Raw genomic sequence first — 50,844 nt, 5'->3', positions numbered from 1 at the left:
GCCTCGGCCTGCCACGCGGGCGGGCCGTTGTCGGCGCGCCAGGGCGGGGCCGCCAGCGCGCTGTTGCCGGCCAGCAGCGCCAGCAGGAGCAGGAAAAGGGCTTTCATGGGTGCATTTTATCCTGCACACCGCGCGGCGGCCATGCCGGCAGCGGCGGTGTGCTCAAAGGTCCCCGGTTCAGTTGCCTTTGGCGGCAGGCGGGGTCGCCTGCGTGCCGCAATGCGCGTCACCGCGATGATGGCGCATCTTGTGGCCGCTGTACTGCTTGCCGGCCACCGCTTCCGGCCACGCCTCGCGCTTGGCGGTGCGCTCGTTGTTGGCGATCAAGGCCTTGGTCTTGGCCTGCAGCTGCTCGTGCAGCTTCTGCATCTGCGCGTGCGCGGCGTCGCGTTCCTTCTTCAGCTGGCCCAGCTCGGCATCGGTCAGCGCGCCGGACATCACCGCCTCGTGGTAGGCGCGCATGTTCTGGCGCATTTCCTCGCGCTGCGGCTTGCCGTCGCCACCAAAGGCGAAAGCAGTCAGCGATACGCCGGCCAGCAGGCTGGCGAGCAGGGTCACGGCAACGGTACGTTTGGCATTCATGGTCAGACTCCTCGGTTACGACATCAAAAGGGGATGAGCTGACTGTACGTGGCAGGTTTTGCGCGGGTATTGCCGCGACGGCGGCAAGTGTTAATAGGTGTTAACCACCGCCGCCGCGTTAACGGCTGTTCATATCCGGGCTGACTTGGCGCGGCAGGCGCGTTACGCTTGGCAGATAAAGACTCGGGATGTGACGGATGGAAAACCACAAGATACTGGTCGTCGACGACGATGTGCGCCTGCGCGAGCTGCTGCAGCGCTACCTCGCGCAGCAGGGCTTCAGCGTCGATACGCTGCCGGACGCGCGCGACCTGGACCGCAAGCTGGCGCGTAACCGCCCGGACCTGCTGGTGCTGGACGTGATGATGCCCGGCGACGACGGGCTGGCGGTGGTGCGCCGCCTGCGCGCGCAGGGCGAGCAGATCCCGGTGATCATGCTCACCGCGCGCGGCGAGGACATCGACCGCATCCTCGGCCTGGAAATGGGCGCCGACGACTACCTGGCCAAGCCGTTCAACCCGCGCGAGCTGGCGGCGCGCATCCACGCCGTGCTGCGCCGCCACGCGCAGACACCGGTGGTGATGGCGCAGCACGACGACGCCGACGAGGTGCTCGGCTTCGGCCGCTGCGAGCTGCACCCGGCGCGGCGCGAGCTGCTGCGCGACGGCCAGCCGGTGGCGCTGACCACCGCCGAGTACGCGGTGCTGCTGGCGCTGGCCAGCCACCCGCGGCGGCCGCTGACGCGCGAACAGCTGATGGAGCTGGCACTGGGCAAGGGCGGCGGCGAATCGCAGGATCGCAGCATCGACGTGCACATCTCGCGGCTGCGCAAGCTGATCGAGGACGACGGCGCGCCGCGCTACCTGCAGACGGTGTGGGGCTACGGCTACGTGTTCGTGCCGGACGGCAAGGCAAGGGAAGCGACATGAGCCTGGCGCGCTTCGGCGGCACGCTGTTCCTGCGCCTGGCGGCGCTGGTGGTGCTGGCGGTACTGGCCAGCCAGGTGTTCACGCTGTGGCTGACCGAACAACAGAAAAGCGCGCTGCTGGCGCGGCAGCTGTACGCGCAGGTGCTGGACACGCTGGCCGACTACGAGGAAGCGCTCGACCGGCTGCCGGCGGCGGAGCGCGACGCCTTCCTGCTGCGCAACAACCTGCCCGGCCTGCCGCGGCTGCTGCCGCTGGCCCAGGCGCCGGCGCAGACCTTTCCCGCGCCCGCCGTCGCCAACCCACTGCAAGAATGGCTGAGCAGTGCCGTCGGCGAGCCGGTCAGCGTGCGCATGAGCCGCGCCGAACGCCGCGAGCTGTGGATCAAGGTGCCGGTGCTGGACAGCCACTACTGGCTGGTGATGCCGCTGCGCCGCTACCTGCCGCCGGCGCTGCAGCCGACGCTGCAGGCCGCCGGGCTGGTGGCGCTGCTGTCGGTGCTGGCCGCCTTCGCGCTGGCGTGGCGCACCACGCGGCCGCTGAGCCGGCTGGCCAATGCCGCGCGCCATCTCGAAGCCGGGCGCATGCCGCAGGCGGTGCCGGTCAGCGGCCCGCGCGAAGTGCGCGACGTGATCGAGCGCTTCAACACCATGGCGCTGGCGCTGGACAAGGCCGCCAGCGAGCGGCGGCTGATGCTGGCCGGGTTGTCGCACGACCTGCGCACGCCGCTGACGCGGCTGAAGCTGGCGGTGGAGCTGCAGGACGACCTCGGCGACAAGCCGGGCATGCTCAACGACATCGACGAGCTGTCGCGCATCGTCGGCCAGTTCATCGACTTCGCGCGCAGCGAGGAAACGCGGCCGCTGACGCCGCTGGCGCTGGGCGAACTGATCGACAACGTGCTGACCAAGTTCCGCCGCGACGACATGGACGTCGCCTGGCAGCGCCGCGACGCCACCATCAACGGCGACGCGCTGGCGCTGCAGCGGCTGCTGTCCAACCTGCTGGAAAACGCGCGCCGCTACGGCCGCGCGCCGTTTCGCGTCAGCCTGCAGCCCGCCAGCGGCCACTGCGAGCTGCGCGTGCACGACCACGGCGCCGGCATCGCGCCGGAACTGCAGCAGGCGGCGCTGACGCCGTTCGAAAGGTTGGCCGCACACCGCGGCAGCGACGGCGGCAGCGGCCTCGGCCTCGCCATCGTCAGCCGCGTGGTGGCGCAGCACGGCGGCAGCCTGCACTTCGACTACCTGCCGGACGGCGGCTTCGCGGTGGTGATCACGCTGCCGACGCTGGCCGACGCCGGCTGAGGCCGCGCGCTGTGCGCAAACAAAAACCGGCCGAAGTGGCCGGTTTTTTCATGGTGCTAACGGAGCGCTTACGACTTGTGCTTGCAGGTGTTAATGCCCAGCAGCGCGTACGGAGGGCACCAGCCGAACACGCCGGTGGCTACCGGCACCAGCCCCAGCAGCGCCCACGGCGACGCCGGGCCGATGAAGGCGAGGCTGGTGATCGCCAGTCCCACCACGATGCGGATCACGCGTTCGGTATTGCCGATATTCTGTTTCATCGCCCTGCTCCTTGTTGTCGATGATTCATTATATACATATATAAATTATTTACCAATATACAAATTGCAAGTCAGTCGCCATCGCGGCGGCGGCCGCGGTCAAGCAGCCACGGCGCCAGCAGCAGCACCAGCATGCCCAGCCCGAGATAACCGCCGGCGCACGGATCGTAATCCGCCAGCAGCCGCTCAGGCGGGTAACCCAGCAGCGTGCCGAGGCCGAACTCGAACAGCAGCATCAGCAGCAACCACAGCGCACCGGCCTGCAGCTGTTGCGCCGGCGTGCGCAGCCGCAACCAGCGCCGCGTGACCCAGGTAATGAGCAGGATCAGCAGCACACCGCTGACCACCCCCAGCTGCCGCGCCGGCAGCTCGCCCAGCCACGACACCAGCCACAACTGGCGCAGCACGCCTTGCAGCGTCTCCGCGGCCACGATCAGCCCCCACACCGCCAGCACCCTGCGCCAGCGCACGCCGTTTCCTTTTGCCATTCAACCGCGCCGCTGCCAGCTCAGCAGCAGCACCCCGGCCAGGATCAGCACGCCGCCGGCCAGCATCGCCGCACTCACCACCTCGCCCAGCCACAGCGCGCCCCACAGCACGCCGAACACCGGCACCAGATAGGTAACGCTGCTGGCGCGGGTGGCGCCCAGCTTCTCGATCAGCCGGTAGAAGATCACGTAGGCAAACGCGGTGCAGGCCAGCGCCAGCAGCAGCACCGCGCCCCACACCGTGGCCGTCGGCGCCTGCGGCGGCCACGTCCACAGCGCCAGCGGCAACAGCAGGATGGCGCCGGACGCCAGGCTGCCGGTCGCCGTCACCAGCGGCGGCAGCCCCGGCAGCCAGCGCTTGGCCATGTGCCCGGACCAGCCGTAGCAGGCGGTGGCCGCCAGCATCGCCAGCACCGGCAGCGCGCTGTCCAGCCCGAAGGCGGCGCCGCGCCCCAGTGTCAGCACCAGCACCCCGGCCAGCCCCAGCGCCAGCCCGGCGGCGCGTTGCCGCGTCATCGCCTCGCCGGCCAGCGGCATCGCCCACAATGCGGTCATCAGCGGCGTGGTGGCGTTCAGCACCGACGCCACCCCGGCCGGCAGCGTCAGCGTCGCCCACGCGATCAGGCAGAACGGCAGCGCCGACAGGAACACGCCGACCACGGCGATCGCGCGCCAGTGCTGCCGCCACAGCGCGAAGCCGCCCGGCTGCCACCACAACAGCGGCAACAGCGCCAGCGTCGCCACGCCGAGGCGCAGCGCGATCAGCGGAAACGGCCCCAGCGCCGGCACCGCCACGCGCATGAACAGGAAGGAACCACCCCACATCGCCGCCAGCAGCAGCAACCACAACCAGTCGCGCGGCTCCGTCATCGCCGTCCCCCCGCCATCAGCCCGTTCATCACCGTCATCACCACGCCCTCGCGAAAATCACAGTGTAGGCAAAGGCGAGCGTCATGACGATCCGATTCTTGCTTTGCAATCCGGACGACGGCGGCTTGCGGCCAACCTTGTCGCGGTAAGCGGTTCTGATTTTTGCCACGGAAGCACACGGACAAGGGCAAAGGCAAAGGCAAAGGCGCTTTGGCCACGACACCCGCGAAAAGACACGAAAATAAAAGCAAGGTTGGCCGCAAGCAACGCCAGTAACCTGAACCGGTAGCCAGCACCGAACCAGCGCACCCGTTCCCGTTGGCGCAAGCCGTGACAACTGCCGCCAGCCCGGGAACAAGCCGCCCTTTTTTGAGCGCAGCGTATGGGCGGCACCGGGATGGCGGTAGTTGTCACGGGGATTCTTGCGCCTTCGGGAAGAGCGGGGATTCAGCAGACCCAAACAAGGTTGGCCGCAAACCTTCTACGGCTTGCGGCCAACCTTGGTCATTCAATCGCGGTAAACGTTGGGCTTCGCAAGCTCAACCCAACCTACCGTACTGAACCGGTAGCCAGCATCGAACCGACGCACCCGTTCCCGTTGGTGCAAGCCGTGACAACTGGTGCCAGCCCGGGAACAAGCCGCCCTCTTTTGAGCGCAGCGTATGGGCGGCGCCGGGATGGCGGCAGTTGTCACGGGAATGCTTGTGCCTCCGGGAAGAGCGGGGATTGAAAAGGGGGATGCGGTATCCCCCTTTCCCGTCCGCCGCGCGGAAGCGGCAAGACAAATAAGCATCCGCGCAGCGGATACAGACCCTCAAAACAAGGTTGGCCGCAAACCTCCTACAGCTTGCGGCCAACCTTGGTCATTCAATTATGGTAAATGTTGAGCTTCGCAAGCTCAGCCCAACCTACCCTGTTTTCCAAGAAAGAATAATCTATTAATTATAAAAATAAAAATCGAGGATGTTATTTCAACAACAAAACCAATAATCGGCAGAATCCAAGTGCCAAACAACATCCACAAGCTCAAAAATATTGCGCCACTCGACTCTCTTCCCCATTTTGGCACATTCAAATACTCAAGCTCATCAACAAATCCGTCTCCATTGAGATCAAATTTATAATATTCATACTCAAAATAAAAATAATAACCAAATGCAAACAAAAGTCCAACCACAAGCAAACCAGCAGAAAAAATCAATATTCGCCGATAAATTTTCACTTCTTGCAGCCTAGAAAAAAAACATCCAAAAGCAACTCTAGTAACAATCAATCCACAAAAAAAATAACAATACGCATAAGGCAAGCCAAAGAAAATACTTAATCCAAATTTTAAGACTTCCATTAAGCACCTCTGCATTTAATAACTAAAAAACTGTCAATCGGCTCTTTAGCTCATTTAACTAACGTCACTTCGAGCTTTTTATATATGAAATATATATGTTTCAATTCATGCAAATGGATATGGATGATCTCCTGCTGATTCGGTCCCAGGTTCATTTTGTTCAACCTAATGCTTCTACCATTCTGATTACATGATGCTAAGTCTAACTTATGATCCAAAATATTCCAAAGGCATTCCGTTGCTCACCATGACAAAAGGGCAAGCCACTGGCTTGCCCTTTCCTGTTGCCTCTTGCGGCCAACCTCGGCCGCCAGCTCACTCCCTCAACTCCCCTCCGACAACTGCGCCAGCAGCTCCGCCTGGCGTTCGGCCACCAGCGCGTCGGTCAGCTCGTACAGATCGCCGTCCATCGCCTGATCCAGCTTGTACAGGGTGAGATTGATGCGGTGGTCGGTGATGCGGCCCTGCGGGTAGTTGTAGGTACGGATGCGTTCGGAGCGGTCGCCGGAGCCGATCAGGCTCTTGCGCTCGGCGGCTTCCTTCTGGTTCTTCTCGCGCAGCTGGATGTCGTAGATGCGCGCCGCCAGTACCTGCATCGCGCTGGCCTTGTTGGCGTGCTGCGAGCGGCCGTCCTGGCATTCGGCGACGATGCCGGTGGGCAGGTGGGTGATGCGCACCGCGGAGTCGGTCTTGTTGATGTGCTGGCCGCCGGCGCCGCTGGCACGATAGGTGTCGATGCGCAGGTCGGCGGGGTTGAGCACCACTTCGGCGATCTCGTCGGCCTCGGCCATCACCGCCACGGTGCAGGCGGAGGTGTGGATGCGGCCCTGGGTTTCGGTGGCCGGCACGCGCTGCACGCGGTGGCCGCCGGATTCGAATTTCAGCTTGGAATAGGCACCCTGGCCGACCAGGCGCACGATGACTTCCTTGTAGCCGCCGAGGTCGGATTCGCTGGCGGAGACGATCTCGGCCTGCCAGCGGTTGCGTTCGGCAAAGCGGGTGTACATGCGCAACAGGTCGGCAGCGAACAGCGCCGCCTCGTCGCCACCGGTGCCGGCGCGGATTTCAAGAAAGATGTTCTTGTCGTCGTTGGGGTCTTTCGGCAGCAGCAGTTTCTGCAGCTCGACATCCAGCGCGGCGAGCCGGTTTTTGGCGTCGCCGATTTCTTCCTGCGCGAATTCCTTCATGTCCGGGTCGTCCAGCAGTTCGCTGGCGGTGGCGATGTCGGCTTCGCACTGGCGGTAGGCGTTGAACGCCTCGACCACCGGGGTCAGTTCGGCGTGTTCGCGGGTGAGCTTGCGGAAGGTGTCCATGTTGGCGGTGGCCTGTTCGGACATCAGCAGTTGCGTGACTTCTTCCAGCCGGTCATCGAGCTGGGCCAGTTTCGCGGCAATCGAGGGTTTCATTACGACTCCGGGTGCAAACGATACAGGCTGGCGATCAGCGCCACCTGTGCGTCGTGCGCCGCGCCGCTGCCGGAAGACAGCGCCTGCGTCGGCGGATGCATCAGTTTGTTGGTCAGTTGTACCGACAGGACTTCCAGCACTTTTTCCGGCGGCGCACCTTTGGCCAGCTGTTTCATGGCGGCCTCCAGCGCGTTGCGGCGGGTGCGTTCCGCTTCGTCGCGCAGCGCACGGATCAGCGGCACGCTTTCGCGGCGCTTGAGCCAGTCGGTGAATTCGCCGACGCGGTGGGCGATGATGGTTTCGGCTTCTTCCGCCGCCTGGCTGCGCGCCTGCTGGCCGACTTCGACGATGCCGGCGATGTCGTCGACGGTGTAGAGGTAGACGTCGGACAGCTCGCCGACTTCGGCCTCGATGTCGCGCGGTACGGCGAGGTCGAGCATGAAGATCGGGCGGTGGCGGCGTGCCTTGATGGCGCGCTCGACCATGCCCTTGCCGATGATGGGCAGCTGGCTGGCGGTAGAGCTGACCACCACGTCGTAGTGGTGCAGGTGGTCCGGCAGCTCGGCGAGGGTGATGGCGTTGCCGCCGAATTGCGCCGCCAGTGCCTGGCCACGCTCCAGCGTGCGGTTGGCGACGGTGATACAGGCCGGGTTGCGTGCGGCGTAGTGGGTGGCGACCAGTTCGATCATCTCGCCGGCGCCGATGAACAACACCTTCAGTTCGCCGACCGAGGCGAAGATCTGCTCGGTGAGGCGTACGCCGGCGGCGGCCATCGATACCGAGCTGGCGCCGACCGCGGTCTGGCTGCGCACGTCCTTGGCCACGGCAAAGGTTTTCTGGAACAGGCCGTTGAGCAGGCTGCCCAGGGTGCCGGCGCGTTCGGCGGTGCGCACCGCATCTTTGATCTGGCCCAGGATCTGCGTTTCGCCCAGCACCATGGAATCCAGCCCGGAGGCGACGCGGAAGGCGTGGCGTGCCGCTTCGGCGGCGTCGAGCTGGTACAGGTAGGGACGCACTTCGTCCAGACTCAGACCGTGGTAGTTGGCCAGCCACGCCAGTGCCGCGTCCGGCTGCTGCGTGGCGCAGTACAGCTCGGTGCGGTTACAGGTGGAGACGATGGTCGCCTCGCGCGCGGCCTGCGAATCCACCAGCTGCGCCAGGGCGCCCGGCAGGGTTTCTGCAGGGAAGGCCAGCCGTTCGCGTATCGCCAGCGGGGCGGTGTGGTGGTTCAGTCCAAAGGCAACCAGGTGCATGAGTGCAAGGAAAAGCCGCAGTGGGAAACGGGCTATTCTAGCCCAAAACCTGCCGCCCGAGGGGCTGGCCGCGCGGCGGCCAGCCCGGCTGCAGGAATGCGCTTGACCTGTATCAGGCGAACAGGTGGCCGGCGTGGAAGCGCAGCTGCGCCTCGATGAAGCTGGCGATGAAGTAGTAGCTGTGGTCGTAGCCGTCGTGACGGTGCAGTTGCAGCGGGTAGCCGCTGGCGGCGGCGGCGCGTTCCAGCGCCTCCGGCTGCAGCTGTTCGGCGAGGAAGCCGTCGGCAAGACCGATGTCGACCCGTGCCGGCAACTGCGCGTCGGCGGTGGCGGCGGCCATCAGCACGCTGGCGTCCCATTCCTGCCACGCGGCGCGGTTATCGCCGAGGTAGGCGCTGAACGCCTTCTGCCCCCACGGCGCGTTGAGCGGGTTGGCGATCGGGCTGAATGCCGACACCGACACGTAGTCCTGCGGCCGCTTCAGCGCGCACACCAACGCACCGTGACCGCCCATGGAATGGCCGGCGATGGCGCGACGGCCGCTGACCGGGAAGTGCGCGGCGACCAGCGCCGGCAGCTCCTGGCTGACGTAGTCGTACATGCGGTAGTGGCGCATCCACGGCGCCTCGCTGGCGTTGACGTAGAAGCCGGCGCCCTGACCGAGGTCGTAGCCGGCGTCGTCGGCGACGTCGTCACCGCGCGGGCTGGTATCCGGCGCCACGATGGCGATGCCCAGCTCGGCGGCGACGCGCAGCGCGCCGGCCTTCTGCATGAAATTCTCGTCGGTGCAGGTCAGCCCCGACAGCCAGTACAGCACCGGCACCGGCTGGCCGCTGGCGGCCTGCGGCGGCAGGTAGACGGCAAAGCGCATGCGGCAGCCCAGCACCGCCGAATCGTGGCGGTACTGCTTGTGCCAGCCGCCGAAGCTCTTGCTGCTGCTGATCATTTCCAGGTTCATCTGTGGTGTCTCTCCCGGTGGCGGCTGCGGCCAACCTTGGCCGCAGCCGACTATGGTTTACTGGCCGTAGTGGATCACCGAGCGGATGCTCTTGCCTTCGTGCATCAGATCGAAGGCGGTGTTGATGTCCTGCAGCGGCATGGTGTGGGTGATGAAGTCGTCGAGGCGGAATTCGCCGTTCAGATAACGCTCGACATAATCCGGCAGCTCGGAGCGGCCGCGCACGCCGCCGAAGGCCGAACCGCGCCACACGCGGCCGGTGACCAGCTGGAACGGACGGGTGCTGATTTCCTGGCCGGCGCCGGCGACGCCGATGATCACCGACTCGCCCCAGCCCTTGTGGCAGCACTCCAGCGCCGAACGCATCACGTTGACGTTGCCGATGCACTCGAAGGAGAAATCCACGCCGCCGTCGGTCATTTCCACGATCACGTCCTGGATCGGCTTGTCGAAGGTTTTCGGGTTGATCACGTCGGTGGCGCCCAGTTTCTTCGCCAGCTCGAACTTGCCCTCGTTGATGTCGATGCCGATGATGCGGCCGGCGCCGGCCATGCGCGCGCCGATGATGGCCGACAGGCCGATGCCGCCGAGGCCGAAGATGGCGACGCTGTCACCGGGCTTGACCTTGGCGGTATTCACGACCGCGCCCATGCCGGTGGTGACGCCGCAGCCGAGCAGGCACACTTCTTCCAGCGGCGCCGCCGGGTTCACCTTGGCCAGCGAGATCTCCGGCAGTACGGTGTACTCGGAGAAGGTGGAGGTGCCCATGTAGTGGTAGATCGGCTGGCCGTCCTTGCTGCGGAAACGGGTGGTGCCGTCCGGCATCAGGCCCTTGCCCTGGGTGGCACGGATCTTCTGGCACAGGTTGGTCTTGCCCGACTTGCAGAACTTGCACTCGCCGCATTCCGGCGTGTACAGCGGGATCACGTGGTCGCCGACGGCGACGCTGGTGACGCCTTCGCCGACCGATTCCACGATGCCACCGCCCTCGTGGCCGAGGATGCAGGGGAACATGCCTTCCGGATCTTCGCCGGACAGGGTGAAGGCGTCGGTGTGGCACACGCCGCTGGCGACGATGCGCACGCGCACCTCGCCGGCTTGCGGCGGCATCACTTCGATGTCTTCGATGGACAGTGGCTGGCCGGCGGCCCGGGCCACCGCGGCCTTGCATTGGATGATCTCGCTCACGACGTGCTCCTTTGAGTGCGACAGACTAAAGCGGCATTGTATTACCGCTTTTTTCGCCGATAATCGCCACTATCGGTAAATGATTTTTTACAGGGAGCAACAATGCTGGCATGGGAAGGGGTGTGCGAGTTCGTCAGCGTGGCCGAGCAGGGCAGCTTTACCCGCGCCGCGCTGGCGCTGTCGCTGTCGGTGGCGCAGGTCAGTCGCCAGGTGACGCGGCTGGAGACGCGGCTGGGCGCGCAGCTGTTATACCGCACCACCCGCCACGTGACGCTGACCGAGACCGGCCAGCTGTACCTGCAGCACTGCCGCCAGCTGCTGGATTCGCTGGCCGACGCCGAGCGCGCGGTGTCGCAGCATCTGGCGGTGCCGCAGGGCACGCTGAAGCTGACCGCGCCGCTGGCCTACGGCGAGAGCCACATCGCGCCGCTGATCACCGCCTTCGGCCAGCAATACCCGGCGCTGGAGATCAACCTCAATCTCAGCAACCAGCTGCTGGACCTGGTGCACGACGGCTACGACCTGGCGATCCGCATCGGCCACCTCGCCGACTCCTCGCTGATGGCGCGGCGGCTGGCGTCGCGACGGCAGTTCATCTGCGCCGCGCCCGGCTACCTGGCGCGCCACGGCATCCCCAACAGCCTGTCGGAGCTGGAGCAGCACAACTGCCTGCTCGGCAGCAACGAGGTGTGGCATGTGCAGGAGCAGGGACGCCGCCGCCTGCTGCGCGTGCGCGGCAGCCTGCGCTGCAACAGCGGCCACGCGCTGGTGCACGCCGCGCTGCAGCAGGTCGGCATCGTGCAGCTGCCGGACTACTACGTGGCGCGCCACCTGCAAAGCGGCGCGCTGGTGGCGCTGCTGGGCGCCTACCAGGAGCCGGACGAGGGCATCTGGGCGCTGTACCCGCACAACCGCCAGCTGTCGCCCAAGGTGCGCATGCTGGTCGATTTCCTCGCTTGCGAGCTGCCGCAGCGGCAGCTGCCGTAAGAACGTGTTCACGATCTCGCGCGCTCACGCGAGACAAGGCGAAAACGGCTGCGGCGTTTATCCGGATATAAACAAGCATGCCGAAACCGTACTCACCGTGTAACGTTTCACGAAGCGCAGCAGATCGTGAGCAGGTTCCAAGCGGCGGCGCCCATCGCGGCAACGGCCTGCGGTATCATGGCGGCCAACCTTGCCGCCTTGCGGCCACTGCCGTCATTCATTCAGGAGCCAGCCATGGCGCTCAATCTCGCCGATATCCGCCTGGAATACAGCCAGCATGAACTCTCGCCCGACGACTGCCTGCCGGACGCCGTTGCCCAGTTCGAACAGTGGCTGCACGAGGCGATCGCCGCCGAGGTCAACGAGCCGACCGCGATGCACGTCGCCAGTGTCGACGAACACGGCCGGCCGTCGGCGCGCATCGTGCTGTTGAAAGGGGTGGAACACGGGCAACTGGTGTTCTATACCAACTACCTCAGCCGCAAGGGCCGCCAGCTGGACGCCAATCCCTACCTCGCGCTCACCTTCTTCTGGCCGGAGCTGGAACGGCAGGTGCGCATCGAGGGCCGCGTGGCGCGGGTGGCGGACGAGGTGTCCGACGCCTACTTCGCCAGCCGGCCGTACACCAGCCGCATCGGCGCCTGGGCCAGCGAGCAGAGCAGCGTGATCGACAGCAAGACGGTGCTGGTCAGCCGCGCCGCCGGCTTCGGCCTCAAGCACCCGCTGTCGGTGCCGCGCCCGCCGCACTGGGGTGGCTACGCGGTGGTGCCGGACCGCGTCGAGTTCTGGCAGGGCCGCCCCAGCCGCCTGCACGACCGCGTGCTGTACACCCTGCAAGCCGACAGCAGCTGGCTGCGCCAGCGCCTCGCCCCCTAACCCGATATTGGCCGCCTGCGGCCAACCCTGAAGACATCCCATGATCAATAACGACATCCTGCGCAGCGTGCGCTTCATCATCGATTGCCCCGACAACCGCATGCTGGCCATCCTGCGCCACATCGAGCCGCTGGCCGACGACGACTTCGCGCCGCTGCTGAAGAAGGACGACGACCCGGCGTTCCGCCAGTGCAGCGACGAGCTGCTCGGCGCCTTTCTCGACGGCCTGATCATCGAACGCCGTGGCCGCCGCGACGGCGCACCGGCACCGGCACCGGCACCGGCGCCGCTCCTGCGCCTCAACAACAACGAGATCCTGAAGAAGCTGCGCATCGCCTTCGATCTGAAACAGGAAGACATCGAGGCGCTGATGGCGCGCAGCGACTTCAAGGTGTCCAGCAGCGAGATCAGCGCGCTGTTCCGCAAGGCCGACCACAAGCACTTCCGCCCCTGCGGCGACCAGTTCCTGCGCTACCTGCTGAAGGGGCTGGCGCTGCGCGAACGGCCGGACAGCCCGGCGCCGGACAAGGCGTAAGAACCTGTTCAAGGTCTGCTGCGCTTCGGCGATACCGCGTTGAAAACGCCTTCGGAATGCTCATTTACCCCACGTAAACTCCGCTTCCTCAGTCGTTTTCGCCTTGTCTCGCTCTAGCTCGCGAGACTTTGAACAGGTACTAAGCCACCCGCCGCCAGACACGCAGACCGGCAGCAAAAACACTGCGGCCAACCTTGTCCAAGGTTGGCCGCAGTGTCGTTTGGCCGGCGCTATCGTTCAGCTGCCGCGCGCGCGACGCACGGTGACGCTCTCGCCGCCTATGCCCCAGTTGTCGGTGTCGACCTCGTCGATCACCACCACGGTGGTGGCCGGGTTCTTGCCCAGCACGTCGCGCAACAGGCCGGTGACGCCGGCGATCAGTTCCGCCTTCTGCTCTGGCGTCGCGCCCTCGCGGGTAATCTTGATATTCACGTACGGCATGGTTTTTCCTCGGTAAGGGTTGGCCGCAAGCCGCGACCACATTCCACAGATACCGGACGCGCCACCCACCACGCGCCCAGCGACACACTCAACAACGCACCGGCCAGCGCCGGCGTCAGCGGCTCGTGCAAGAGCGGCACCGCCGCCACCCCGGCCACCACCGGGATCAGCGCCATCAAGGCCGCCACCCGCGACGGCCCCAGCAGCGCCACCGCGCGCAGATAGCACAGCATGGCGACAATCGCCGGGCTGATGCCGTGAAACAGCGCCTGGCCGGCGATCACCGGCCACGCCGTCTGCGCCAGCCCCTTCGGCAGCCACAACAGGTACACCGGCAAGTACAGCAACGCCGACGCCAGCGTGACGAAGCTGGTCATCTGCCACGCATCATACGGCCGCCGCTTGGCCAGCAGCGCGTACAGCGCCCACAACACACCGGCCAGCAGCAGCATGCCGTCGCCCAGCCACTGCCCCGGCGCCGCCTGGCCGGCGAACAGCGGCCACGCCAGTAACAGCAAGCCCAGCGCCATCAGCGCGTAGCCCGGCCACGTCGCGCGTTGCGGCCAACCTTGCCGCCACAACAGCAGCAGCAAGGCGAGCAAAAACGGCTGCAGGCCGGCCACCAGCAAGGCCAGGTGCGCCGCCGGCACCCAGCGCACCGCACCGTAGCACAGCAGGCAGAAGGCGACGCAGCCGATCAGCGCCAGCCCCCACATCGACGCGTCGCGCCACGCGGCGGCCGGCGGCTTCGGCAGCCAGCACAGCACCGCGCTGGCGGTGGCCAGCCGCAGTGCCAGCACGTCGAACGGCGTCAGCGGCGTCTTGCCGCCGAGGCGGGCGATCAGCATGAAGCTGCTCCACAACAGCACGCAGGCCAGGATGTAGACATAACCGCGACGCGGGACGGCAGGGGGCATGGCAGGCTTTCGGCAACGACAATCAGGCGCCCACTATGCCGCAGCGCGCCCATCCTGAAAAATGAATTAACATGATCAAAATCATCTCATAGAGAGAACGATCATGGATCTCGGTGACCTCGCCATTTTCCAGGCGGTGCTGCAGGAAGGCGGCATCACCGCCGCCGCGCGCCGCCTCAACCGCGTGCAGTCCAACATCACCACCCGTATCCGCCAGCTGGAAGACGACCTCGGCGTCAGCCTGTTCCAGCGCGAGGGCAAGCGGCTGCAGCCGACGCCGGCGGCACGTATCCTGCAGGATTACGCCGGCCAGCTGCTGGGGCTGGCGCAGGAGGCGCGCGACGCGGTGATCAGCAACGCGCCGCAAGGCCAGCTGCGGCTGGGGGCGATGGAAAACACCGCCGCGGTGCGGCTGCCGCCGCTGCTGGCCGACTTCCACCAGCGCTATCCGGCGGTGCAGCTGGAGCTGCGCACCGGCGCCACCGCGCGGCTGATTGCCGAGGTACTGGCCGGCACGCTCGACTGCGCCCTGGTGTGCGGCCCGGTGGAGGACGCGCGGCTGGAAAGCCAGCCGTTCTGCCGCGAGACGCTGCTGCTGATCGGCGCGCGCGGGCGGCCGCCGCTGCTGGAAGACCGGCCACACACGCTGCTGGCCTTCGACAGCGGCTGCGCCTACCGCCAGCGGCTGGAGCGGTGGCTGCGCCATAGCGGCTGCGCGGTGGACCGCATCGTGGAGCTGGATTCCTACCACGCGATGATCAGCTGCGCCGCCAGCGGCATGGGGCTGGCGCTGGTGCCGCAGGCGCTGCTGGCCTGCATGCCGGCCGGCGACAGCGTGACCTGCCACGCGCTGCCGGACGATATCGCCATCGCCGACACCGTGCTGATCCGCCGCCGCCAGCAGCGCCATGCCGCGGTGGACGCCTTTGCCGCCTTGTTGGCAGCTTGTGCCACCATCGTCGGCGAAAGCGCAGCCTGATGCGCAGTGCGGCGCGCGTTTGAGAAAAATCTTTCCAATCAAAAGGATAAGCAGTCGCAGTTGACAAAAATCAACATGTCATCGTCACGCCACGGCTAGCATCCGGCCCATTGTTGCCATAACAAGGCTTTTTTATGACAACAACCACCCACCACCACCGGATGTCGCCATGCCCCGTCTGCAACTCGCCGGATTGTCTCTGGCCCAAAAGCTCAGCCTGTTGCTGAGCATCGCCCTTTTCGTGGTTCTCGGTATCGCCGGGATCGTCATCAGCAGCTGGCTCGGCGAGCGCATGGAGCAGCGCTCGGTCGCCGCCATGAGCCAGACCAACCAGCAGGTGGTGGACACCATCGACGCCTACGCCAGCGTGCTGGAAAACAATGCCCGCAACAGCGCGGCGCAGCTGGCGGCCAACCTGCCGCAGCCGCTGCGCAACGACAGCAGCGCCCCGGTCAGCGTCAGCGGCGTCAGCACCCCGGCGCTGTACGGCGGCGAGCAGCTGCTCAACGGCAACGAGGCCATCGTCGACCGCTTCAGCGTTGCCACCCGCGGCGTGGCGACGCTGTTCGTGCGCGAGGGCGACGACTTCGTGCGCATCGCCTCGTCGCTGAAAAAGGAGGACGGCACCCGCGCCGTCGCCACCCGCCTCGACCACGACCACCCCGCCTACCCGCTGCTGCGTAGCGGCCAGCCGTATACCGGCACCGCCAACCTGTTCGGCCGCGACTACATGACCCACTACCTGCCGCTGAAGGATGGCAGCGGCGCGGTGGTCGGCGCCATGTTCGCCGGCATCGACTACAGCGACGGGCTGCAGGCGCTGAAGCAGAAGATCCTGTCGCTGAAGATCGGCGACAGCGGCTACGTGTACGTGGTGGATGCAAAACAGCGCCCCGGCGAGCTGCTGATCCACCCGTCGGCGGCCGGCAAGAACCTGCTGGACAAGACCGACGCCGACGGCAACCCCTTCATCAAGACCATGCTGGCGCAGAAAAACGGGCAGAGCAGCTACCTGTGGCTGGACCCGGGCGCCAGCGAGCCGCGCCGCAAGCTGGCCACCTTCCTCACCTATGAGCGCTGGGGCTGGCTGGTGGCCACCGGCGCCTACCAGGACGAGCTGGTGCGCGAGCCGCACGAGATGCAGCTGAAGATGCTGCTCGGCACACTGCTGGTAACGCTGCTGCTGGTGGTCCTGGTGTACTTTTCCATGCGCTACTGGGTCAGCCGCCCGCTGGCACAGCTGGTGGACATCTCGCGCCGCGTCGCCTCCGGCGACCTGACAGTGCGCATCGACAGCAGCCGCCGCGACGAGATCGGCGAGGTGCTGGCCGCCAGCAACCACATGTGCCAGGCGCTGCGCCAGCTGATCAGCGAGGTGAACCAGAGCGTGGACAGCCTGGCGCACAACGCGCAGAACCTGGCGGCGCTGTCCGACGACGTGTCCGGCAGCTCGCGCGAACAGAGCGCGGCGGTGTCGGCGATGGCCGCCTGCGTCGAGGAAATGACGCAGAGCATCCAGCAGGTCAACCAGCACGCCGGCAGCGCACGCGAGCTGGCGGTGCAGTCGGACGAGGTATCGCGCAGTGGCGAGGCCACCGTCAGCCGCACGGTACAGACCATGCGCGAGATCGCGGCGGCGTCGGGCAGCACCGCCGCCACCGTCACCCAGCTGGGCGAGCGCTCGGAGCAGATCAGCCGCGTGGTGACGGTGATCCGCGACATCGCCGAGCAGACCAACCTGCTGGCGCTGAACGCGGCGATCGAGGCGGCGCGCGCCGGCGAGATGGGCCGCGGCTTTGCCGTGGTCGCCGACGAGGTACGCAAGCTGGCCGAGCGCACCACGCAGTCGACGCTGGAAATCAGCGACACCGTTGGCCGCATCCAGAGCGAGGCGCGCGAGGCGGTGGACAGCATGAGCAGCGGCGTGCTGCAGGTGGAGGCGGGGGTGAAATCGGCCGGCGAGGCCGGTGCCAGCCTGCAGAGCATCCGCGACGGCGCCAAGCAGGTGGAACTGGCGGTGGCCGGCATCTCCGACGCGCTGCGCGAGCAGAGCACCGCCAGCTTCGACATCGCCCACAATGTGGAGCGGGTGGCGCAGCAGGCCGACCAGAATCACCAGAAGGCGCACGATGCCTCGCTGGCGGCCTGCGAGATGACGGCGATGGCGCAGCAACTGCGGCAGTCGGTGGCACGCTTCCACGTGTAAGCCGCCGCGCACGACAGCAACAAGGCAGCAAAAAGGCGTTACCGCAGCGGTAACGCCTTTTTCATGCGGCCAGGGTTGGCCGCAACACTGCGGCGCCGGCGCTCACTTCATGCCCAGCCGCTCCAGCCGGTAGCGCAGCGAACGGAAGCTGACGCCGAGCAGCCGCGCCGCCTGGGTGCGGTTGCCGTCGCTGGCCTGCAGCGCCTTGTCGATGGCGGCGCGCTCGACGCGGTCAAGGTAGTCCTGCAGCGTCTCGCCGCCGTCCTGCGGCTGCGCGCCGGGCAGCGCCGCCTCCGCGCCGCTGGCGCCCAGCTGCAGGTCGCCGGCGCAAATGCAGCCGTCGCTGGCCAGCGCCACCGCCCGCTCCAGGATGTTCTCCAGCTCGCGGAAGTTGCCGGGGTAGTGGTAGGCCAGCAGCGCCTGCAGCGCGGCGTCCTCCAGCTGCGGCAGCGCGCTGCCGGCGCTGAAACGCTGCAGCAGGCGGGCGACGAATTGCGGCAGGTCGTCGCGCAGCTCGCGCAGCGGCGGCATCGCCAGCCCGATCACGTTGAGGCGGTAGTACAGGTCTTGGCGGAAGCGACCCTGCTCCACCAGCTGCACCAGATCGTGGTGGGTGGCGCTGAGCAGGCGCACGTCGACCGCCTCTTCCTGCGCCGCGCCCAGCCGGCGCACCTTTTTTTCCTGGATCGCGCGCAAGAGCTTGACCTGCATCGCCAGCGGCAGGTCGGCGACCTCGTCGAGGAACAGCGTGCCGCCGTGGGCGAGCTGGAAGAAGCCGTCGCGGTCGGCATCGGCGCCGGTGAAGGCGCCCTTGCGGTAACCGAAGAACTCGCTTTCCATCAGCGCTTCCGGAATCGCGCCGCAGTTCACCGCGACAAAAGGTTGGCCGCAACGCGCGCTCTGCTCGTGGATCTGCCGCGCCGCCTGCTCCTTGCCGGTGCCGGACTCGCCGCTGATGTGCACCGCCGCCTGCGTCCGCGCCAGCTTGTCTATCATCGCGCGCACGTCGCAGATCGCCGCCGCGCCGCCCAGCAGCCGTGGTTCGCTGCCGCCGGCGGCCGTGGCGGCCGGCTCGCGCACCGCCAGCGCCGACTTCACCAGCGCACGCAGCGCGGCCAGGCTCAGCGGCTTGGCCAGGTAGTCGAAGGCGCCGGCCTTCATCGCCGCCACCGCGTTCTCGGTGCTGCCGTAGGCGGTGATCACCGCCACCGGGATGTCCAGCTGCTGTTGCTGGATGTACTGCACCACCTGCAGCCCTTCGCCGTCCGGCAGCCGCATGTCGGTGAGCACCAGGTCGCAGCGCTCGCGCGCCAGCAGGCGACAGGCATCGGCAACGTTGGCCGCCGCCAGCACCTGCAGCCCCATCTTGAGCAGGGTCAGCTGCAGCAGCTCGCGCAGGTCCGGCTCGTCGTCAACGATCAGTACGCAGGAAGTGGTCGGGGTCATGGCTTTCCGGGAAGGTCAGTTGAAAACAGCCGCCGGGCGGCTGGTAGGACAGCTGCGCGCCGTTGGCCTGGGCCAGCTCGCGCGCGATGTACAGGCCGAGGCCGGTGCCGCTGCTTTCGGTGGTGAAGAAGGGTTCGAACAGGCGGCCCTGCGCCGCCTCGGACAGGCCGGGGCCGTCGTCCAGCACCGTCAGCCGCTGCGCGGTGGCCACCAGCTGCACCGCGCCCGGCTGCGCGCTGCCGTGGCGGCAGGCATTGGCCAGCAGGTTGGTGAGGATGCGCTGCAGGTGGCTGCGGTCGAAGCGCACCGCCACCGTGGTCTCCACCTGCCAGCCGAGGCGGCCGTGGTATTCCGGGTGCGCCAGCAGGAAGCTGGCGATCAACTCGTCGACAAACGGGCGTAGCAGGAACACCTCGCCGTGCACGCGGTCGCGGCGGCCCAGCTGCAGCACCTCGGCCACCAGATGCTCGATGCGCGCGCAGTTGTCGCGCACCATGCCGCTCAGCCGCTGCGTCACCGGCGCCACCGCCTCCTCGCCCAGCAGCTCGGCGGCGTGGCTGATCGCCGCCAGCGGGTTGCGGATTTCGTGCGCGATATTGGCGGTCAGCCGCCCCAGCGCCGCCAGCTTCAGCTGCTGCGCCTCGGCGGCCAGCTGTTCCGCCGGCTGCAGGAACACCACCAGCAGCAGGCTGTCGTCCTCCGCCAGCGGCACCATGCGCCCGATCAGCTGCTGGCCGCGCAGCACCAGGTCGATTTCCTGTTCCTGCAGCGGCATGCCCTGCAGGTGCCAGCGCCGGATCAGCGGCTGCAGCACCGGCTGCAGCCGGTCGCGCTGCAAATCGCCGAGCAGGCGGCTGGCGGTGGCGTTGAACTGGCGCAGCACGCCCTGCGCGTCCAGCACCAGCACCGCCTCGCGCAGCGCCTGCAGCGCCAGCGCGTTGACGCGGTTGAGGCTGGCCAGCTGGCTGCCGCGCAGCGCCGCCAGCAGCTCCGACTGCCGCGCCTTGCGCGACAGCAGCCAGGTGGTGGCGCTGGTGACGAAGCCGGCGATCGCCAGCAGCGCCGCCTGCAGCAGCTGGTTGCTGTCCAGCCCGCCGTGCCAGGCGTTCAGCGCCACGCTGGCGAACAGGCTGAAGGTGGCCAGCGCGGCGTAGAACAGCGCCAGCCGGCCACTGACCAGCATGCCGGCCACCGCCAGGAAGGGCAGCAGCAGCATGCCGAAGCCGCTTTTCACGCCGCCGTAGAGATGGGTAAAACTGCTGATCAGCACGATGTCGGCAGCCAGCGTCGCCGTCAGCAGCCACGACAGCGGCAGCGCCAGGCGGCCGACCACCGCCCCGGCCACCACCAGCGCGGCGTAGGCCAGCGCCCACAGCCACAGCGCAGCGTGATCCAGCGCCTGCGCCGGCAGCACCCACTGCGTCATCAGCAGCAGCACCGCCACCAGCGCGATGCGGAACAGGTTGAAAAAGCGCAGCGCCTTGCGGGTCGACAACAGCGCGGCGGGCGGCGGCGTCATCGCGTTCAGTCCGGCTGGCGGATGGCGCCGACCGTCCATTTCTTCGGCAGCAGCTTGCCCTTGGCGCCGCGCTTGCCGTCGAACTCGGCCAGCGCCAGCTTCTCGTCCGCGCTCTTGCCGCGTACCGACAGCGTCGCCAGCAACGCCTTGTCACCGGCCACCAGCCCGATGGCGGTCAGCGCCTCGCCCGCGGCCAGCGACATCAGCATCAGGCCGCGGCCCTTGGCCAGCTCCTTCAGCTCGCCGGCCGGGAACGCCAGCGCACGGCCGCCGTCGCTGGCGGCCACCAGGCGCAGGCCGTCAAGGTTGGCCGCAATGCGCACCGGCGCCAGCACCGTCTCGCCGGCGTCCAGGGTCAGGAAGGCCTTGCCGGCCTTGACGCGGCCGCTCATGTCGCCGAGCTTGGCGATGAAGCCGTAGCCGCCGCTGCCGGCCACCACGTAGCGGGTGGCGTCCGGCGCCGACAACAGCTGCGCCGGCTTTGCGCCGTCCTGCAGCTCGACCAGGCTGGCCACCGGCACGCCGTCGCCGCGCCCGGTCGGCACGTCGGCGGGGTCGATGGTGTAGGCGCGGCCGCGGCTGTCGAGCACGATCAGCGACCACACCGTGCGCGTCTCCACCACGGTGTGCAGGCCGTCGCCGTCCTTGAAGGTCAGCGCCGACAGGTCGACGTTGTGGCCGACGCGGGCGCGGATCCAGCCCTTCTGCGACAGGATCACCGTCACCGGCTCGTCGGCGGTGGTTTGCGTCAGCACCGCGCGCTCGGCGACCTTGATCTCGCTGCGGCGCGCGTCGCCGTATTTCACCGCATCGCTGCGGATTTCCTCGGCCATCAGCCCGCGCAGTGCCGCCTCGCTGGACAGCAGGTGGCGCAGGTTGTCGCGCTCCTTGCGCAAGTCGGCCAGCTCCTTCTCCAGCTTGAAGCCTTCCAGCCGCGCCAGCTGGCGCAGGCGGATCTCGAGGATGTCTTCCGCCTGTGCCTCGGACAGGCCGAAGGCCTTGATCAGGTCCGGCTTCGGCTCGTCCGATTCGCGGATCACGCGGATCACTTCATCGATGTGGATGAAGGCGATCATGCGCCCTTCGAGAATGTGGATGCGCTTGTCGACCTGGCCGAGACGGTAGTTGAGGCGACGGGTGATGGTGTGCTGGCGGAAGGACAGCCACTCGGCGAGGATGGCTTTCAGCCCCTTCTGCGCCGGACGGCCGTCCAGGCCGATCATCACCAGGTTCATCGAGGCGTTGCCTTCCAGGCTGGTCTGCGCCAGCAGGATGTTGATGAACTCGTCCGGGTCCTGGCGGCTGGATTTCGGTTCGAACACCAGCCGCACCGGCTGCTCGCTGTCGGATTCGTCGCGCACGCGGTCGAGCAGCGACAGCATCAGGCTCTTCAGGTTCTGCTGTTCCTGGGTCAGCGCCTTCTTGCCGGATTTCAGCTTCGGGTTGGTGGCTTCCTCGATCTCGGCCAGCACCTTCTGCGCGCTGGAACCGGGCGGCAGCTGGCTGACGATGATGCGCCACTGGCCGCGCGCCAGTTTTTCCACCTCCCACTTGGCGCGCACGCGCACGCTGCCGCGGCCAACCTCATAGGCGGCGAGGATGTCGTCGTGGGCGGTGATGATCTGGCCGCCGCCGGGGAAATCCGGCCCCGGCACGTGCTGCATCAGCTCGGCGGTGCTCATGTCCGGATCGGCCAGCAGCGCCAGCGCGGCGGAGGCGACTTCCTTCAGGTTGTGCGGCGGGATCTCGGTGGCCATGCCCACCGCGATGCCGGAGGCGCCGTTGAGCAGCATCATCGGCAGGCGCGCCGGCAGCAGTGCCGGCTCCTCGAAGGCGCCGTCGTAGTTGGGCACGAAGTCGACGGTGCCCATGTCGATCTCGCCCAGCAGCAGCTCGGCGATCGGGGTCAGCCGCGCTTCGGTGTAACGCATCGCCGCGGCGCCGTCGCCGTCGCGCGAGCCGAAGTTGCCCTGGCCGTCGATCAGCGGGTAGCGCAGGGTGAAGTCCTGCGCCATGCGCACCAGCGCCTCGTAGGCGGAGCTGTCGCCGTGCGGATGGTATTTACCGAGGATTTCGCCGACCACGCGCGCCGATTTCACCGGCTTGGCGCCGTGCACCAGGCCCATGTCGCGCATCGCGTACAGGATGCGGCGCTGCACCGGCTTCTGGCCGTCGGCCACCTCCGGCAGCGCGCGGCCCTTGACCACGCTCATCGCGTATTCGAGATAGGCGCGCTCGGCGTACAGGTCGAGCGCCAGCTGGCCGTCGTCGTCGACCAGATCGGCCGCCGGCGGCGCGGGCGGGGCAGGGGGCACGCTGGCGTCGGGCAGCGTGCCGGCAAACAGATCGTCGTGATTCATAAGGGTCCGTACGGCGTGCAGTCAGCACATCGTGCTATGGTGTGGGTCACAAAACTGGCAATGGGGCAAATTGTACTATGGCAAGTCAAGTGAAGTGGCACTGCCACGGTTTTGGCGATTTCAGCGTGCAGCAGCTGTACGAGGTGCTGCAGCTGCGCGATCAGGTGTTCGTGGTGGAGCAGCAGTCGATCTACGGCGATCTGGACGGTCTCGACCAGCGCTGCTGGCATCTCAGCGGCCGCGACGGCAGCGAGCAGCTGGTGGCCTACGCCCGGCTGCTGGCGCCGGGCGTCAAGTATCCGGACGCGGTGGCCATCGGCCGGGTGGTGATCGCGCCCTACCGCCGTGGCGGCGGGCTGGGGCGGCAGCTGGTGCAGCAGGCGATCCACCACTGCGAGCAGCTGTATCCGGGGCGCGCCATCATGCTGTCGGCGCAGGCCTCGCTGCAGCGCTTCTACGAGGGTCTCGGCTTCGTGGTGCTGTCCGAGCCCTACGACGACGGCGGCATCCTGCACCTGGACATGCGCCGCCACAACGCCTGCGCCTGACAGGGTGCGGCACGGCACGGCCGGCGCAAGGTTGGCCGCAACCGCGCCCGTGACCGTCTAACGGTGGCGCGGCATGCCGTCACCGCAGACATCGTGCCAGGCCATGAACACGGTGACGAACATCACCGGCAGCCACAGCAGCAGGCCAAGGCCGAACGGCAGCAGCGCCAGCCCGAACAGCACCGCCAGAATCAGGCCGCAGTACAGCATCGCGCCCCAGTTCGCCATGCCGGCGCGCGCGCTGTAGCGCATCGCCGGCAGCGGCTCGCCGTCGCGCAGCACGATTTCCGCCGGCGCGAACCAGTAGCTCAGCGACGCGACGAACAGGCTACCGCCCATCAGCAGCGTCATCAGCAGCATCAGCACCGGCGAGCGCTCGAACGCCTGCCCGGTCTGCAGCGTGTCGCCGAACAGCAGCAACAGCAGCACCGCCATCATCATCAGCAACAGCACCAGCAGGCCGAAGTAGGCGATGCCCAGCATCACCAGCCGCTGCCAGTGCGGCTTCAGCATCAGGAACAGGTCCAGCGGGCGCAGCTGCTCGCCGCGCATCGCCTTGGCCGCCGCCAGCACGAAGCCGCCGGCGAACACCGGCACCAGCACCATGCTCAGGAACTGGCCGACCACCGGCAGCGCCGCCACGGTGAGCTGGATCATGCCGTACATCGCGGCAAACAGCAGCCAGGTCAGCGGCTGTTCGCGCACCAGGAAAAACGCATGCTGGATCCAGGTGGCACCCTGGCGAAACGGCACCTTGTGCGGCACCGGAATGGATACGGACTCCACGGCTGACAACTCCCCTGTTGTTGATGTGACGGCCATCCGCCTGTGCACAGTGGCGGCATAAGCCCCGGCAAACGACTCACCATTGGCATGGTTATACCTGCTGGCACCACCTTTCTGCCGAAAATCACGCCCTTTGCCGTGCCGCAGCCTGCGGCCAACCTTGCCTGAAAAGGCCGAATTCAGCGATAATTCCATGATTTCGCAACGGTTACCCCGTCGGCAAAAGCGATGGTGTCACTGTTGTTCCGGTTCCCTACAAATTGAGGTTCTTCCCGAATGGTCTCCCGAACCGAGCTTGCCAATGCCGTGCGCTTCCTGTCGATGGACGCGGTGGAAAAGGCCAAATCCGGTCACCCCGGCGCCCCGATGGGCATGGCGGATATCGCCGAAGTACTGTGGCGCGATCACCTGAAGCATAGCCCTGTCAATCCAGACTGGTCCAACCGCGACCGCTTCGTGCTCTCCAACGGGCACGGCTCCATGCTCCTCTACAGCCTGCTGCATCTCTCGGGCTACGACCTTTCGATCGACGATCTCAAGAATTTCCGCCAGCTGCACAGCAAGACCCCGGGGCACCCGGAGTACGGCTACGCACCGGGCGTGGAAACCACCACCGGCCCGCTGGGCCAGGGCATCAGCAACGCGGTGGGCATGGCGCTGGCCGAGAAGATCCTCGCCGCCGAATTCAACCGCGACGGTTTCCCGGTTGTCGACCATCACACCTACACCTTCCTCGGTGACGGCTGCATGATGGAAGGCATCAGCCACGAAGCCTGCGCGCTGGCCGGCACCTGGGGCCTGGGCAAGCTGATCGCGTTCTATGACGACAACGGCATCTCCATCGACGGCGACGTCGAAGGCTGGTTCACCGACGACACCCCGGCCCGTTTCGAAGCCTACGGCTGGCAGGTGATCCGCCACGTCGACGGCCACGACGCCGAAGAGCTGCAGATCGCCATCGCCACCGCGAAGAAGGAAACCGCGCGGCCAACGCTGATCTGCTGCAAGACCGTGATCGGCAAGGGCGCGCCGAACAAGCAGGGCGGCCACGACGTGCACGGCGCCCCGCTGGGCAGCGCCGAAATCGCCGCCGCGCGCGCCAACCTGAAGTGGGCGTACGAGCCGTTCGTGATCCCGCAGGACATCTACGACGCGTGGAACTACCGCGCCAAGGGTAGCGAGCTGGAAGCCGGCTGGAACCAGCTGTTCGCCGACTACGCCGCCGCGCATCCGGAACTGGCCGCCGAGTACACCCGCCGCATGGCCGGCGAGCTGCCGGCCGGCTGGGACGCGCACGTCGCCGCCAAGATCGCCGCCGCTAACGACAAGGGCGAGACCATCGCCACCCGCAAGGCGTCGCAGAACGCCATCGCCGCACTGGCCGAAGTGCTGCCGGAACTGCTGGGCGGCTCCGCCGACCTGACGCCGTCCAACCTGACCAACTGGCCGGGTTCGGTCGCCGTCACCGCCGAAGCCGGCGGCAACTACATCCACTACGGCGTGCGCGAATTCGGCATGGCCGCGATCATGAACGGTCTGGCCCTGCACGGCGGCGTGAAGCCGTTCGGCGCCACCTTCCTGATGTTCAGCGAATACGCGCGCAATGCACTGCGTATGGCGGCGCTGATGAAGATCAACCCGGTATTCGTGTTCACCCACGACTCCATCGGTCTGGGCGAAGACGGCCCGACCCACCAGCCGGTGGAACAGATCGCCACCCTGCGCCTGATCCCGAACATGGCGGTATGGCGTCCGTGCGACACCGTGGAATCGATGGTGGCGTGGGCCGACGCGCTGGCCGCCAAGGACCACCCGTCGTGCCTGATCTTCAGCCGCCAGAACCTGCCCTTCGTCAGCCGTGACGCGACACAGATCGCCGGCGTGAAGAAGGGCGGCTACGTGCTGCGCGATGCGGTAGACCCGCAGGCGGTGCTGATCGCCACCGGCTCGGAAGTGGAACTGGCGCTGAAGGCACAGGAAGTCCTGGCCGGCGACGGCATCGCCGTACGCGTGGTGTCGATGCCGTGCACCAACGCCTTCGACAAGCAGGACAAGGCCTACCAGGCCAGCGTGCTGCCGGCCGGCGTGCCGCGCATCGCCATCGAAGCCGGCGTCACCGACGGCTGGCGCAAGTATGTCGGCCTGGAAGGCGAAGTGATCGGTATCGACCACTTCGGCGAATCCGCACCGGCTGGCGTGCTGTTCAAGGAATTCGGCTTTACCGTGGAAAATGTCGTCGCCACCACCAAGAACGTCATCCGCGCATAACACTCAGGCCGTCCCCGCTAAGAGGGACGGCCGTTTCACATTTTCTTGGGAGAGAAAATTATGACCATCCGCATCGCGATCAACGGCTACGGCCGTATCGGCCGCCAGGCGCTGCGTTCGATCTACGAATACAACCTGCGCAACGATTTCGAAATCGTGGCCGTCAACGCCTCCGGCGACCTGGCCACCAACGCGCACCTGACCAAGTTCGACACCGTGCACGGCCGCTTTGCCGCCGAAGTCAGCCACGACGAAAACACGCTGATCGTCAACGGCGACCGCATCCCGTTCTTCTCCACCCGCAACCCGGCCGAACTGCCGTGGGACGCACTGCAGGTGGATCTGGTACTGGAATGCACCGGTGCCTTCACCAGCAAGGAAAAGTGCCAGGCACACATCAACGCCGGCGCCAAGAAGGTGCTGATCTCGGCCCCGGGCGGCGACGACGTTGACGCCACCATCGTCTACGGCGTCAACCACGACGTGCTGACCGCCGACATGACCGTGGTGTCCAACGCGTCCTGCACCACCAACTGCCTGGCCCCGGTGGCCAAGGCGCTGAACGACGCCATCGGCATCAAGAAGGGCCTGATGACCACCATTCACGCCTTCACCAACGACCAGGTGCTGACCGACGTGCGTCACAAGGACCTGCGCCGCGCCCGTTCCGCCACCGACAACCTGATCCCGACCAAGACCGGCGCCGCCAAGGCCGTCGGCCTGGTGCTGCCGGAACTGAAAGGCCGCCTGGACGGTTTCTCGGTGCGCGTGCCGACCATCAACGTGTCGCTGGTTGACCTGACCTTCACCGCGTCCCGCGACACCACCAAGGACGAGATCAACGAGATCGTCAAGGCCGCGTCCGAAGGCAGCATGAAGGGTACGCTGGGTTACAACACCCTGCCGCTGGTTTCCAGCGACTTCAACCACAGCACCGAAGGCTCCATCTTCGACGCCAGCCTGACCAAGGTCACCGGCGGCAACATGGTGAAAGTGCTGGCCTGGTACGACAACGAGTGGGGCTTCTGCCAGCAGATGCTGAAGACCGCGCGCGCGATGTTTGCAGCAAAATAAAGCCAGACCATGCCGCCGGCCGCAAGGTTGGCCGCATGCCTGGTAGGGTGGGCCGGACACGTCCGGCCCACACCGTTGTTTGAACGGCAATGCGACGATCTGCCTGCGGGCAGATCGTCGCATTCCGGGCGATGGTGGGCCGAACCGCCCACCCTACCTAGCTGAGGAGATGAAATTGCAATTCAAGAAACTGACCGACCTGGCGCTGGCCGGCAAGCGCGTACTGATCCGCGTCGACATGAACGTGCCGCTCAAGAATGGCGTCATCGGTGACGACACCCGCATCCGCGCCAGCCTGCCGTCGATCGAGCACTGCCTGAAGGCCGGTGCCAGCGTGATCCTGATGACCCACCTCGGCCGTCCGACCGAAGGCGAGCCGCAGCCGGAAGACAGCCTGGCCCCGGTGGCCGCGCGCCTGTCCGAGTTGCTGGGCCAGACCGTGACCGTGGCTGCCGACTGGCAAACCGGCGTGGCGCTGACCGCAGGCGAGGTGGTGATGCTGGAAAACGTGCGCCTGAACAAGGGCGAGAAAAAGAACAACGAAGCGCTGGGCCGTGCCTACGCCAGCCTGTGCGACATCTTCGTCAACGACGCCTTCGGCACCGCGCACCGCGCCGAAGCGTCCACCCACGCCGTGGCGCAGTTCGCCCCGGTGGCCTGCGCCGGCATCCTGCTGGCCGCCGAGCTGGACGCGCTGGGCAAGGCGCTGCTGGCGCCGGCCCGCCCGCTGGTGGCCATCGTCGCCGGCTCCAAGGTGTCGACCAAGCTGACCATCCTCGAGGCGCTGGCCGACAAGGTTGACCAGCTGATCGTCGGCGGCGGCATCGCCAACACCTTCCTGCTGGCCGAAGGCAAGACCATCGGCAAGTCGCTGGCCGAAGCCGATCTGGTGGACGACGCCCGCCGCGTGATCGCCAAGATCCGCGCCCGCGGCGGCGACGTGCCGCTGCCGAGCGACGTGGTGTGCGCCAGCGAGTTCTCCGACACCGCCACCGCCACGCTGAAGAACGTGGCCGAGGTCGGCGCCGACGACATGATCCTCGACATCGGCCCGGACTCGGCCAAGGTACTGGCCGACATCGTCGCCAAGGCCGGCACCGTGGTGTGGAACGGCCCGGTCGGCGTGTTCGAGATCGAGCAGTTCAGCCACGGTACCCAGGCGCTGGGCCAGGCGATTGCCGGTTCGGCGGCGTTCTCCATTGCCGGCGGTGGCGACACCCTGGCGGCGATCGCCAAGTACGGTCTGACCGAGCAGATCAGCTATATCTCCACCGGCGGCGGCGCCTTCCTCGAGTTCCTCGAAGGCAAGGAACTGCCGGCGGTGGCGATGCTGGCCGCGCGCGCCTGACGCACCACCCGCCGTTGCGGCCAACCTTGGCCGTAACGGTGGCGCTGTAACTTGCCGGGTACAGGCGTTGCGCCTAGACTCGGCAACACCCCCATTACCGATGCAAGGAGCAGCGCCCATGGCCTTCGATACCTGGCTGATCTTCGTCGTCACCGTGTTTTTCGTGTCGGCGACCCCCGGTCCCAACATGCTGCTGGCGATGAGCCACGGCATCCGCTTCGGCCTGCGCGGTGCGCTGCCGACCATGGCCGGCCTGCTGCTGGCGCTGGGGCTGATCATGGGCGGTTCCGCCGCCGGTCTCGGCGCGCTGCTGGCCACCTCGGAGCAGCTGTTCTCCTTCGTCAAGTACGCCGGTGCCGCCTATCTGGTGTGGCTGGGCTACCAGGCCTGGCGCGCGCCGGTCAGCGAGCGCATGGGCAGCGACAGTGACGACGACGGCGTGGCCGCCGTCAGCAACTGGCAGCGTTTCCGCACCGGCTTCCTGGTGGCGATGAGCAACCCGAAGGCCTTCGTGTTCTTTGCCGCGCTGTTCCCGCAGTTCATGCGCGCCGATGCGCCGCAAATGCCGCAGCTGGTGGTGCTGGCCGGCACCTTCTACGTGATCGAGAGCAGCTGGCAGGTGGTGTACGCCTTCGGCGGCGCCAAGCTCAAGCACTGGATCACCAGCCCGCTGCGCCAGCGCATGATGAACCGTTTTGCCGGTGGCTCCTTCATGGCCGCCGGTGTGGCGCTGAGCACCGTCAGCCGCGCCTGACGCGGCCAACCTTTTTCCGCGCCGGCCACGGCGGGCGCGACAAGCATTCAACTACTGGAGACTCACCCATGGCACTCGTTTCGATGCGTCAGCTGCTGGACCACGCAGCAGAATTCAGCTACGGCCTGCCGGCCTTCAACGTCAACAACCTGGAACAGATGCGCGCCATCATGGAAGCCGCCGACAAGGTCGACGCCCCGGTGATCGTTCAGGCCTCGGCCGGCGCGCGCAAATACGCCGGCGCACCGTTCCTGCGCCACCTGATCCTGGCGGCGGTGGAAGAATTCCCGCATATCCCGGTGGTGATGCACCAGGACCACGGCACCAGCCCGGACGTGTGCCAGCGCTCGATCCAGCTCGGCTTCTCCTCGGTGATGATGGACGGCTCGCTGAAGTCCGACGGCAAGACCCCGGCCGACTACGACTACAACGTTGACGTGACCCGCACCGTGGTGAACTTCGCCCACGCCTGCGGCGTGTCGGTGGAGGGTGAGATCGGCTGCCTGGGCTCCTTGGAAACCGGCATGGCCGGCGAGGAAGACGGCGTCGGCGCCGAAGGCGTGCTCGACCACAGCCAGCTGCTGACCGATCCGGAAGAAGCCGCCCAGTTCGTGAAGGACACCGGCGTCGACGCGCTGGCGATCGCCATCGGCACCAGCCACGGCGCCTACAAGTTCAGCAAGAAGCCGACCGGCGACGTGCTGCGCATCGACCGCATCAAGGAAATCCACGCCCGCATCCCCAACACCCACCTGGTGATGCACGGCTCTTCCAGCGTGCCGCAGGAATGGCTGCAGATCATCAACGAATTCGGCGGCGAGCTGGGCGAGACCTACGGCGTGCCGGTGGAAGAGATCGTGGAAGGCATCAAGCACGGCGTGCGCAAGGTGAACATCGACACCGACCTGCGCCTGGCCTCCACCGGCGCCATCCGCCGCTTCCTGGCGCAGAACCCGAAGGAATTCGACCCGCGCAAATACCTGGCCGCCAGCACCGTGGCGATGCGCGACATCGTGATCGCCCGCTACGAAGCATTCGGCGCCGCCGGCATGGCCAGCAAGATCAAGCCGGTCAGCCTCGACACCATGGCCAACCTGTACCTGAAAGGCCAGCTGGCGCAGATCGTGAAGTAAGCTGCACCCGCCATGCAAAACGCCACTCTGCGGAGTGGCGTTTTTTTTGGCTTGCGGCCAAGGTTGGCCGCATCAGGCGCCGGACAGGCGGTCGCGGAACAGCGCGGCGATCAGGTCGGACTGGCTGATCACGCCGGCCAGCGTGCCGTCGCCGGCCAGCACCGGCACATGATGCAGGCCGCGGTCAGCAAACAGCGGCACCAGCTCCACCAGGTGCAGGTCGTCGCGCACGCTGATCAGGGTGCTGCTCATGATCGCCGCCACCCGGCTGTCGCCGGCACGGCCGCTGAGCAGGCGCGCCAGCCGTTCGCGCAGCCCCTGCGGCGAACCGTCCAGCCGCTTGAGGAAGTCCACCAGCGACACCATGCCCAGCACTTGGCCGCTATCGGTGACCACCGGCAAGGCGCGCACCTTGTGCTGGCGCAGCAGCCGCCACGCCTCCTGCAGTGCGGTGTCCGAGCGCAGGCTGATCACGTCGCGCGACATGATGTCGCGGCAGCGGATGTCGCCCAGCCGGCGCCGGTAGGCGTGCATCTCCGCCAGCGTCATCACCTGCTCCAGATCGCTGCGGCTGATGTCGAGCAGGTGGTTGAAGCCGGCCAGCGCCGCTTCCATGTCTTCCTCGCGGATGCCCAGCCGCGCTAGCGGCGCCGGATCGCGGATCAGGTGGCGGTTGGGCGGCGGCAGCGCACGCGGGTAGGGACGGCGCAGCAGGTAATTGTTGAGCAGCCACGCTAGCGCCAGCATCAGCAGCGCATTGCACAGCACCAGCGCGACAAAGCCGTAGCCCATCGCCTGCACCGCCGGGCCGCCGACCACCGCGTTCAGCGCGATGGCACCACCGGGCGGATGCAGGCAGCGCAAGGCGATCATGGCGAAGATGGCCAGCCCAACCGCGACGCCGGCCGCCAGCCACGGCCACGGCAGCCACTGCGCGCAGGCGACGCCGATGGCAGCCGACACCAGGTGGCCACCCAGCAGTGGCCACGGCTGCGCCAGCGGGCTGCTGGGCAGCGTGTACAGCAGCACCGCCGCCGCACCCATCGACGCCACCAGCAGCGGTGCCGGCCCCAGGGTCAGCGCGGTGAACAGGCCGGTCAGCGCGATGGCAAACAGCGCGGCGGCGGCGACCGCCAGCTGTTCGCGGCGGCCGATCACCAGCGGCTCCGGCCACCAGCGCTGCAGACGCCGGCGCAGTCCGGCCGGCAACAAGGCAAGAGATGTCATCATCCTGCCATTGTATTTGAAGATGTATTTGGTTTGCCACTTTGTAACCGGCCGCCGCCCCTTGGCCGCCGCCGCCGCGCTGCGTACACTATACCGATGAGCGAACTTTTCTCCCCCCTCGAATGGGTCTTCGTGGTCATCCTCGGCCTGGTGCCACTGGCCGGCATCGTGTTCCACCTGTGGATCATGCTGCTGCGGCCGCCGAAGCAGCCGCCGGCCGACGCCGCCCCGCCGGCGCAGGATCGCGAGCCGCACTGAAGCGGCGCGGCTGCCTCATCCCGCTTTGCATTTGGCATGGCCAGCCGCTAGCATGAACGCATGCCGGCAACGGTGCCCAAGGAGAGCGAGATGGCAATGGATGTGATCGACTACCAGATCTTCGGCGACGACATGCAGTACGTCGAAGTGGAGCTGGACCCCGGCGAGGCCGCGGTCGGCGAGGCCGGCGCGCTGTACTACATGGAAGACGATGTCAGCATGGACACCGTCTTCGGTGACGGCTCGGCGGTGCAGAGCGGGCTGCTGGGCAAGCTGCTCGGCGCCGGCAAACGGCTGATCACCGGCGAGTCGCTGTTCACCACCGTCTACCTCAACCAGGGCCAGCGCAAGCGCCGCGTCGCCTTTGCCGCCAGCTATCCCGGCAAGATCGTGCCGGTACACCTCTTGGAGCTGGGCGGCACGCTGTACGCGCAGAAGGACAGCTTCCTCGCCGCCGCCAAGGGCGTCAGCCTCAGCCTCGCGTTCCAGAAGAAGATCGGCACCGGCCTGTTCGGCGGCGAGGGCTTCATCATGCAGAAGCTGGACGGTGACGGTTACGTGTTCCTGCACGCCGGCGGCACGCTGACCAGCCGCCAGCTGCAGCCGGGCGAGGTGCTGCGCGTCGATACCGGCTGCGTAGTGGCCTACCAGCCGACGGTGGATTTCGACATCGAGTACGTCGGCAAGCTGAAGTCGGCGCTGTTCGGCGGCGAAGGGCTGTTCTTCGCCAAACTGACCGGCCCCGGCCACGTGTGGCTGCAGTCGCTGCCACTGTCGCGGCTGGCCGACCGCATCGTCGCCGCCAGCCCCAAGGCCGGCGGCGGCGGCAGCGAGCAGGGTTCGCTGCTCGGCGGCCTCGGCAATATCCTGGACGGCAAGGACTGAAGCGCGGCCAACGCCTGCATGAAAAAAGCCCGGAGCACGCTCCGGGCTTTTTTTATCGGTGGCAGGCTTACTTGCCGGACGGCACGCCAACCTTGGCGCGGCGCGCCTGGACCGCGTCGGCCAGCGTCTGCAGCAGCGCTTCGGTATTGTCCCAGCCGATGCAGGCATCGGTGATGCTCTGGCCGTAGGTCAGTTCGCAGCCCGGTTTCAGGTCCTGGCGGCCTTCCACCAGGTGGCTTTCCACCATCACGCCGAAGATGTGCTGATCACCGGCCGCCAGTTGCGCGGCGATGTCGTCGCACACTTCCATCTGGCGACGGTAGTCCTTGCGGCTGTTGGCATGGCTGAAGTCGACCATCAGCTTCTGCGGCAGGCCGACGGCGGCCAGCTCGGCGGCGGCGGCCTGAACGTAGCGTGCCTCGTAGTTCGGCTCCTTGCCGCCGCGCAGGATCACGTGGCAGTCCGGGTTGCCGCCAGTCTCGACGATGGCGGAATGACCGGTCTTGGTCACCGACAGGAAGTGGTGCGACACACTGGCAGAGCGGATGGCATCCACCGCGATCTTGAGGTTGCCGTCGGTGCCGTTCTTGAAACCGACCGGGCAGGACAGGCCGGAGGCCAGCTCGCGGTGCACCTGCGATTCGGTGGTGCGCGCGCCGATGGCACCCCAGCTGATCAGGTCGGCCAGATACTGCGGCGTGATCATGTCGAGGAATTCGGTGGCCGCCGGCATGCCCATGCTGTTGAGGTTGAGCAGCAGGCGACGCGCCAGGCGCAGGCCGGTATTGATGTCGTAGGACTCGTCGAGGTGCGGGTCGTTGATCAGACCTTTCCAGCCGACGGTGGTGCGCGGTTTTTCAAAGTAGACACGCATCACGATCTGCAGGTCGCCCGCGTACTTCTGGCGCAGCGGCAGCAGGCGGCGGGCGTATTCTTCCGCCGCAGCCGGATCGTGGATGGAACAGGGGCCGATCACCACCAGCAGGCGGTCGTCCTCGGCACGCAGCAGACGGGCAATGTCACGACGGGCGTTGAAGATCAGCTCGGCGGCGGATTCGTTGATCGGCAGCTCGTACAGGTGAGCAATCGGCGGGAGCAGTTCTTTGATGTCTCGGATTCTGACGTCGTCGGTCTGGCGGTGCATTGCTGTGTCCTTGGTCTCTTTTGTTTGCATAGCAACATTACCCGCTTCACCCAGCCATGCCAAGCCCTAAACCGTATCGTGGCCGGCGATTTTTTGACGCCGCTACGTCACACCGTCGTGGCATGACCTGCCAAACGGTCGGCCATAAAACAGTGCCATTGGCAGGCTTTGCCAAAATAATGGCCAATAAAAAGCAAAAGCACCCCGAAGGGTGCTTTCGTTGGGCAATGCGGCCAACCTTGTGCTCAGTCGGCGTACTGGCGCTTCATGCGTTCGCGACGCTCCTGCGCTTCCACCGACAGCGATGCTGTCGGGCGGGCCAGCAGGCGCTTGAGGCCGATCGGCTCACCGGTGTCTTCGCAATAGCCGTAGCTGCCGTCTTCGATCAAACGCAGGGTGGACTGGATCTTCTGCAGCAGCTTGCGCTCGCGGTCGCGGGTGCGCAGCTCCAGCGCATACTCTTCTTCCAGTGTGGCGCGATCCGCCGGATCGGGCGTGGCTTCCTGCTCCTGCAGGTGGCTAGCCGTGGCACTGGCGTTGCTCAACAGCTCTTGTTGCATGTTCAACAAGCGCTCCTTGAAGAACTCAAGATGGTCGGCGTTCATGTAGTCATCGCCGGACCAGTTGATGATGTCTTGTTCAGTCAGCTTGGCCATAGTTTGATGCTTCCAGCTATAAAGTTGTGGCAACAGGCGTGGAAGATTACCGACGGCATAAGGAAAGTGCAACACAATCCGTACGCCATCTCCGTCACAACTGTCTTTTATCTTGTGTATATAGTGCCGAACGGGGGTGAACTCAAGAGGGCAGGCCGATTAAGGCCCGACTTAAGACATTGGCAAGAAACACGGAAAGCGGCCGCGGCGGCAAATGGCACCGCGCCAACGCAACAAAAGCGCCTCGCGGCGCTTTATGTTGCATAAAACATGATTACTTCTGGCTCAAGACCCACTTCACCAGCGTTTTCAGATCGGCATCGCTGACCTGCGGGTGAGCCGGCATTGGGATCGGACCCCAGACGCCGGAACCACCGGCCTTGACCTTGGCCACCAGCTTGGCTTCGGCACTCTTGTCGCCCGCGTATTTCTTGGCGACATCCTTGTAGGCCGGGCCGACAATCTTCTTGTCGACCGCGTGACAGGCGACACAGGCGTATTTCTGCGCCAGCTGCAGGTTGGCAAAAGCGGGGGTGGCCAGCACGCCCAGGGCCACAGCGGCCAATAGCATTTTTTTCATGCAAAGTTCTCCACAGGATCAAACCCCTGACCTGACTCCGTAGCCAGGCAAGGCGACGCTACTTGATAACTGAATGCTCATACTGCCATCTTGAGTTGCATCAAGAAAGACATTTCCAGCATCCGGACCGGCAGCATCAGGATCACCTGGATCACCAGCAGCAACACCAGCGGCGACAGGTCGACGCCGCCGATCACCGCGCGCTGGAAGGGGCGCAGGTAGGGTCGGGTCAGCGCTTCCAGTACCGGGCGCAGGCCGTTGTAGGGATTGACCCAGCTGAGGATCGCCAGCACGAACACCGCGCCCATCAGCAGGTACAGCGACAGGCGGAACACGTCGAGCAGCGCCAGCAGCGTCAGCGCCAGCCAGCTCTGCGGGTGCAGCAGGTCGTAGGGCAGCGGGTTGAGCAGCAGGATGCTGATCAGTGCCAGCAGCGATACCACCCAGGCCAGCACCATGGTGGCGGTGTCATAACTGCGCCACGCCGGAATCCAGCGCCGCAACGGCAACACCGCAAAATTGCTGACCGCGATCACGAACTGGGTCAGCGGATGCTTGAACGGCGCCCGCGCCACCTGCAGGTAAAAACGCATCAGCAGCACCAGCACGAACAGCTCGCTGATGGTCTTGATCAGGAATTGCAGTGTTTCCAGCAGCATCATTCGCCGTCCTTGCTCAACAGGTCACCCAGCTCCACCGAGCGGGCGCGGCAGTCCAGCGCCCCGGCGATGATCGCCGCCTTGACACCCTCGGCCTCGAAACGGGCGATGGCGCGCTCGGTGGTCCCGCCCTTGGACATCACGTTGGTGCGCAAGGTTGCCACCGGCAGTGGGCTTTGCCTGGCCAGCTCCACCGCGCCCTCGAAGGTGCCCAGCACCAGTGCCCGCGCTTCCTGCTCGCTGAAGCCGACCTGGCAGGCGCCCTCGATCATGCTCTCGATAAAGTAGAACACGTAGGCCGGGCCGCTGCCGGAGACGCTGGTGATGTCGTCGATGCCACCCTCGGTCTCCAGCCAGCTGGTGATGCCGACCGCCTGCATGATGCCTTCCGCGGTGCGGCGATCCGCTTCGCCGATATCGGCGGCGGCATACAGCCCGGACACGCCCTTGCCGACCATGGCCGGGGTGTTGGGCATCACCCGCACGATGCGCGAGCTGCCCAGCCAGCGGCTCAGCGCCTCCAGGCGCACCCCGGCGGCGATCGACACCACCAGCGCACCGTGCAGGCGCGGCGCCAGTTGCTGGCACACCGCCTGCAGTGCCTGCGGCTTGACCGCCAGCAGCACCACCTCGTCGGCGGCAAAGCGGTCCGGCAGCGCCGCCAGCGCGGTGACGCCGAATTCGGCCTGCAGGCTGGCGCGCTTGTCTTCGTGCAGCTCCACCACGCTGATCTGCTGGCCGGGCTGCTGGCAGAGACCGGAAATGATGGCGGAGGCCATATTGCCGCCACCGATGAACGTGATACGCATGGTTTTCCCCTGGTTCTTGTTGCTTCGCCCGCTGGCGAAACATGGTTGGATGGTTAGCCGTAGTGGCGCGCGCCGAAGATCGCGGTGCCGACGCGCACCATGGTGCTGCCGGCGGCGATCGCCGCCGCCATGTCGGCGGACATGCCCATCGACAGCGTGTCGGTGGCGATGCCGGCCGCCGCCAGTCGCTGCTGCAGCGTCGCCAGCACGCCGAAGCGTGCGGCCAACGTTGCCGCATCCTGCGTCGGCTCCGGAATGCACATCAGCCCGCGCAGCCGCAGGCCGGGCAAGGCGGCGATGGCCTGCGCCAGCGGCAGCACCTCGTCCGGCGCGCAGCCGCTCTTGCTGTCCTCGCCGGAGACGTTGACCTGGATGCAGACATTCAGCTGCGGCAGTGTCGCCGGGCGCTGCGCCGACAGCCGTTCGGCGATCTTCAGCCGTTCCACCGAATGCACCCAGTGTGCCAGTTCCGCCACCGGCCGCGTCTTGTTCGATTGCAGCGGGCCGATGAAATGCCACTCCAGCGCCAGATCCTGCAGCTCGGCAGCCTTGGCCTGCAGCTCCTGCACGTAGTTCTCGCCAAAGCGGCGCTGGCCGGCGGCGTAGGCTTCGCGCACCGCCGCCGCCGGAAAGGTCTTGCTCACCGCCAGCAAGGTCACGCTGTCGCCATCGCGGCCGGCCGCCTGTGCCGCACTGCCGATCGCCGCGCTCACCCGTTGCAGGGTGCTGCTGATATCTGTCATCGTCTGCTCGCTCTCTCTTCCGCCGGTGGCCGCGGCCTCAGTGGGCAGCGGCACCCGGCGGCGTTACAATCGTCCGCATCACTCGATGAACCCGGCATTGTTGCGGACGCGGAGAAATTATATGGAAATTTCCGAACTTCTGGCCTTTACGGTCAAAAACAAGGCATCGGACCTGCACCTGTCGTCCGGACTGCCACCGATCATACGGGTACACGGCGACATCCGCCGCATCAACCTGCCGCCGATGGCGCACCATGACGTGCACGACATGGTGTACGACATCATGAACGACCACCAGCGCAAGGCCTTCGAAGAGATCTTCGAGTGCGACTTCTCCTTCGAGCTGCCGGGCATCGCCCGTTTCCGCGTCAACGTGTTCCAGCAGAACCGCGGTATCGCCGCGGTATTCCGCGTGATTCCGTCCAAGGTGCTGTCGCTGGAGGATCTCAACGCGCCGAAGATCTTCCGCGAGATCGCCGACTTGCCGCGCGGCATCGTGCTGGTCACCGGCCCGACCGGCTCCGGCAAGTCCACCACGCTGGCGGCGATGGTCGACTACGTCAACGAGAACCAGTATTCGCACATCCTGACGGTGGAAGACCCGATCGAATTCGTGCACGAAAGCAAGAAGGGGCTGATCAACCAGCGCGAACTCGGCGCCCAGACGCAGAGCTTCGCCAACGCGCTGAAGAGCGCGCTGCGCGAGGACCCGGACGTGATCCTGGTCGGCGAGATGCGTGACCTGGAAACCATCCGCCTGGCGCTGACCGCCGCCGAAACCGGCCACCTGGTGTTCGGCACCCTGCACACCAGCGGCGCCGCCAAGACCGTCGACCGTATTGTCGACGTGTTCCCGGCCGGCGAAAAGGAAATGGTACGCGCCATGCTGTCGGAAAGCCTGCGTGCGGTGATTTCGCAGACGCTGCTGAAGACCAAGGACGAAAGCGGCCGCGTCGCCGCCCATGAAATCATGATCGGCACCCCGGCGATCCGCAACCTGATCCGCGAAAACAAGATCGCGCAGATCAACTCGATGATCCAGACCGGCCAGCAGTACGGCATGCAGACCATGGACATGTGCCTGCAGGAACTGGTGCGGCGCAATGTGATTTCGATTCAGGAAGCCCGACAAAAGGCTTCCAACAAGGACGCGTTCTAAGCGAGGAAGTAGCGCATGGAAAAGGACCAGGCATCAAAATTCATCCACGATCTGCTCAAGCACGCCGCCAGCAAGAACGCCTCCGACATCTTCATCACCTCCGATTTTCCGCCGGCGATGAAGATCGACGGCAAGATCACTCCGGTGGCGCCGCAGGCGCTGACCGCGCAGCACTGCAAGGAGCTGGTGCGCTCGGTGATGAATGACCGCCAGATGGAGGAGTTCGAATCCAGCTCCGAGGCCAACTTCGCCATCAGCCCGCCCGGCATCGGCCGCTTCCGCGTCAGCGCCTACATGCAGCAGGGCAAGGCCGGCATGGTGCTGCGCAAGATCAACACCGAGATCCCGACGCTGGACCAGCTGAAAATGCCGGCGGTGCTGAAGGACGTGGCGATGATCAAGCGCGGGCTGGTGATCTTCGTCGGCGGCACCGGCTCCGGCAAATCCACCTCGCTGGCGGGGCTGGTGGACTGGCGCAACAGCACCGCGGCCGACCACATCATCACCCTGGAAGACCCGATCGAGTACGTGCACCAGCACAAGAAGAGCATCATCACCCAGCGCGAGATCGGTGTGGACACCGAGAGCTGGGAGGTGGCGCTGAAGAACACGCTGCGCCAGGCGCCGGACGTGATCCTGATGGGCGAGATCCGCGACCGCGAATCAATGATGTACGGCCTGCAGTTCGCCGAGACCGGCCACCTGTGCCTGGCCACGCTGCACGCCAACAACGCCAACCAGGCGCTGGACCGCATCCTCAACTTCTTCCCGGAAGAGCGCCACCAGCAGGTGCTGATGGATCTGTCGCTGAACATGCGCGCCATCGTGTCGCAGCGGCTGATTCCGCTGAAGCAGGTCAAGGGCCGCGTCGCGGCGGTGGAAATCCTGCTCAACAGCCCGCTGATCGCCGACCTGATCTTCAAGGGCGAGGTGTCCGGCATCAAGGAGGTGATGGGCCGCTCGCGCGAGACTGGGATGCAGACCTTCGACCAGGCGTTGTTCGAGCTGTACGAGAGCGGCCAGATCAGCTTCGAGGACGCGCTGCGCAACGCCGACTCGGTCAACGACCTGCGCCTGAAGATCAAGCTCTACGGCGAGGAGAGCAAGCACAGCGATCCGCTGGGCGGGCTCGATCACCTCGACATCGTCTAAGCACAAGGTTGGCCGCAACGGCTTGCGGCCAACCTTGTGCCCCCGGCCTCACCGCTCAGGTGAGGAAGTCGTCACTCCACATCTTGCGCACCCACTCCAGCGCTTCCAGCTGCACCTGGTTGAAGTTGTCAGCCGCTAGCGTCGGCAGCGGCGCCTGCGCCTCGCGGCACTCGGCCAGCTCGGTCTGCGCCAGCAGGTCGCCAAGCATGCCCTCGCGGTACAGCAGGGCCTGCAGCACCTTGTCGCGCAGCGCCAGCGACGCCACCAGCGACTGCATGCTCATACCCAGCAGGCTGTCGGCCAGCGACAGGATGCCGGTCATGAACGCCTCGTCGCGCTCGGCCGGCGGCGCGAGCAGCTCCATCATGCGGCCGCGCACCGCCGCCATTTCCAGCAGCGGGCTGGGGCCGCTGTCCGGGCGGCAGTCGGCGGCGAACAGGATGACCAGCGCCCAGCGCTTCAGCCGTGACGAGCCGAGCATGGTCAGCGCCTCGCGGATGGAGCGCACCGGGCGACCGTAGTTTTCCGCGGCGTTGACCAGCTTCAGCAGGCTGACCACCATGTCCGGCGCGCCCTTGAACACCTCTTCCAGTTCCAGCAGCTCGGCGTCCTGCATCACCAGCCCCAGCAGGCGCAGCATCAGCGCGCGGTGCGGATGGGCGCGGTTCTGCTGCATGATGGTCGGCTTGGCGAAGAAGTAGCCCTGGAACAGGCGGATGCCCAGCTCGCGGCAGCGCTCGAACTGCTCGTAGCTGTCCACTTTCTCCGCCAGCAGCTGGCCGCGGTAGCCCTGCAGCCGCTGCAGCAGTGCCGGCAGCCGCGCCAGCGATACCTGCTGCAGGTCGATCTTCAGGTAGGACACCAGCGGCAGCATCGCCTGGATTTCCGGGGTGATGTCACTGACGTCGTCCAGCGCCAGCCGGTAGCCGCGCGCCTGCAGTTCGCGGCAGCGCTCGCGCACCGAGTCGTCCAGCGGCACGCTTTCCAGGATCTCGAGAATGATGCTCTCCGGCGGCAGCAAGTCCAGCACCGGGCTTTTCAGCAGCCGTTCATTGACATTGATGAAGCCGGGACAGCCTTCCAGCACCCGCGACATGCCCAGATCGATGAAGGTGTGGCGGATCACCGAGGCGGTGGCGTTGACGTCATCCTGGAACAGCGCGCGGTTTTCCGGCCCGGAGCGGAACAGCAGTTCGTAGGCCACGCGCTGCTGCTGGACATCGACAATCGGTTGGCGGCCAAGATAGATGGTGGTGTACATGTCGGCGATATTAGCGGATGCCATCGTCAAACAAAACCGTGATCATGAGTGCTCGATGTCAGGCATGACCCAGCGCAACCATGACGGGGGAAAAAACCACACCCGCGGCCGCAGGCGTAAAAAAACGCCACCGCGAGGGTGGCGTTGTCGGTGCCAGGTTGGCCGCAACGGCGGCGGCCAGACGCTTGCTCAGTGCGCCAGGATCTTCGACAGGAACTGGCGCGCACGCTCGGAGCGGGCGTCGATATTGCCGAAGAATTCTTCCTTCTCGCAGTCCTCGACGATGGCACCGCGGTCCATGAAGATCACGCGGTTGGCCACCTTGCGCGCAAAGCCCATCTCGTGGGTCACGCACATCATGGTCATGCCTTCGTGCGCCAGCTCCACCATCACGTCCAGCACTTCGTTGACCATCTCCGGGTCCAGCGCCGACGTCGGTTCGTCGAACAGCATCGCGATCGGGTCCATCGCCAGCGCGCGGGCAATCGCCACGCGCTGCTGCTGGCCGCCGGACAGCTGGCCGGGGAACTTGTTGGCCTGTGCCTTGAGGCCGACGCGGTCGAGGTAGTGCATGCCTTTCTGCATCGCCTCGTCCTTGCTGCGGCCGAGCACGCGCTGCTGCGCGATGGTCAGGTTCTCGGTGATCGACAGGTGCGGGAACAGTTCGAAGTTCTGGAACACCATGCCGATGCGGGCGCGTAGCTTGGGCAGGTCGGTCTTCGGATCGCCCACCGAGATGCCGTCGACGATGATGTCGCCCTTCTGGAACGGCTCCAGCGCGTTGACGGTCTTGATCAGCGTGGACTTGCCGGAACCGGACGGGCCGCACACCACCACCACTTCGCCTTTCTTGACGTCGGTCGTGCAATCGGTGAGCACCTGGAAGTCACCGTACCATTTGCTGACGTTCTTGATCTCGATCATGCTCATACTGCCAACCTCTTCTGCAGACGCTTCACCAGAGTGGACGCGCCGAAACTGATAACAAAGTACACCGCACCGGCAAAAATCAGGAACTCGTGCGATTGCCCCATGATGTCGCCGCGCGCGCGCGCGGCATTGAGGAAGTCGATCAAACCGACTGCATACACCAGCGAGGTGTCCTGGAACAGGATGATGGTCTGCTGCAGCAGCAGCGGGGTCATCTTGCGGAACGCCTGCGGCAGGATGATCAGGCGCATCGCCTGGCTGTAGGTCATGCCCACGGCGTAGGCGGCGTTGATCTGCCCCTTGGAGATCGACTGGATACCGGCACGCACGATCTCGCAGTAGTAGGCCGCCTCGAACATCACGAACGCCACCAGGCAGGAGGTGAAGGCGCCGACGGCGACGAACTCGCCGGTGATCCAGTTCAGGATCATCGGCACCGCCAGGTAGAACCAGGTGATCACCAGCAGCAGCGGGATGGAGCGGAAGTAGTTGACGTAGGCCTTGGCGAAACCGGACAGCAGCGCGCTGTTGGACATGCGCGCCAGTGCCAGCACGGTACCGAGGGCAATGCCGCCCGCGACCGCCAGCAACAGCAGCTGCAGCGTCAGTTTCATGCCGTCCCACAGGCTGGGCAACGACGGGATAATCTGGCTGAAATCCATTATTTGGCCCCTCCCATCATGCCGGGAATGCGCACTTTCTTCTCCACCAGGCTCATCAGCGTCATCAGGCTCATGTTGAGCACGAAGTAGATCACCGTGGCCAGGGTAAACGCTTCAAAGATGTTGGCACTGAATTCCGCGGTCTGCTTGGTCTGCGCCAGCAGCTCCATCAGGCCGATCAGCGACGCCACCGAGGAGTTCTTGAAGATGTTGAGAAACTCGCTGGTGAGCGGCGGGATGATGATGCGGAACGCCTGCGGCAGCAGCACGTGGCGATAGGTCTGCCCGATGCTGAAACCGACCGCCAGCGCGGCGGCACTCTGGCCACGGGGCAGCGCCTGGATGCCGGTGCGCACCTGCTCGCACACCCGCGCTGCGGTAAACAGCGCCAGGCACACCACCACCGAGATATAGGCCGAGGTCGCCGGGTTCAGGTCCTGCTTGAACCAGATCTGCAGCGGCTCCGGCAGGTAGTCCGGTACCACGAAATACCAGAGGAACAGCTGCACCAGCAGCGGCACGTTGCGGAACAGCTCGACATAGGCGGTGGCAATCGCCGGCAGCACCTTGCCCGGCAGGGTGCGCATCACGCCCAGCACCGACCCCAGCAGCAGGGCGATGATCCAGGCCATCAGCGCCACCGCGATGGTCCAGCCCAGACCGGACACGAACCAGTCGAGGTAGATTTCGCTGCCGATGCCTGTGGACTTGAAGAAGATGTTCCAGTCCCAGTTGTAATTCATTGACTTCTCCAAAAGAAAAGGGGCGCCAGCAGCGCCCCTCCGGGAGCGGGTTTCCGGGCGTTGCCGCCCGGTCCCGGTCTCGTTTCACGCTTGCTTCAGAAAACCCGCTCCGTCATTACCAACAAGCTGCTTACATTTCCTCGGCAGACTTGTCTGTCGGCTTGGCCACCAGCGCCTTGAACTCGTCGGACATCGGGAAGTTCAGGTTCAGGCCTTTTGGTGGCACCGGCGCCATGAACCACTTGCTGTAGATCTTGTTCACTTCGCCGGACTTGAAGGTGGCCTTGATCGCGTCGTCGACCACTTTCTTGAATGCCGCATCTTCCTTGCGCAGCATGCAGCCGTAGATTTCGAACGACTGCGGCTTGCCGGTCACGACCCAGTTGCCCGGGTTCTTGGCCTTGGCCATTTCACCGTACAGCAGCGCATCGTCCATCATGAAGGCGACGGCACGGCCCGATTCCAGCATCAGGAACGATTCGCCGTGGTCCTTGGCGGAGATGATGTTCATGCCCATCTGCTTCTCGGCGTTCATCGCCTTCAGCAGACGCTCGGAAGTGGTACCGGCGGTGGTCACCACGTTCTTGCCCTTCAGGTCCGGGAAGTCCTTGATGCCGGAAGTCTTGGCGGTCATCAGGCGGGTACCGATTTCGAAGATGCCGACGGAGAAGGCAACCTGCTTCTGGCGCTCCAGGTTGTTGGTAGTGGAGCCGCACTCCAGGTCCACGGTGCCGTTCTGTACCAGCGGGATGCGGGTCTGCGAGGTCACCAGGTTGTAGCGCACCTGCAGGTTAGGCATCTTCAGCTGTTTCTTGACCGCCTCGACCACCTTCAGCTGCAGGTCGTGCGAGTAACCGATCGGCTTGGTCGGGTCGTTCGCCAGGTAGGAGAACGGGATCGAGGCATCACGGTGACCGAGCACGATCACGCCGGAGCTCTTGATCTTGTCCAGGGTACCTTCGGCCATGGCCGGAGCGGCAAAAGCGGAAGCGATGACAGCAGTAGTCAGCAGACGAGTCGTAAAACGCATTGGTTTCTCCATTTTCTCTTGGGTTTTGCTGCTTTTATCAAGCCGTACCGGCTAGGTATGGCCCGGAAACCTGACACCGCCAGTGCGGCGGTGCCGGCAGGCAATCAGCTCATCGGGGTGAGCAATTGCCGTAAAAACTGTTGTGCCCGTTCGTGTTGCGGGTTCTTGAAAAACTCTTCCGGCGGCGCCTGTTCCACGATCTTGCCGTGGTCGATGAACACCACCCGGTCGGCCACTTCGCGGGCAAAGCCCATTTCGTGGGTGACCACCATCATGGTCATGCCGGATTCGGCCAGATCCTTCATCACCTTCAGTACTTCGCCGATCATCTCCGGGTCCAGCGCGGAGGTCGGTTCGTCGAACAGCATCACCCGCGGTTCCATCGCCAGGCCGCGGGCGATGGCCACGCGTTGCTGCTGGCCGCCGGACAGCTGCGCCGGGAAGGCATCCTTCTTGTGGGCGAGGCCGACCCGCTCCAGCAGCGCGACCGCCTGCTTGTCGGCGGCGGCCTTGTCCATGCCCTTGACCTTGATCGGCGACAGCGTGATGTTGTCCACCACCGACAGGTGCGGGTAGAGGTTGAAGTGCTGGAACACGAAACCGACTTCGGCGCGCAGCGCGTTGAGATCGGTTTTCGGATCGGCGACGTTCTTGCCGTCGACCCAGATCTCGCCCTCGTTGATGCTTTCCAGCTGGTTCACGGTGCGGATCATGGTCGACTTGCCGGAGCCGGACGGCCCGCACACCACCACCACTTCACCCTGCGCCACCTGCAGGTCAATCCCGTTCAGTACGTGCAAGTCCTTGAACCACTTGTGGACATTGTTGAAACGAATCATCGCTTTTCCTTTAATTCCTGTGACAGCCAGCATCGTGGTGCGGCACGGTCCGCATCATTCAGAACGGATTGTGCTGCGGCCAACCTGGTACAGCAAGCCGCAGCGCAACATGGTCAGCCGCGCGCGGCGGCCAGATGGTTGGCCAGCGCCACATACTGCTGCACGCTCAACGTCTCGGCACGGGCGGCCGGGTCGATACCCAGCGACTGCAAGGCCTCGTCGCTGATCACGCCCTTGAGGTTGTTGCGCAAGGTCTTGCGCCGCTGGCCAAAGGCCTGCGCCACGATCTCTTCCAGCAGCGCCTCGTCGGTTGCCACCCCACAGCGACCGGCATCAGGAATCATCCTTACCACCGCGGAATCCACTTTCGGTGGCGGGTAGAATGCACCCGGCGGTACCAGCAAGATCTGTTCCATGTCGAAACGGTACTGCAACATCACCGTCAGACGGCCGTAATCCGGGGTCGACGGCGCCGCCACCATGCGGTCGACCACCTCTTTTTGCAGCATGAAATGCATGTCGGTGACGCGGTTGCCGTAGCAGGCGAGGTGGAACAGCAGCGGGGTGGAAATGTTGTACGGCAGGTTGCCGACCAGCTTGAACGGGCCGTCGCAGACGCTGCCAAAATCGAAGGCCAGCGCGTCGCCCTCGTGGATGGTCAGCCGCTTGGGCGAGATCTCGCCGCGCAGGCGGCTGATGATGTCGCGGTCGATTTCCACCACATGCAGATGGTCTAGACGCTGCAGCAGCGGCTTGGTCAGCGCACCGAGGCCGGGGCCGATCTCGATCACCACATCGCCCGGCTGGGCGCCGACGGCGCTGACGATGTCCTCGATCACCTTGCTGTCCTGCAGGAAGTTCTGGCCGAAGCGCTTGCGCGGAATGTGTTTGCTCATTGCTACTTTCTGGATGAAAAACGGCGACAGGCTCGGCCGGCGATGGCGGGCAAATACTGTCGCACAAAGATAAAGTTCTAACTCAAGCATAGCGGCGATCGTGCCGCGCGCCAGTACAACGCCATGGTGATGCTGCAGCCAGCATGGCGTCCGGAAATCCGGACAACGGCCGGCCGGCGCGTACGCCTCACCGGATAAGGCCCAGCATTCCCCACGCCAGCAGCGCGTAACGGCTGGCCTTGCCCAGCGTAATCCACAGCACGCAGGGCCAGAATGACAAGCGCAACCAGCCGGCGGCCAGCGGCAGCGCGTCGCCGGCCAGCGGCACCCAGCTCAGCCACAGCGCCGCCGGGCCGAAACGGGCGAACCACGCCGCCGCCCGCGGCGGTAGCGGTCTGGGCGGCACGCAGCGCCCCAGCCACAGGCTGCTGATACTGCCCAGCGCATTGGCGGCGGTGGCGACCAGCAGTGCCGGCCACAGCAGCTCCGGCCGCTGCAGCAGCAAGGCGCCCAGCGCCAGCTCGGAATTGCCCGGCAGCACGGTGGCAGACAGGAACGCCGACGCCGCCAGGCCGCCCAGCAGCAGCCAGCTGCTCACTCAGACGGCAAACACGAAATCGCAGCCGGCGGCGTGGCTGACCACCGCCGACAGCGTGGCGCCGAACTCCTTGCCATCGCGCGCCGCCAGCCACTGGCCGTCGCGCAGCGCGAAGTGGAAACCGCCGCTCTTGGCCGCGATCCACAGTTCCTGGTTCGGCACGTGGCGGTTGACCACCACCTTCTCGCCGCTGTCGAACTCGATTTCCAGCACATTCCCCATTTTCAGGCAGTCCAGATCCAGCTCCGCCTCATCCAGTGCCGCTTCGATGCGCGTGAAAATACCGTCGGTGAGGGTCAGGAATTCGCTTTCAGTCATGGAAAAGTCCTAAAGGTTGGCCGCATGGCTTGGGGTGGGAGGCTCGCGCCTGTTAGACTGCGATTTTGCCATAGCTACCGGATTCCGTATGCGTACTGCGCTGATGTTTGTCCTTGTCGCCACCGTTGTCACCGCCTGCGGCTTCAAGGGCCCGCTGTATCTGCCCGCCCCGGCCAGCCAGCAGCAGGCCGCGCCGTGAGCGCACTGCAACTGCGTGCGGCCAACCTTGCCGACGCCGGCGACTGCCTGTTGCTGGCACGGCTGACCGATGCCTACGCCCGCGATGCGATGGGTGGGGGCGAGGGGCTGACACCCGCGCGCCAGCAGCAGCTGGCGCAGGCACTGGGCGGTCATCCCGGCCTGTTCGCGCTGATCGCGGAGCAGGACGGCGAGCCGGTCGGCCACGCGCTGTGCGTGCTGGGTTTTTCCAGCTTCTACGCGGCGCCGGTGTGCAATCTGCATGATCTGTCGGTGCTGTCCGCCGCGCGCGGCCAGGGCCTCGGCCGACGCCTGCTGCAGGCCGTGGCCAGCGCCGCCGCCCAGCGCGGTTGCGCCAAGCTGACGCTGGAAGTGCGCGACGACAACGCGGTGGGGCGCACGCTGTACCACAGCGAAGGCTTTGCCGAAGCCGGCCTCGGCGGCACCCACTACCGGCTGCTGGAAAAGGTGCTGACCCCGGCCTGAGCCGTAGTACGAGCCGGCTGCCCGCGCCGTGACCACCACCGTGCCATGAGCGCCCCGGCTACAGCGCCGGCGCCACTTCCAGCCGGTTGCGGCCCTTGTGCTTGGCCTGGTACAGCGCCAGGTCGGCGGCGCGTAGCACCGCCTGCCAGTCCTGCGGCTGGTTCTGCCACGCCATGCCGAGACTGGTGGTGACGTGCAGCAGCGGGTGCAGCGTGCTCCAGTCGTAGTCCATCAGCGCCAGCCGCAGGCGCTCGCAGGTCGCCACCGCCGCCTCCTGCGACGTTTCCATCAGCAGCAGCACGAATTCCTCGCCACCGTAGCGCACCACCAGATCGACCGAACGGGTGTGCAGCACCACCAGCTGCGCCACCTTGCGCAGGGTGTCGTCGCCGATGGCGTGGCCGAAGCGGTCGTTGATCGACTTGAAGTAGTCCAGATCCAGCACCACCACCGCCATGCCGTCAAAGCCGCCCTGCAGCTGTGTCAGCCGCTCCGGGCCTTCGCGGTCGAGGCAGCGACGGTTGCCGACCCCGGTCAGCGCGTCGACCAGCACCGCCTGCTCCAGCTCGCTCATGCGTGCCTCGGCCACCGATTTTTCCGCCTCCAGCCGCACCGCGCGCAGGCGCTCGTGCTCGGCCTTCAGCCGTTCACGCTCGGTTTCCAGCCGTGCGCTGGTGATCTCCAGCTCCTTGCGGATCGCCCAGCCCTGGGTGCTGCTGCGCTTGTCGGCCAGCGACTGTTCCAGCTGGCGCAGGCGCTCCAGCTGCCGCAGCGCCGGCTCGAACTGGCCGCCGTCCTTGTACACGCGGTACAGCGCCTCGTGCGCCAGCACCCGCATCTCGTATTCGATCTGCTCGGCCGGCAGTGCCAGCACCCGCTGCAGCACCGCGATCGCCGCCGGCAGCTGCCCGGTACGGTGCAGGATGATTGCTTCTGCCAGGTCGGCACGGTGCTGCAGCGCGGTGAAATCGCCACACCGCGCCAGCTCGCGGCCCTGCGCCAGCTCGGCCAGCGCCTCGTCGTAGCGGGCGAGATCGGTGAGGATTTCCGCCAGATTGATGATGGCGGTGGCTTGCAGGTGCGGGTTGTCCGTCGTGGTCGCCAGCGTCGCCGCCTGCTGGAAGTAATCCAGCGACTGCGCCAGCAGTGCCGCGGCGCCGGCCTGGGCCAGTGACTGCGCCAGCTGGCCGGCGGTGCGGTAGCTGGAGCCGAGATTGTTGATGGCGCTGAACAGCGCAATGAGATGGCCGTGCTGCACCGCCAGCTCGCGCGCCTGCTGCAACAGCGCCACGCTCTGCTCCAGATCGCCGACCGCGCTGAAGGTGCACAGCCCGGCGCGGTTCAGCGCCCAGCTCAGCATCAGCGGCTGCTGGCAGAGGCGGGCGGCGCTCAGCGCCTCCAGTGCGTACTTCAGGCCGTCGTGCGCCAGCCCCAGCTCGTTGCAGGCCATCGCCACCGTGCACAGCACCTCGGCGCGGGCCGCGGCATCGGCGGGCCGCTCCAGCAGCGACGCCGCTTCCAGCCCCGGCGGAATGGCGTCGGCCAGCTGGCCCAAGCGGAAGCGGTGCAGCGCCAGCAGGGCCAGCGCTTCGCTGCGCAGGTGCTCGAAGCCATGCTCGCCGGCCAGTTGCAGCGCCGTTTCCGCCGCCTGCAAGCCGTGATGGTGACGGCCGCGGCTGCCGGCCTCGCGCGCGCTGCGCAACAGCCGTAACAGGGCCTGGCGCTGCGATCCCGTGCTGCCGGCCGCAGCCGCCGCGGCAAGCACGGTGGCCGCCGGCTGGCGGCGGCGCGATGCGTGCGCCGGGTCACGGGATTTGTCAGCGCCAATCATAAAAACCACCGGAGATTCAGATGGCTGAATTTATATACCGATTTATGGCGAGGGCGTAGCAGAAGGTTGGCCGCAATGACGGATTGGCGGCGGCAACGTGCAAAAAACAACAATCGCAGCGCAACAAGCGGCACCGCGATGACGGCCGGATTGGCGCGGTGGCCTCAGTCCGGCGCCAGGCTCTGCGCCGCCTGCAGCAGCAGGTCCAGCGACAGGCTGCCACTGCTCTGGCGCAGCGCCAGCAGCTCGTCGCGGTGCGCGCGCGCCAGCTGCTGCACCAGCTCCTCGCCCTTCGGCGCCAGGCTGATCTCGACACAGCGGCGGTCTTCGCGCCCCGGCTTGCGCACGATCAGCTGCTGCGCCTCGCAACGGCTGACCAGCCCGACCACGCTGTGGTGGTGCGACTGCAGCCGCTGCGCCAGCTCCGCCACCGTCGCCCAGTCGCGCCCGGGGTAGCCGCGCAATTGCAGCAGCAGCTGGTACTGCAGCGGGGTGATGCCGTTGCTCTGCGCCAGCTCCTCGCTGAAACGCAGGAACAGGCGCAGCCGGTAGCGGAAATCGGCCAGACGCTCGAAGTCGTCCTTGGACAGCGGAGTCGGGGGAGAAGGGTTCATGGTGGCAACAGCGGGCAACAAGCCCGCCAGCGTAGCAGATTTCCGCGCCGCCGCCGTGGCGGCACGTCCGGTCATTGTCGCCGCCATGCTCAGTGCGACCGGCCGGCGTAACACACCGGCGAGCTGCGCAGCGCGGCGTCGTGCCAGTAACTTTGCGCCGCCAGGCGGGCCTCGAGGAAGCGCGCCAGCGCACGCACCGGATTGAGCAGGCCGTCCTCGCCGTCGTACAGCAGCACCACGCCACCCGCGGCGGCGGCCTGCAGCAGCGCCTGCCAGCGCGGCGGGTTGGCGCCCAGATCGGCCCAGTAGGTGTCGCAGAACAGCGCGTAGCGCAGCGGGTCGCGCCGCAGCCAGGCCAGCAACCCCGGCGCCGGCAGCGCGCGCGGCAACCACTGTGCCCGCGGCA

At 66.1% G+C, this 50,844-nt stretch carries 53 protein-coding genes; 19 read left to right on the top strand and 34 right to left on the bottom strand.

Annotation, left to right across the window (positions count from 1 at the left end; all coding sequences use genetic code 11):
- Positions 1–177: 177 nt before the first annotated feature.
- Positions 178–582: a hypothetical protein gene (locus ACG97_RS12795; protein ID WP_047967755.1), complete on the bottom strand. Its 405-nt coding sequence runs from the start codon at positions 580–582 to the stop codon at positions 178–180.
- A 197-nt stretch (positions 583–779) separates the two neighbouring features.
- Between ACG97_RS12795 and ACG97_RS12790 the strand changes: the two genes are divergently transcribed.
- Positions 780–1,511 (top strand): response regulator, encoded by a 732-nt coding sequence (locus tag ACG97_RS12790; RefSeq protein ID WP_047967754.1) that lies wholly within the window; start codon positions 780–782, stop codon positions 1,509–1,511.
- Positions 1,508–2,815 carry an ATP-binding protein gene (locus ACG97_RS12785; RefSeq protein ID WP_238377331.1) on the top strand — a complete coding sequence of 436 codons (1,308 nt, stop codon included), beginning with the start codon at positions 1,508–1,510 and terminating at the stop codon, positions 2,813–2,815. The genes ACG97_RS12790 and ACG97_RS12785 overlap by 4 nt, the downstream gene beginning before the upstream one ends.
- Before the next feature lie 68 nt (positions 2,816–2,883).
- Here the strand turns inward: ACG97_RS12785 and ACG97_RS12780 are convergent, their stop codons facing one another.
- The 8 genes from ACG97_RS12780 to ACG97_RS12750 all read right to left on the bottom strand — a co-directional run bounded on the left by ACG97_RS12780 (position 2,884) and on the right by ACG97_RS12750 (position 10,574).
- Positions 2,884–3,075, bottom strand: a complete 192-nt coding sequence (locus tag ACG97_RS12780) for a DUF2892 domain-containing protein (protein WP_047967753.1) — start codon at positions 3,073–3,075, stop codon at positions 2,884–2,886.
- Positions 3,076–3,146: 71 nt separating this feature from the next.
- Positions 3,147–3,563: a hypothetical protein gene (locus ACG97_RS12775; protein WP_047967752.1), complete on the bottom strand. Its 417-nt coding sequence runs from the start codon at positions 3,561–3,563 to the stop codon at positions 3,147–3,149.
- Complete coding sequence (locus tag ACG97_RS12770; RefSeq protein ID WP_047967751.1) at positions 3,564–4,433, bottom strand: DMT family transporter; 870 nt, start codon at positions 4,431–4,433, stop codon at positions 3,564–3,566.
- 898 nt (positions 4,434–5,331) lie between these two features.
- Entirely contained in the window at positions 5,332–5,778 is a 447-nt protein-coding gene (locus ACG97_RS17685; protein ID WP_156168040.1) for a hypothetical protein, read from the bottom strand.
- Between the two features lie 323 nt (positions 5,779–6,101).
- A complete protein-coding gene (gene prfA / locus ACG97_RS12765; protein WP_047967750.1) occupies positions 6,102–7,184 on the bottom strand; it encodes a peptide chain release factor 1 in 1,083 nt (360 codons plus the stop codon).
- Positions 7,184–8,437: a glutamyl-tRNA reductase gene (hemA, locus tag ACG97_RS12760; protein WP_047967749.1), complete on the bottom strand. Its 1,254-nt coding sequence runs from the start codon at positions 8,435–8,437 to the stop codon at positions 7,184–7,186. Before hemA ends, prfA begins: the two co-directional genes overlap by 1 nt.
- Before the next feature lie 112 nt (positions 8,438–8,549).
- Positions 8,550–9,389: an S-formylglutathione hydrolase gene (fghA, locus tag ACG97_RS12755; protein ID WP_202902778.1), complete on the bottom strand. Its 840-nt coding sequence runs from the start codon at positions 9,387–9,389 to the stop codon at positions 8,550–8,552.
- 63 nt (positions 9,390–9,452) lie between these two features.
- Complete coding sequence (locus ACG97_RS12750) at positions 9,453–10,574, bottom strand: S-(hydroxymethyl)glutathione dehydrogenase/class III alcohol dehydrogenase (RefSeq protein WP_369793045.1); 1,122 nt, start codon at positions 10,572–10,574, stop codon at positions 9,453–9,455.
- A gap of 111 nt (positions 10,575–10,685) precedes the next feature.
- On the opposite strand from ACG97_RS12750, the gene ACG97_RS12745 reads away from it, so the two are divergent.
- From ACG97_RS12745 to ACG97_RS12735, 3 genes are all read left to right on the top strand, one after another.
- Positions 10,686–11,570, top strand: coding sequence for a LysR substrate-binding domain-containing protein (locus tag ACG97_RS12745; RefSeq protein ID WP_047967746.1), 885 nt, complete (start codon positions 10,686–10,688; stop codon positions 11,568–11,570).
- Between the two features lie 234 nt (positions 11,571–11,804).
- Positions 11,805–12,446 (top strand): pyridoxamine 5'-phosphate oxidase, encoded by a 642-nt coding sequence (gene pdxH / locus ACG97_RS12740; protein ID WP_047967745.1) that lies wholly within the window; start codon positions 11,805–11,807, stop codon positions 12,444–12,446.
- A 40-nt stretch (positions 12,447–12,486) separates the two neighbouring features.
- Complete coding sequence (locus tag ACG97_RS12735; RefSeq protein ID WP_047967744.1) at positions 12,487–12,981, top strand: DUF1456 family protein; 495 nt, start codon at positions 12,487–12,489, stop codon at positions 12,979–12,981.
- Positions 12,982–13,218: 237 nt separating this feature from the next.
- Here the strand turns inward: ACG97_RS12735 and ACG97_RS12730 are convergent, their stop codons facing one another.
- Together ACG97_RS12730 and ACG97_RS12725 are read right to left on the bottom strand one after the other, a co-directional pair.
- Positions 13,219–13,422 carry a 2-hydroxymuconate tautomerase family protein gene (locus ACG97_RS12730; RefSeq protein WP_047967743.1) on the bottom strand — a complete coding sequence of 68 codons (204 nt, stop codon included), beginning with the start codon at positions 13,420–13,422 and terminating at the stop codon, positions 13,219–13,221.
- Positions 13,410–14,339: a DMT family transporter gene (locus ACG97_RS12725; protein ID WP_047967742.1), complete on the bottom strand. Its 930-nt coding sequence runs from the start codon at positions 14,337–14,339 to the stop codon at positions 13,410–13,412. Before ACG97_RS12725 ends, ACG97_RS12730 begins: the two co-directional genes overlap by 13 nt.
- Before the next feature lie 103 nt (positions 14,340–14,442).
- Between ACG97_RS12725 and ACG97_RS12720 the strand changes: the two genes are divergently transcribed.
- A complete protein-coding gene (locus tag ACG97_RS12720) occupies positions 14,443–15,318 on the top strand; it encodes a LysR family transcriptional regulator (protein ID WP_047967741.1) in 876 nt (291 codons plus the stop codon).
- A gap of 169 nt (positions 15,319–15,487) precedes the next feature.
- On the top strand, positions 15,488–17,524 hold the full coding sequence (locus tag ACG97_RS12715; protein WP_082133793.1) for a methyl-accepting chemotaxis protein: 2,037 nt from the start codon (positions 15,488–15,490) through the stop codon (positions 17,522–17,524).
- A gap of 102 nt (positions 17,525–17,626) precedes the next feature.
- Here ACG97_RS12715 and ACG97_RS12710 read toward each other — a convergent pair whose 3' ends face one another.
- The 3 genes from ACG97_RS12710 to parC are packed head-to-tail and all read right to left on the bottom strand — an operon-like array spanning position 17,627 to position 22,849.
- Complete coding sequence (locus tag ACG97_RS12710) at positions 17,627–18,970, bottom strand: sigma-54 dependent transcriptional regulator (RefSeq protein ID WP_047967739.1); 1,344 nt, start codon at positions 18,968–18,970, stop codon at positions 17,627–17,629.
- Positions 18,936–20,489, bottom strand: coding sequence for a PAS domain-containing sensor histidine kinase (locus ACG97_RS12705; RefSeq protein WP_047967762.1), 1,554 nt, complete (start codon positions 20,487–20,489; stop codon positions 18,936–18,938). The genes ACG97_RS12710 and ACG97_RS12705 overlap by 35 nt, the downstream gene beginning before the upstream one ends.
- 5 nt (positions 20,490–20,494) lie before the next feature.
- Positions 20,495–22,849, bottom strand: a complete 2,355-nt coding sequence (gene parC, locus ACG97_RS12700) for a DNA topoisomerase IV subunit A (protein ID WP_047967738.1) — start codon at positions 22,847–22,849, stop codon at positions 20,495–20,497.
- Positions 22,850–22,926: 77 nt separating this feature from the next.
- Between parC and ACG97_RS12695 the strand changes: the two genes are divergently transcribed.
- Complete coding sequence (locus ACG97_RS12695) at positions 22,927–23,397, top strand: GNAT family N-acetyltransferase (protein ID WP_047967737.1); 471 nt, start codon at positions 22,927–22,929, stop codon at positions 23,395–23,397.
- A 57-nt stretch (positions 23,398–23,454) separates the two neighbouring features.
- Here the strand turns inward: ACG97_RS12695 and ACG97_RS12690 are convergent, their stop codons facing one another.
- Positions 23,455–24,183, bottom strand: coding sequence for a BPSS1780 family membrane protein (locus ACG97_RS12690; RefSeq protein WP_053068170.1), 729 nt, complete (start codon positions 24,181–24,183; stop codon positions 23,455–23,457).
- 276 nt (positions 24,184–24,459) lie between these two features.
- On the opposite strand from ACG97_RS12690, the gene tkt reads away from it, so the two are divergent.
- The 5 genes from tkt to fba all read left to right on the top strand — a co-directional run bounded on the left by tkt (position 24,460) and on the right by fba (position 30,760).
- Positions 24,460–26,451: a transketolase gene (gene tkt / locus ACG97_RS12685; protein ID WP_047967735.1), complete on the top strand. Its 1,992-nt coding sequence runs from the start codon at positions 24,460–24,462 to the stop codon at positions 26,449–26,451.
- Positions 26,452–26,511: 60 nt separating this feature from the next.
- The gene (gap, locus tag ACG97_RS12680) at positions 26,512–27,525 is read left to right on the top strand and encodes a type I glyceraldehyde-3-phosphate dehydrogenase (RefSeq protein ID WP_047967734.1); all 1,014 of its coding nucleotides are present in this window, start codon (positions 26,512–26,514) and stop codon (positions 27,523–27,525) included.
- 175 nt (positions 27,526–27,700) lie between these two features.
- The gene (locus tag ACG97_RS12675) at positions 27,701–28,873 is read left to right on the top strand and encodes a phosphoglycerate kinase (protein ID WP_047967761.1); all 1,173 of its coding nucleotides are present in this window, start codon (positions 27,701–27,703) and stop codon (positions 28,871–28,873) included.
- 118 nt (positions 28,874–28,991) lie between these two features.
- The gene (locus ACG97_RS12670) at positions 28,992–29,627 is read left to right on the top strand and encodes a LysE family translocator (RefSeq protein ID WP_047967733.1); all 636 of its coding nucleotides are present in this window, start codon (positions 28,992–28,994) and stop codon (positions 29,625–29,627) included.
- A 68-nt stretch (positions 29,628–29,695) separates the two neighbouring features.
- Positions 29,696–30,760: a class II fructose-bisphosphate aldolase gene (gene fba / locus ACG97_RS12665; protein WP_047967732.1), complete on the top strand. Its 1,065-nt coding sequence runs from the start codon at positions 29,696–29,698 to the stop codon at positions 30,758–30,760.
- A 72-nt stretch (positions 30,761–30,832) separates the two neighbouring features.
- Here fba and ACG97_RS12660 read toward each other — a convergent pair whose 3' ends face one another.
- Positions 30,833–31,990, bottom strand: a complete 1,158-nt coding sequence (locus ACG97_RS12660) for an HPP family protein (RefSeq protein WP_047967731.1) — start codon at positions 31,988–31,990, stop codon at positions 30,833–30,835.
- 93 nt (positions 31,991–32,083) lie between these two features.
- Here ACG97_RS12660 and ACG97_RS17680 point away from each other — a divergent pair, with 93 nt between their 5' ends.
- Together ACG97_RS17680 and ACG97_RS12655 are read left to right on the top strand one after the other, a co-directional pair.
- Positions 32,084–32,245, top strand: coding sequence for a hypothetical protein (locus ACG97_RS17680; protein ID WP_156168039.1), 162 nt, complete (start codon positions 32,084–32,086; stop codon positions 32,243–32,245).
- A 90-nt stretch (positions 32,246–32,335) separates the two neighbouring features.
- Positions 32,336–33,130 carry a TIGR00266 family protein gene (locus ACG97_RS12655; protein ID WP_047967760.1) on the top strand — a complete coding sequence of 265 codons (795 nt, stop codon included), beginning with the start codon at positions 32,336–32,338 and terminating at the stop codon, positions 33,128–33,130.
- A gap of 67 nt (positions 33,131–33,197) precedes the next feature.
- Here the strand turns inward: ACG97_RS12655 and aroG are convergent, their stop codons facing one another.
- The 6 genes from aroG to ACG97_RS12625 all read right to left on the bottom strand — a co-directional run bounded on the left by aroG (position 33,198) and on the right by ACG97_RS12625 (position 37,721).
- Positions 33,198–34,274 (bottom strand): 3-deoxy-7-phosphoheptulonate synthase AroG, encoded by a 1,077-nt coding sequence (gene aroG / locus ACG97_RS12650; RefSeq protein ID WP_047967730.1) that lies wholly within the window; start codon positions 34,272–34,274, stop codon positions 33,198–33,200.
- 245 nt (positions 34,275–34,519) lie between these two features.
- Positions 34,520–34,930, bottom strand: coding sequence for an RNA polymerase-binding protein DksA (gene dksA / locus ACG97_RS12645; RefSeq protein ID WP_047967729.1), 411 nt, complete (start codon positions 34,928–34,930; stop codon positions 34,520–34,522).
- Positions 34,931–35,204: 274 nt separating this feature from the next.
- Positions 35,205–35,510, bottom strand: a complete 306-nt coding sequence (locus tag ACG97_RS12640; RefSeq protein ID WP_047967728.1) for a c-type cytochrome — start codon at positions 35,508–35,510, stop codon at positions 35,205–35,207.
- Positions 35,511–35,587: 77 nt separating this feature from the next.
- On the bottom strand, positions 35,588–36,172 hold the full coding sequence (locus ACG97_RS12635) for a YggT family protein (protein WP_238377330.1): 585 nt from the start codon (positions 36,170–36,172) through the stop codon (positions 35,588–35,590).
- Positions 36,169–36,978, bottom strand: a complete 810-nt coding sequence (gene proC, locus ACG97_RS12630) for a pyrroline-5-carboxylate reductase (protein ID WP_047967727.1) — start codon at positions 36,976–36,978, stop codon at positions 36,169–36,171. Before proC ends, ACG97_RS12635 begins: the two co-directional genes overlap by 4 nt.
- 53 nt (positions 36,979–37,031) lie before the next feature.
- Positions 37,032–37,721: a YggS family pyridoxal phosphate-dependent enzyme gene (locus ACG97_RS12625; protein ID WP_047967726.1), complete on the bottom strand. Its 690-nt coding sequence runs from the start codon at positions 37,719–37,721 to the stop codon at positions 37,032–37,034.
- Positions 37,722–37,842: 121 nt separating this feature from the next.
- Here ACG97_RS12625 and ACG97_RS12620 point away from each other — a divergent pair, with 121 nt between their 5' ends.
- Together ACG97_RS12620 and ACG97_RS12615 are read left to right on the top strand one after the other, a co-directional pair.
- Complete coding sequence (locus ACG97_RS12620) at positions 37,843–38,880, top strand: type IV pilus twitching motility protein PilT (RefSeq protein ID WP_047967725.1); 1,038 nt, start codon at positions 37,843–37,845, stop codon at positions 38,878–38,880.
- A gap of 15 nt (positions 38,881–38,895) precedes the next feature.
- Positions 38,896–40,032 (top strand): PilT/PilU family type 4a pilus ATPase, encoded by a 1,137-nt coding sequence (locus ACG97_RS12615; RefSeq protein WP_047967724.1) that lies wholly within the window; start codon positions 38,896–38,898, stop codon positions 40,030–40,032.
- A gap of 55 nt (positions 40,033–40,087) precedes the next feature.
- On the opposite strand, the gene ACG97_RS12610 is transcribed toward ACG97_RS12615, so the two are convergent.
- From ACG97_RS12610 to cyaY, 9 genes are all read right to left on the bottom strand, one after another.
- Positions 40,088–41,317 carry an EAL and HDOD domain-containing protein gene (locus tag ACG97_RS12610; protein WP_082133792.1) on the bottom strand — a complete coding sequence of 410 codons (1,230 nt, stop codon included), beginning with the start codon at positions 41,315–41,317 and terminating at the stop codon, positions 40,088–40,090.
- Positions 41,318–41,482: 165 nt separating this feature from the next.
- Entirely contained in the window at positions 41,483–42,217 is a 735-nt protein-coding gene (locus ACG97_RS12605; protein ID WP_047967758.1) for an amino acid ABC transporter ATP-binding protein, read from the bottom strand.
- Positions 42,218–42,219: 2 nt separating this feature from the next.
- Positions 42,220–42,885, bottom strand: coding sequence for an ABC transporter permease subunit (locus tag ACG97_RS12600; RefSeq protein WP_047967722.1), 666 nt, complete (start codon positions 42,883–42,885; stop codon positions 42,220–42,222).
- Positions 42,885–43,628 carry an amino acid ABC transporter permease gene (locus ACG97_RS12595; RefSeq protein ID WP_047967721.1) on the bottom strand — a complete coding sequence of 248 codons (744 nt, stop codon included), beginning with the start codon at positions 43,626–43,628 and terminating at the stop codon, positions 42,885–42,887. The genes ACG97_RS12600 and ACG97_RS12595 overlap by 1 nt, the downstream gene beginning before the upstream one ends.
- A 130-nt stretch (positions 43,629–43,758) precedes the next feature.
- Positions 43,759–44,658, bottom strand: coding sequence for a glutamate/aspartate ABC transporter substrate-binding protein (locus ACG97_RS12590; protein WP_047967757.1), 900 nt, complete (start codon positions 44,656–44,658; stop codon positions 43,759–43,761).
- 104 nt (positions 44,659–44,762) lie between these two features.
- On the bottom strand, positions 44,763–45,497 hold the full coding sequence (locus ACG97_RS12585; protein ID WP_047967720.1) for an amino acid ABC transporter ATP-binding protein: 735 nt from the start codon (positions 45,495–45,497) through the stop codon (positions 44,763–44,765).
- 113 nt (positions 45,498–45,610) lie between these two features.
- Positions 45,611–46,393 carry a 16S rRNA (adenine(1518)-N(6)/adenine(1519)-N(6))-dimethyltransferase RsmA gene (gene rsmA, locus ACG97_RS12580; RefSeq protein ID WP_047967719.1) on the bottom strand — a complete coding sequence of 261 codons (783 nt, stop codon included), beginning with the start codon at positions 46,391–46,393 and terminating at the stop codon, positions 45,611–45,613.
- Between the two features lie 187 nt (positions 46,394–46,580).
- Positions 46,581–46,991 carry a YqaA family protein gene (locus ACG97_RS12575; protein ID WP_047967718.1) on the bottom strand — a complete coding sequence of 137 codons (411 nt, stop codon included), beginning with the start codon at positions 46,989–46,991 and terminating at the stop codon, positions 46,581–46,583.
- Complete coding sequence (cyaY, locus tag ACG97_RS12570; protein ID WP_047967717.1) at positions 46,992–47,309, bottom strand: iron donor protein CyaY; 318 nt, start codon at positions 47,307–47,309, stop codon at positions 46,992–46,994. It abuts the gene before it with no gap.
- Positions 47,310–47,397: 88 nt separating this feature from the next.
- Between cyaY and ACG97_RS17370 the strand changes: the two genes are divergently transcribed.
- Positions 47,398–47,508 carry a lipoprotein gene (locus ACG97_RS17370; protein WP_082133791.1) on the top strand — a complete coding sequence of 37 codons (111 nt, stop codon included), beginning with the start codon at positions 47,398–47,400 and terminating at the stop codon, positions 47,506–47,508.
- Positions 47,505–47,993, top strand: coding sequence for a GNAT family N-acetyltransferase (locus ACG97_RS12565; protein WP_047967716.1), 489 nt, complete (start codon positions 47,505–47,507; stop codon positions 47,991–47,993). The genes ACG97_RS17370 and ACG97_RS12565 overlap by 4 nt, the downstream gene beginning before the upstream one ends.
- 58 nt (positions 47,994–48,051) lie before the next feature.
- On the opposite strand, the gene ACG97_RS12560 is transcribed toward ACG97_RS12565, so the two are convergent.
- The 3 genes from ACG97_RS12560 to ACG97_RS17785 form a co-directional block, all read right to left on the bottom strand.
- A complete protein-coding gene (locus ACG97_RS12560) occupies positions 48,052–49,824 on the bottom strand; it encodes a GGDEF domain-containing protein (protein WP_047967715.1) in 1,773 nt (590 codons plus the stop codon).
- A gap of 164 nt (positions 49,825–49,988) precedes the next feature.
- Complete coding sequence (locus tag ACG97_RS12555) at positions 49,989–50,438, bottom strand: MarR family transcriptional regulator (RefSeq protein ID WP_047967714.1); 450 nt, start codon at positions 50,436–50,438, stop codon at positions 49,989–49,991.
- A gap of 89 nt (positions 50,439–50,527) precedes the next feature.
- The coding region (locus ACG97_RS17785) for a hypothetical protein (RefSeq protein WP_202902775.1) at positions 50,528–50,844 on the bottom strand (317 nt) is incomplete at its 5' end.

Origin of the sequence: Vogesella sp. EB (assembly GCF_001037925.1) — a bacterium.
Taxonomy (GTDB): Bacteria; Pseudomonadota; Gammaproteobacteria; order Burkholderiales; family Chromobacteriaceae; genus Vogesella; species Vogesella indigofera.
This window is presented reverse-complemented; position numbering and strand designations above follow the sequence as displayed.

Bases quoted from the DNA above. Each gene is read 5' to 3' on its own strand.
- ACG97_RS12795 (WP_047967755.1), bottom strand. From the start codon at position 582: ATGAATGCCAAACGTACCGTTGCCGTGACCCTGCTCGCCAGCCTGCTG.
- ACG97_RS12790 (WP_047967754.1), top strand. From the start codon at position 780: ATGGAAAACCACAAGATACTGGTCGTCGACGACGATGTGCGCCTGCGC.
- ACG97_RS12785 (WP_238377331.1), top strand. From the start codon at position 1,508: ATGAGCCTGGCGCGCTTCGGCGGCACGCTGTTCCTGCGCCTGGCGGCG.
- ACG97_RS12780 (WP_047967753.1), bottom strand. From the start codon at position 3,075: ATGAAACAGAATATCGGCAATACCGAACGCGTGATCCGCATCGTGGTG.
- ACG97_RS12775 (WP_047967752.1), bottom strand. From the start codon at position 3,563: ATGGCAAAAGGAAACGGCGTGCGCTGGCGCAGGGTGCTGGCGGTGTGG.
- ACG97_RS12770 (WP_047967751.1), bottom strand. From the start codon at position 4,433: ATGACGGAGCCGCGCGACTGGTTGTGGTTGCTGCTGCTGGCGGCGATG.
- ACG97_RS17685 (WP_156168040.1), bottom strand. From the start codon at position 5,778: ATGGAAGTCTTAAAATTTGGATTAAGTATTTTCTTTGGCTTGCCTTAT.
- prfA (WP_047967750.1), bottom strand. From the start codon at position 7,184: ATGAAACCCTCGATTGCCGCGAAACTGGCCCAGCTCGATGACCGGCTG.
- hemA (WP_047967749.1), bottom strand. From the start codon at position 8,437: ATGCACCTGGTTGCCTTTGGACTGAACCACCACACCGCCCCGCTGGCG.
- ACG97_RS12745 (WP_047967746.1), top strand. From the start codon at position 10,686: ATGCTGGCATGGGAAGGGGTGTGCGAGTTCGTCAGCGTGGCCGAGCAG.
- pdxH (WP_047967745.1), top strand. From the start codon at position 11,805: ATGGCGCTCAATCTCGCCGATATCCGCCTGGAATACAGCCAGCATGAA.
- ACG97_RS12735 (WP_047967744.1), top strand. From the start codon at position 12,487: ATGATCAATAACGACATCCTGCGCAGCGTGCGCTTCATCATCGATTGC.
- ACG97_RS12730 (WP_047967743.1), bottom strand. From the start codon at position 13,422: ATGCCGTACGTGAATATCAAGATTACCCGCGAGGGCGCGACGCCAGAG.
- ACG97_RS12725 (WP_047967742.1), bottom strand. From the start codon at position 14,339: ATGCCCCCTGCCGTCCCGCGTCGCGGTTATGTCTACATCCTGGCCTGC.
- ACG97_RS12720 (WP_047967741.1), top strand. From the start codon at position 14,443: ATGGATCTCGGTGACCTCGCCATTTTCCAGGCGGTGCTGCAGGAAGGC.
- ACG97_RS12715 (WP_082133793.1), top strand. From the start codon at position 15,488: ATGCCCCGTCTGCAACTCGCCGGATTGTCTCTGGCCCAAAAGCTCAGC.
- ACG97_RS12710 (WP_047967739.1), bottom strand. From the start codon at position 18,970: ATGACCCCGACCACTTCCTGCGTACTGATCGTTGACGACGAGCCGGAC.
- ACG97_RS12705 (WP_047967762.1), bottom strand. From the start codon at position 20,489: ATGACGCCGCCGCCCGCCGCGCTGTTGTCGACCCGCAAGGCGCTGCGC.
- parC (WP_047967738.1), bottom strand. From the start codon at position 22,849: ATGAATCACGACGATCTGTTTGCCGGCACGCTGCCCGACGCCAGCGTG.
- ACG97_RS12695 (WP_047967737.1), top strand. From the start codon at position 22,927: ATGGCAAGTCAAGTGAAGTGGCACTGCCACGGTTTTGGCGATTTCAGC.
- tkt (WP_047967735.1), top strand. From the start codon at position 24,460: ATGGTCTCCCGAACCGAGCTTGCCAATGCCGTGCGCTTCCTGTCGATG.
- gap (WP_047967734.1), top strand. From the start codon at position 26,512: ATGACCATCCGCATCGCGATCAACGGCTACGGCCGTATCGGCCGCCAG.
- ACG97_RS12670 (WP_047967733.1), top strand. From the start codon at position 28,992: ATGGCCTTCGATACCTGGCTGATCTTCGTCGTCACCGTGTTTTTCGTG.
- fba (WP_047967732.1), top strand. From the start codon at position 29,696: ATGGCACTCGTTTCGATGCGTCAGCTGCTGGACCACGCAGCAGAATTC.
- ACG97_RS12660 (WP_047967731.1), bottom strand. From the start codon at position 31,990: ATGATGACATCTCTTGCCTTGTTGCCGGCCGGACTGCGCCGGCGTCTG.
- ACG97_RS17680 (WP_156168039.1), top strand. From the start codon at position 32,084: ATGAGCGAACTTTTCTCCCCCCTCGAATGGGTCTTCGTGGTCATCCTC.
- ACG97_RS12655 (WP_047967760.1), top strand. From the start codon at position 32,336: ATGGCAATGGATGTGATCGACTACCAGATCTTCGGCGACGACATGCAG.
- aroG (WP_047967730.1), bottom strand. From the start codon at position 34,274: ATGCACCGCCAGACCGACGACGTCAGAATCCGAGACATCAAAGAACTG.
- dksA (WP_047967729.1), bottom strand. From the start codon at position 34,930: ATGGCCAAGCTGACTGAACAAGACATCATCAACTGGTCCGGCGATGAC.
- ACG97_RS12640 (WP_047967728.1), bottom strand. From the start codon at position 35,510: ATGAAAAAAATGCTATTGGCCGCTGTGGCCCTGGGCGTGCTGGCCACC.
- ACG97_RS12635 (WP_238377330.1), bottom strand. From the start codon at position 36,172: ATGATGCTGCTGGAAACACTGCAATTCCTGATCAAGACCATCAGCGAG.
- proC (WP_047967727.1), bottom strand. From the start codon at position 36,978: ATGCGTATCACGTTCATCGGTGGCGGCAATATGGCCTCCGCCATCATT.
- ACG97_RS12625 (WP_047967726.1), bottom strand. From the start codon at position 37,721: ATGACAGATATCAGCAGCACCCTGCAACGGGTGAGCGCGGCGATCGGC.
- ACG97_RS12620 (WP_047967725.1), top strand. From the start codon at position 37,843: ATGGAAATTTCCGAACTTCTGGCCTTTACGGTCAAAAACAAGGCATCG.
- ACG97_RS12615 (WP_047967724.1), top strand. From the start codon at position 38,896: ATGGAAAAGGACCAGGCATCAAAATTCATCCACGATCTGCTCAAGCAC.
- ACG97_RS12610 (WP_082133792.1), bottom strand. From the start codon at position 41,317: ATGGCATCCGCTAATATCGCCGACATGTACACCACCATCTATCTTGGC.
- ACG97_RS12605 (WP_047967758.1), bottom strand. From the start codon at position 42,217: ATGATCGAGATCAAGAACGTCAGCAAATGGTACGGTGACTTCCAGGTG.
- ACG97_RS12600 (WP_047967722.1), bottom strand. From the start codon at position 42,885: ATGGATTTCAGCCAGATTATCCCGTCGTTGCCCAGCCTGTGGGACGGC.
- ACG97_RS12595 (WP_047967721.1), bottom strand. From the start codon at position 43,628: ATGAATTACAACTGGGACTGGAACATCTTCTTCAAGTCCACAGGCATC.
- ACG97_RS12590 (WP_047967757.1), bottom strand. From the start codon at position 44,658: ATGCGTTTTACGACTCGTCTGCTGACTACTGCTGTCATCGCTTCCGCT.
- ACG97_RS12585 (WP_047967720.1), bottom strand. From the start codon at position 45,497: ATGATTCGTTTCAACAATGTCCACAAGTGGTTCAAGGACTTGCACGTA.
- rsmA (WP_047967719.1), bottom strand. From the start codon at position 46,393: ATGAGCAAACACATTCCGCGCAAGCGCTTCGGCCAGAACTTCCTGCAG.
- cyaY (WP_047967717.1), bottom strand. From the start codon at position 47,309: ATGACTGAAAGCGAATTCCTGACCCTCACCGACGGTATTTTCACGCGC.
- ACG97_RS17370 (WP_082133791.1), top strand. From the start codon at position 47,398: ATGCGTACTGCGCTGATGTTTGTCCTTGTCGCCACCGTTGTCACCGCC.
- ACG97_RS12560 (WP_047967715.1), bottom strand. From the start codon at position 49,824: ATGATTGGCGCTGACAAATCCCGTGACCCGGCGCACGCATCGCGCCGC.
- ACG97_RS12555 (WP_047967714.1), bottom strand. From the start codon at position 50,438: ATGAACCCTTCTCCCCCGACTCCGCTGTCCAAGGACGACTTCGAGCGT.